General features: G+C 67.7%; 57 protein-coding genes (1 of these 57 running past the window's edge). 39 read left to right on the top strand and 18 right to left on the bottom strand.

Translation table 11 applies throughout. The features are described from left to right. The 23 genes from ABS88_RS11005 to ABS88_RS10895 all read left to right on the top strand — a co-directional run. Positions 1–124, top strand: the 3' portion of a protein-coding gene (locus ABS88_RS11005) for a hypothetical protein (RefSeq protein WP_286749753.1). Its footprint begins 122 nt before the window's first position; only the last 124 of its 246 coding nucleotides appear in the window; the start codon falls outside the window, past its left edge; its stop codon occupies positions 122–124. A 28-nt stretch (positions 125–152) separates the two neighbouring features. Continuing rightward, positions 153–1,031: a hypothetical protein gene (locus ABS88_RS11000; protein ID WP_286749752.1), complete on the top strand. Its 879-nt coding sequence runs from the start codon at positions 153–155 to the stop codon at positions 1,029–1,031. 25 nt (positions 1,032–1,056) lie between these two features. After that, positions 1,057–2,706 (top strand): portal protein, encoded by a 1,650-nt coding sequence (locus ABS88_RS10995; protein WP_286749751.1) that lies wholly within the window; start codon positions 1,057–1,059, stop codon positions 2,704–2,706. Next, the gene (locus ABS88_RS10990) at positions 2,693–3,052 is read left to right on the top strand and encodes a hypothetical protein (RefSeq protein WP_286749750.1); all 360 of its coding nucleotides are present in this window, start codon (positions 2,693–2,695) and stop codon (positions 3,050–3,052) included. The genes ABS88_RS10995 and ABS88_RS10990 overlap by 14 nt, the downstream gene beginning before the upstream one ends. Continuing rightward, on the top strand, positions 3,049–3,909 hold the full coding sequence (locus ABS88_RS10985; protein WP_286749749.1) for a hypothetical protein: 861 nt from the start codon (positions 3,049–3,051) through the stop codon (positions 3,907–3,909). The genes ABS88_RS10990 and ABS88_RS10985 overlap by 4 nt, the downstream gene beginning before the upstream one ends. Positions 3,910–4,168: 259 nt before the next feature. Beyond that, positions 4,169–5,101: a phage capsid protein gene (locus ABS88_RS10980; RefSeq protein ID WP_286749748.1), complete on the top strand. Its 933-nt coding sequence runs from the start codon at positions 4,169–4,171 to the stop codon at positions 5,099–5,101. A gap of 80 nt (positions 5,102–5,181) precedes the next feature. Next, complete coding sequence (locus tag ABS88_RS10975) at positions 5,182–5,631, top strand: hypothetical protein (protein ID WP_286749747.1); 450 nt, start codon at positions 5,182–5,184, stop codon at positions 5,629–5,631. Between the two features lie 142 nt (positions 5,632–5,773). Then, the gene (locus tag ABS88_RS10970; RefSeq protein WP_286749746.1) at positions 5,774–6,394 is read left to right on the top strand and encodes a phage connector family protein; all 621 of its coding nucleotides are present in this window, start codon (positions 5,774–5,776) and stop codon (positions 6,392–6,394) included. After that, entirely contained in the window at positions 6,391–8,721 is a 2,331-nt protein-coding gene (locus ABS88_RS10965) for a phage tail protein (RefSeq protein ID WP_286749745.1), read from the top strand. Before ABS88_RS10970 ends, ABS88_RS10965 begins: the two co-directional genes overlap by 4 nt. Next, the gene (locus ABS88_RS10960) at positions 8,718–9,170 is read left to right on the top strand and encodes a hypothetical protein (protein WP_286749744.1); all 453 of its coding nucleotides are present in this window, start codon (positions 8,718–8,720) and stop codon (positions 9,168–9,170) included. Before ABS88_RS10965 ends, ABS88_RS10960 begins: the two co-directional genes overlap by 4 nt. Further along, positions 9,167–9,667 carry a hypothetical protein gene (locus ABS88_RS10955; RefSeq protein WP_286749743.1) on the top strand — a complete coding sequence of 167 codons (501 nt, stop codon included), beginning with the start codon at positions 9,167–9,169 and terminating at the stop codon, positions 9,665–9,667. Before ABS88_RS10960 ends, ABS88_RS10955 begins: the two co-directional genes overlap by 4 nt. 1 nt (position 9,668) lies before the next feature. Continuing rightward, positions 9,669–11,810 (top strand): hypothetical protein, encoded by a 2,142-nt coding sequence (locus ABS88_RS10950; RefSeq protein WP_286749742.1) that lies wholly within the window; start codon positions 9,669–9,671, stop codon positions 11,808–11,810. Positions 11,811–11,953: 143 nt separating this feature from the next. Then, entirely contained in the window at positions 11,954–14,824 is a 2,871-nt protein-coding gene (locus tag ABS88_RS10945) for a hypothetical protein (RefSeq protein ID WP_286749741.1), read from the top strand. Further along, complete coding sequence (locus tag ABS88_RS10940; RefSeq protein WP_286749740.1) at positions 14,815–17,295, top strand: hypothetical protein; 2,481 nt, start codon at positions 14,815–14,817, stop codon at positions 17,293–17,295. The genes ABS88_RS10945 and ABS88_RS10940 overlap by 10 nt, the downstream gene beginning before the upstream one ends. 127 nt (positions 17,296–17,422) lie before the next feature. Next, positions 17,423–19,645 carry a hypothetical protein gene (locus ABS88_RS10935; protein ID WP_286749739.1) on the top strand — a complete coding sequence of 741 codons (2,223 nt, stop codon included), beginning with the start codon at positions 17,423–17,425 and terminating at the stop codon, positions 19,643–19,645. Then, positions 19,642–19,911 (top strand): hypothetical protein, encoded by a 270-nt coding sequence (locus tag ABS88_RS10930; protein WP_286749738.1) that lies wholly within the window; start codon positions 19,642–19,644, stop codon positions 19,909–19,911. Before ABS88_RS10935 ends, ABS88_RS10930 begins: the two co-directional genes overlap by 4 nt. An 11-nt stretch (positions 19,912–19,922) precedes the next feature. Next, positions 19,923–20,498 (top strand): hypothetical protein, encoded by a 576-nt coding sequence (locus ABS88_RS10925; protein WP_286749737.1) that lies wholly within the window; start codon positions 19,923–19,925, stop codon positions 20,496–20,498. After that, positions 20,495–20,707, top strand: a complete 213-nt coding sequence (locus ABS88_RS10920) for a hypothetical protein (RefSeq protein WP_286749736.1) — start codon at positions 20,495–20,497, stop codon at positions 20,705–20,707. The genes ABS88_RS10925 and ABS88_RS10920 overlap by 4 nt, the downstream gene beginning before the upstream one ends. After that, positions 20,704–20,904: a hypothetical protein gene (locus ABS88_RS10915; RefSeq protein ID WP_286749735.1), complete on the top strand. Its 201-nt coding sequence runs from the start codon at positions 20,704–20,706 to the stop codon at positions 20,902–20,904. Before ABS88_RS10920 ends, ABS88_RS10915 begins: the two co-directional genes overlap by 4 nt. Before the next feature lie 37 nt (positions 20,905–20,941). After that, positions 20,942–21,160 carry a hypothetical protein gene (locus ABS88_RS10910; protein WP_286749734.1) on the top strand — a complete coding sequence of 73 codons (219 nt, stop codon included), beginning with the start codon at positions 20,942–20,944 and terminating at the stop codon, positions 21,158–21,160. A 98-nt stretch (positions 21,161–21,258) separates the two neighbouring features. Continuing rightward, complete coding sequence (locus tag ABS88_RS10905; protein ID WP_286749733.1) at positions 21,259–21,567, top strand: hypothetical protein; 309 nt, start codon at positions 21,259–21,261, stop codon at positions 21,565–21,567. A 635-nt stretch (positions 21,568–22,202) separates the two neighbouring features. Beyond that, on the top strand, positions 22,203–23,507 hold the full coding sequence (locus ABS88_RS10900) for an FAD-dependent oxidoreductase (protein WP_067186439.1): 1,305 nt from the start codon (positions 22,203–22,205) through the stop codon (positions 23,505–23,507). Then, entirely contained in the window at positions 23,507–23,929 is a 423-nt protein-coding gene (locus ABS88_RS10895; protein WP_067111756.1) for a DoxX family protein, read from the top strand. The genes ABS88_RS10900 and ABS88_RS10895 overlap by 1 nt, the downstream gene beginning before the upstream one ends. Positions 23,930–23,938: 9 nt before the next feature. Here the strand turns inward: ABS88_RS10895 and ABS88_RS10890 are convergent, their stop codons facing one another. Continuing rightward, a complete protein-coding gene (locus ABS88_RS10890; RefSeq protein ID WP_067186443.1) occupies positions 23,939–25,210 on the bottom strand; it encodes a dipeptidase in 1,272 nt (423 codons plus the stop codon). Positions 25,211–25,369: 159 nt separating this feature from the next. Here ABS88_RS10890 and ABS88_RS10885 point away from each other — a divergent pair, with 159 nt between their 5' ends. Together ABS88_RS10885 and ABS88_RS10880 are read left to right on the top strand one after the other, a co-directional pair. After that, positions 25,370–26,572, top strand: coding sequence for a M20 metallopeptidase family protein (locus tag ABS88_RS10885; RefSeq protein ID WP_082737383.1), 1,203 nt, complete (start codon positions 25,370–25,372; stop codon positions 26,570–26,572). Between the two features lie 45 nt (positions 26,573–26,617). Beyond that, the gene (locus ABS88_RS10880) at positions 26,618–27,001 is read left to right on the top strand and encodes a GxxExxY protein (RefSeq protein WP_067186446.1); all 384 of its coding nucleotides are present in this window, start codon (positions 26,618–26,620) and stop codon (positions 26,999–27,001) included. Between the two features lie 55 nt (positions 27,002–27,056). Here the strand turns inward: ABS88_RS10880 and nadB are convergent, their stop codons facing one another. The 3 genes from nadB to ABS88_RS10865 are packed head-to-tail and all read right to left on the bottom strand — an operon-like array spanning position 27,057 to position 30,005. Further along, on the bottom strand, positions 27,057–28,643 hold the full coding sequence (gene nadB / locus ABS88_RS10875) for an L-aspartate oxidase (protein ID WP_067186448.1): 1,587 nt from the start codon (positions 28,641–28,643) through the stop codon (positions 27,057–27,059). Next, positions 28,640–29,089 (bottom strand): endonuclease domain-containing protein, encoded by a 450-nt coding sequence (locus ABS88_RS10870; RefSeq protein WP_076077351.1) that lies wholly within the window; start codon positions 29,087–29,089, stop codon positions 28,640–28,642. The genes nadB and ABS88_RS10870 overlap by 4 nt, the downstream gene beginning before the upstream one ends. After that, positions 29,082–30,005 carry an ABC transporter ATP-binding protein gene (locus tag ABS88_RS10865; protein ID WP_067187208.1) on the bottom strand — a complete coding sequence of 308 codons (924 nt, stop codon included), beginning with the start codon at positions 30,003–30,005 and terminating at the stop codon, positions 29,082–29,084. The genes ABS88_RS10870 and ABS88_RS10865 overlap by 8 nt, the downstream gene beginning before the upstream one ends. A gap of 109 nt (positions 30,006–30,114) precedes the next feature. Between ABS88_RS10865 and ABS88_RS10860 the strand changes: the two genes are divergently transcribed. The 11 genes from ABS88_RS10860 to ABS88_RS10810 all read left to right on the top strand — a co-directional run bounded on the left by ABS88_RS10860 (position 30,115) and on the right by ABS88_RS10810 (position 38,775). Continuing rightward, positions 30,115–30,675: a DUF4402 domain-containing protein gene (locus ABS88_RS10860; RefSeq protein ID WP_234002517.1), complete on the top strand. Its 561-nt coding sequence runs from the start codon at positions 30,115–30,117 to the stop codon at positions 30,673–30,675. A gap of 51 nt (positions 30,676–30,726) precedes the next feature. Next, positions 30,727–30,930 carry a zinc-finger domain-containing protein gene (locus ABS88_RS10855; RefSeq protein WP_067111751.1) on the top strand — a complete coding sequence of 68 codons (204 nt, stop codon included), beginning with the start codon at positions 30,727–30,729 and terminating at the stop codon, positions 30,928–30,930. Positions 30,931–30,993: 63 nt separating this feature from the next. Next, positions 30,994–32,436 (top strand): metalloprotease TldD, encoded by a 1,443-nt coding sequence (gene tldD, locus ABS88_RS10850; RefSeq protein ID WP_286749732.1) that lies wholly within the window; start codon positions 30,994–30,996, stop codon positions 32,434–32,436. A 154-nt stretch (positions 32,437–32,590) separates the two neighbouring features. Next, complete coding sequence (locus tag ABS88_RS10845) at positions 32,591–33,829, top strand: hypothetical protein (RefSeq protein ID WP_067186452.1); 1,239 nt, start codon at positions 32,591–32,593, stop codon at positions 33,827–33,829. Positions 33,830–33,907: 78 nt separating this feature from the next. After that, complete coding sequence (locus ABS88_RS10840) at positions 33,908–34,306, top strand: hypothetical protein (RefSeq protein WP_067111742.1); 399 nt, start codon at positions 33,908–33,910, stop codon at positions 34,304–34,306. Positions 34,307–34,517: 211 nt separating this feature from the next. Continuing rightward, a complete protein-coding gene (locus ABS88_RS10835) occupies positions 34,518–35,096 on the top strand; it encodes a DUF924 family protein (protein WP_067186455.1) in 579 nt (192 codons plus the stop codon). 34 nt (positions 35,097–35,130) lie between these two features. Beyond that, a complete protein-coding gene (locus ABS88_RS10830; protein WP_067186457.1) occupies positions 35,131–35,694 on the top strand; it encodes a pyridoxamine 5'-phosphate oxidase family protein in 564 nt (187 codons plus the stop codon). Beyond that, complete coding sequence (locus ABS88_RS10825) at positions 35,694–35,906, top strand: putative signal transducing protein (RefSeq protein WP_067111731.1); 213 nt, start codon at positions 35,694–35,696, stop codon at positions 35,904–35,906. The genes ABS88_RS10830 and ABS88_RS10825 overlap by 1 nt, the downstream gene beginning before the upstream one ends. 65 nt (positions 35,907–35,971) lie before the next feature. Then, positions 35,972–36,667 carry an endonuclease/exonuclease/phosphatase family protein gene (locus ABS88_RS10820; protein WP_067186459.1) on the top strand — a complete coding sequence of 232 codons (696 nt, stop codon included), beginning with the start codon at positions 35,972–35,974 and terminating at the stop codon, positions 36,665–36,667. 400 nt (positions 36,668–37,067) lie between these two features. Next, entirely contained in the window at positions 37,068–37,406 is a 339-nt protein-coding gene (locus ABS88_RS10815) for a P-II family nitrogen regulator (RefSeq protein ID WP_067112661.1), read from the top strand. 19 nt (positions 37,407–37,425) lie between these two features. Next, on the top strand, positions 37,426–38,775 hold the full coding sequence (locus tag ABS88_RS10810; protein ID WP_067186460.1) for an ammonium transporter: 1,350 nt from the start codon (positions 37,426–37,428) through the stop codon (positions 38,773–38,775). 361 nt (positions 38,776–39,136) lie between these two features. On the opposite strand, the gene ABS88_RS10805 is transcribed toward ABS88_RS10810, so the two are convergent. The 11 genes from ABS88_RS10805 to gluQRS form a co-directional block, all read right to left on the bottom strand. Beyond that, entirely contained in the window at positions 39,137–40,723 is a 1,587-nt protein-coding gene (locus ABS88_RS10805) for a GMC family oxidoreductase (protein ID WP_067186465.1), read from the bottom strand. Positions 40,724–40,827: 104 nt separating this feature from the next. Beyond that, a complete protein-coding gene (locus tag ABS88_RS10800) occupies positions 40,828–41,742 on the bottom strand; it encodes a sterol desaturase family protein (protein WP_286749731.1) in 915 nt (304 codons plus the stop codon). Continuing rightward, the gene (locus ABS88_RS10795) at positions 41,735–42,217 is read right to left on the bottom strand and encodes a hypothetical protein (protein WP_234002518.1); all 483 of its coding nucleotides are present in this window, start codon (positions 42,215–42,217) and stop codon (positions 41,735–41,737) included. Before ABS88_RS10795 ends, ABS88_RS10800 begins: the two co-directional genes overlap by 8 nt. Then, positions 42,214–42,648 (bottom strand): protein tyrosine phosphatase family protein, encoded by a 435-nt coding sequence (locus ABS88_RS10790; RefSeq protein ID WP_067112652.1) that lies wholly within the window; start codon positions 42,646–42,648, stop codon positions 42,214–42,216. The genes ABS88_RS10795 and ABS88_RS10790 overlap by 4 nt, the downstream gene beginning before the upstream one ends. Positions 42,649–42,871: 223 nt before the next feature. Further along, positions 42,872–44,644 (bottom strand): DNA helicase RecQ, encoded by a 1,773-nt coding sequence (gene recQ, locus ABS88_RS10785; RefSeq protein WP_067187212.1) that lies wholly within the window; start codon positions 44,642–44,644, stop codon positions 42,872–42,874. Between the two features lie 8 nt (positions 44,645–44,652). Continuing rightward, on the bottom strand, positions 44,653–45,519 hold the full coding sequence (locus tag ABS88_RS10780; RefSeq protein ID WP_067186469.1) for a 3-hydroxyacyl-CoA dehydrogenase NAD-binding domain-containing protein: 867 nt from the start codon (positions 45,517–45,519) through the stop codon (positions 44,653–44,655). Between the two features lie 135 nt (positions 45,520–45,654). Then, positions 45,655–46,641: an L-histidine N(alpha)-methyltransferase gene (gene egtD / locus ABS88_RS10775; protein WP_067112645.1), complete on the bottom strand. Its 987-nt coding sequence runs from the start codon at positions 46,639–46,641 to the stop codon at positions 45,655–45,657. A 1-nt stretch (position 46,642) separates the two neighbouring features. Then, positions 46,643–47,950, bottom strand: coding sequence for an ergothioneine biosynthesis protein EgtB (gene egtB / locus ABS88_RS10770; RefSeq protein ID WP_212597955.1), 1,308 nt, complete (start codon positions 47,948–47,950; stop codon positions 46,643–46,645). A 254-nt stretch (positions 47,951–48,204) separates the two neighbouring features. Then, positions 48,205–48,786, bottom strand: a complete 582-nt coding sequence (locus ABS88_RS10765; protein WP_286749730.1) for a cob(I)yrinic acid a,c-diamide adenosyltransferase — start codon at positions 48,784–48,786, stop codon at positions 48,205–48,207. Between the two features lie 31 nt (positions 48,787–48,817). After that, the gene (locus tag ABS88_RS10760) at positions 48,818–49,042 is read right to left on the bottom strand and encodes an HIG1 domain-containing protein (protein ID WP_067113372.1); all 225 of its coding nucleotides are present in this window, start codon (positions 49,040–49,042) and stop codon (positions 48,818–48,820) included. Between the two features lie 9 nt (positions 49,043–49,051). Further along, positions 49,052–49,903, bottom strand: a complete 852-nt coding sequence (gene gluQRS / locus ABS88_RS10755) for a tRNA glutamyl-Q(34) synthetase GluQRS (protein WP_286749729.1) — start codon at positions 49,901–49,903, stop codon at positions 49,052–49,054. 168 nt (positions 49,904–50,071) lie between these two features. Here gluQRS and ABS88_RS10750 point away from each other — a divergent pair, with 168 nt between their 5' ends. The 3 genes from ABS88_RS10750 (at position 50,072) to ppc (ending at position 53,864) form a co-directional block, all read left to right on the top strand. Then, positions 50,072–50,638: an HNH endonuclease gene (locus ABS88_RS10750; protein WP_067113387.1), complete on the top strand. Its 567-nt coding sequence runs from the start codon at positions 50,072–50,074 to the stop codon at positions 50,636–50,638. Between the two features lie 81 nt (positions 50,639–50,719). Next, a complete protein-coding gene (locus tag ABS88_RS10745) occupies positions 50,720–51,142 on the top strand; it encodes a YbaY family lipoprotein (protein WP_286749728.1) in 423 nt (140 codons plus the stop codon). A 52-nt stretch (positions 51,143–51,194) separates the two neighbouring features. Beyond that, positions 51,195–53,864 (top strand): phosphoenolpyruvate carboxylase, encoded by a 2,670-nt coding sequence (gene ppc / locus ABS88_RS10740; protein WP_286749727.1) that lies wholly within the window; start codon positions 51,195–51,197, stop codon positions 53,862–53,864. Between the two features lie 126 nt (positions 53,865–53,990). Here the strand turns inward: ppc and ABS88_RS10735 are convergent, their stop codons facing one another. From ABS88_RS10735 to ABS88_RS10725, 3 genes are all read right to left on the bottom strand, one after another. Beyond that, complete coding sequence (locus tag ABS88_RS10735; RefSeq protein ID WP_067113381.1) at positions 53,991–54,794, bottom strand: SDR family oxidoreductase; 804 nt, start codon at positions 54,792–54,794, stop codon at positions 53,991–53,993. Between the two features lie 125 nt (positions 54,795–54,919). Continuing rightward, a complete protein-coding gene (locus ABS88_RS10730; protein ID WP_286749726.1) occupies positions 54,920–56,038 on the bottom strand; it encodes an acyl-CoA dehydrogenase family protein in 1,119 nt (372 codons plus the stop codon). A 133-nt stretch (positions 56,039–56,171) separates the two neighbouring features. Beyond that, positions 56,172–56,858, bottom strand: a 687-nt coding sequence (locus ABS88_RS10725) for an acyl-CoA dehydrogenase family protein (RefSeq protein WP_286749725.1), incomplete at its 5' end; no start/stop codon positions are given.

Genomic DNA, 56,858 nt, shown 5'->3' with positions numbered 1-56,858 from the left:
GGCGGCCGAAGCGGCGGCGAAATCGGACCTGCTGGCGAAACGGCGCGGTGTCGTCGCCAACATGGTGCTGGGCGCGGGCGGCGCCGAAGCCAGCGTAGGCGGCGGAACGAAATTGGGCAGTTGAGCCCCGGACAGGAAGAAAGGCAACGACGATGGCGAACAAGAAGGATGATGCGGGCAATCCCGCGAGCGATGCGGATGCGGCGGGCGTTCCGGTGCTGACGCGCGAGGATGTGCAGGCGATGATCGACGCCGCGCTGGCGAAACAGGGCGCGGCCAACGCCAATGCCTATGACGAGTTCGTGGCAAAGATGCCCGAGACGATCCTGGGCGTCGTGAAGGATACCGACCTGTTCGGCGACGCGATCGACGAGGCCTTGGCCAAGATCGACTTTCGCGCGCTCGCTGACGAAGCGGTCCTTGCGGCTCTCGCGCCGGTGGATTGGAACGAAAAGATCGAAGATGCGCTGGCCTCGCGCGATGCCCGCCTAGCCGAGCAGGCGGCGGCCGACGCGAAGGCGGCGAGCGATGCGGCGGCAGCCGATCAGCGCAAGGCCGCGAGCGACCAGAAGAAGGCGGCCAAGGCGGTCGAGGATGCGACGCTGGCCGCCGAGAAGAAGCGGATGGCGCAGGCCGACCGGGCGCGGCGCGAATATGCGTCCATCGTCGCGGCGCCGATCGCGACGGCGCTGGACATAGGCAGCGCGTCGAGCATCGAATTGCGGCTGGCCGACGGCGCGACCTTCATGCCCGGTTTCGAGATCGGCGGGATCGAGGCGAAGCAATTGCCCGACGAGAGCGGCCGCGCGGTGCTGGACGTCGCGCTGTCGGTCGCGCGCGATGCGGTCGGCTTTACCGCGAGCGAGGCGATCCTGATCATCGAAGGCGGCAGCGCGGGCGACCCGCTGACGGTCTATCGCGCCGAGCTGATGCCGCCGGTGCGCGTTGGCGGCGGGACGCTGGCGGAGTTCCCGGCGGGATCGTTCGCCTTCCGCCGGCTGTCGCCGCTGCCCGAAGCCGTGGCGGCCTGATCGTTCGGATCGCGGGGGAGGAACGATGTTCGACGTCCAGCAGATGCTGAAAGAGCGTTCGACCGAAGAGAGCGAGCGCGCGCCGTTCGATCGGCTGTGGCAACAGGTCGCCGAATTGTTCCTTCCCCGCGATGCCCATTTCATCGGGGAGCGCACGCCGGGATCGCGCGACCGGGTGCTGTATGACGATTATGGCGTTCACGCGCTCGATACCGGGACCACGGTGTTCACCGGTTATGTCATGCCCAAGGGCGTCCGCTGGCAGGTGCTGGAAGCGCCCGACGACGAATTGATGAAGCTGGCGCATGTCGCGGCATGGTATGAACGCAAGACGCAGCGGCTGTTCGAGCGGCGCAACGAGGCGGCGTCGGGGTTCGTCCAGCAATCGGACATGAGCGCGCAGCGGCTGCTGGGGTTCGGCAACCAATCGATGTTCGTCGACGTGCGCCGCGATTATTGGGGCAATGCCGTCGGCCTGTCGTATCGCAGCGAGCCGTTGCACGAAATCACGATCGAAGAGGATTGGCAGGGCGTCGTCGGCGGCAGCAAGCGCAAATTCTGCCTGCCCGCGATCGAGGCGAAACGGCGCTGGGGGCCGTTGCTCGAGCGCGCGCCGAAAGTGCTGGAGATGGCGAGCGACCCGAGGCGCGAACGCGAGCCGTGCGAGTTCCTGCACGTCATCAAGCCGAACATGCAGGTCGAGCGCGGGCGCGGCGACTGGCGCGGGATGCCGCTGACGTCGCATTTCATCAGCATCGCGGACAAGGAAATCTTCGAGACGCGCGGCTATCACGCCAGCCCGCGAACCTATTCGCGGCTGAAACAGTCGCCGGGCGAGAAATATGGGCGCGGGCGCGGCGTCGATGCGCTGCCGACTGCGAGCGCGTTGCAGGCGATCGCGGTCGACATCATGGTCGCGTCCGAATTGTCGGCGCAGCCGCCGCTGGGCGCCGCCGACGACAACCTGGCGGGGCAGGTCCGCTATGGCCCGCGCGAAGTGACGTTCGGCGCGGTGTCGATGCGCGGCGAAAAGTTGATCCAGTCGCTGATCGAAGCGATCGATACGATGCCGATGGAGCGGGTGCGCGATGCGCTGCACCAGCGGCTCGACCAATATTTCTATACCAACATGCTGATGGTGCGCGAGGACATCAAGACGCACGTCACGGCGTTCGAGATCAACGAACGCAATGTCGAGAAGGGCATGTTGCTGGCGCCGCTGGCGCAACAGGAAACCGAATGGTTTTCGCCGATGCTGCCGCGCGAAATCTGGTGCATGGACCAGCTCGGCGATTTCGACGACATGCCGGGCGAGGTCGCGGAAGCGGGCGGGCTGTTCGCGGTGCGCTATGCGAACCCGCTGAACGGCATGATGGAAGCGGCGGGCGCCGCCGGATTCTTCCGCACCGTCGAGCAGATGACGCCGTTGTGGCAGATCAAGCCCGACGCGCTGGAGACGTTCCTGGCCGAATATCCAATCGACCGGGTGCAGGTCGAGGTCGCGCGGATCAACGGGATGCCGGCGACGTGGCGGGCGACCGACGAGGAAAAGCGCGCGGCCGACGAGGCGGCGGTGCAGCAACAGCAGCTCCAGCAACTTACGCAGGTGCTGCCGGTCATCGGCAAGGCCGCGAACGATTTGAGCCAGGCGGAGGCCGCCGGTGCCGCAGCCTGACGCACCGTTCGGGGGCGATCCGATCGCGCGCGCGGTGGCGCGGTCGCGCGAGCAGCTTTCGGCGATCCGCGACCGCATGGAGGTCGAGTATTTCCGGCGCCGGTTGATGCGGCGCCTGTTCGGCGATCCCGACAATCCGACGCGCGACGGGCGGCTGTTCTTCCTGCTGCTGGCCGACATGGCAGCGATGGGTGCGACCCGGATCGCCGAGTCTGACCGCGAGGAAACCGCGCGTGCGGCGAACCGCGCGATGGTGAACAGGCTGATCGCCGCATGGGACGGCGACGACGAGACGCTGATGCGTTTGCGCGCTCGCGAGCGCGAATTGACCGAGGAGACGGAATGATGAGTGACGAAGCGGGGGGCGGCGCGGCCGCCGAGATCGCAGGCGGCGGCGCCGAGCAGCCGGGCGGCGGCGGAGCGACGCCCGAATGGCTGGGTAGGCTGCCCGATGATTTGAAGGGCGATGTGAACCTGACGCGCTATGCGGACGTCGAAGCGTTGGCGCGCGGGCATCTGGAGGCTCGATCGAAGCTGGGAGCGCCGAAGCTGCCCACGGCCGACACGGCGATCGACAATTTCGAGATGTTTCACGCGGCGCGCCCCGCCGATGCCGCCGCCTATGAGATCAGCGTGCCCGACGGATATGACGCGCAGTTCGGCGATGGATTTCGTGCGCTGGCGCACGAGATCGGGCTGCATCCGTCGCAGGCGAAGAAGATCGTCGATTTCAACAACAGCGCCGTGGCAGGGCAGTTGCAGGCGGCACAGGACGCGGCGAAGGCCGAAGTCGACAGCTTCAAAACCGAACTGACGTCGAAGGGCGGCGATTACCAGGCGCAGCTCAACAGCGTGACGGCGATGCTGGAAAAGCATGGGCTGGGCGATCCCGACGAGACGATGAAGGCGGTCGAGGGGATCGAGGCGCAACTCGGCGCATCGCGCACGCTGAAATTGCTGTTCGGGCTGGCGCAGGGATTCGGCGAGCCCGCGACCCCGCCCGCCGATGGCGGAAGCGGGGCGCCCTCGCCCGCCAACCTTGACAGCATGACGATCGACCAGGTGCGCGCGGTGCGGCAGGAAAAGATGGCCAACCCCGAATGGGTCAAGAAGGCCAACACCGCCGGCACGCAAGAGAACCGCGAATATAACAATTTCATCGCCGCCGAAGCACGGGCCGTCGAGCGCGCGCGGAGGGGTTGACAAATTATTCTGACAGGAACATTTGTTCGACAGTGAGTAGCGGGGCGGATTTCTTCATGGTCCGCCCCGTGAAAGCCATCCCGGCAACCCCGCGCAGCGTCGCGGCCCCGGTGCAGGTCCGCCAAAGCGGCGGCGGCGAGCGAGCCGATACCAATCGCCAGACGGCCCGGCGCAAGCCGCAACCCCGTCGAAAACCATCGACCGATCGTTTTTGACGCCGCTGCCGGGATTGTTCCCCAGCGGATAATGGGGAAAACCAATGCCGGAACATTATCAGGACGTCGTTCGCACCGTCGCCTTTCGCGGTGCCGTCGAAATGGCGCTGGCCGAAGATCGCGGGCTGTTTCGTCCGCTTGCGACGCAGGGCAGCGACACGGGCAAGCGGGTCGAAATCACCGACCGTTTCTCGCGCCTCCAGATGCAGCAAATCCAGGAGCGGCACGGCAAGACGCAATTGTCGTTCCCGACCGTCGAACGCCGCTGGATCGCCAAGCAAAAGCGCAGCGGCGTCGCGGTGCCGATCGACGCCGACGACAAGACCTCGACCACGGTCGAGGTCAAATCGCCGATCGTCATGGGGACGGCCGACGCGGCGCGCGCCTATCATGACGATCAGTGGCTGCTCGGCTTCTACGGCCCGGCGATCGTTGGCGAGGAAGGCACCAGCACGGTCAATTTCAAGGGCGCGAACGTCATCGCCGCCGACTATGGCGAGACGGCGACCAATTATGTCGGGCTGACCTTTGCGAAGATCAACCAACTCCAGTTCCTGCGCAAGCGCCGCTTTGCCCGCCAGACCAAGAGTGATCGCCTGCATGTCGGCATCACCGCCTATGAGGCGAAAGACCTGCTGGCGATGGATAAGTTCACCAACGGCGATTATCGCAACACGAAGCCGCTGGAGAATGGCGAGATCACCGAATGGATGGGCATCAAGTGGGTGCCCGCCGAGATCGACGACCCGACCCAGTATCCGAACGCGGCAGCGCTGGCGGTAAACGGCAGCGGTCACCGCCGCCTGCCCTGCTGGCTGCCGAGCGGCATGTTCTACAACACCTGGACCGAGTTCGAGGGTCACACCGACACGGTCCCGATGATGAACCATGACGAGTTGATCGCTGGTTATTCGAACGGCCGCGCTGCGCGCGTGCACGAGGACAAGTGCTTCATCATCGAATGCGCGGGCACCTGACGCTTTCGGCGGGCGGGGCACGCGTCCCGCCCGCTCCATTTTCCGCGCCGCGGTTCGCGGCGACATAGAGGAGCAAGATCATGGCAAAGGGTTATGGTTCGATCGCGCGGGGGCTGTTGAACGGCACCGATGCGCTGGCGCGCGCGCCGGGCTGGCTGTGGAATGCCGACCTGCGCGTTTTCCGGCAGGTGCTCGACCTGTCCGATACGGCGGTTGCGAAGGTCGACGCCGATTTCAACGTGCTGTTCGTCAAGCCGCGCGGGACGATCATCAGCAAGATCGAGGTGATTTCGAGCGTCAGCCTGACGACGTCGCAGCTTTCGTTCGGCCCCGAAGCTTCGCCCGCCAAATATGGCGCGCTGAAAGCCTATGGCACCACGGCCAATGCGATCGTTTCGTGGGCGGTGGCGACGACGTTCGACGACGATCTGGCGACGGCGGCCGAGACGATCGGGATGACGATCGACGTCGCCGACCTGCCCGGCGCGGGCATCGTCATCGTCGATTTCCATGTTCTTTCGCCCGGCTGACGCCGGTCGATAGAGCGGCGCGGCGTTTTCGGTCGCGCCGGGCGCCGCCGGTCGTTTCCAGGGGTGGGCACGATCGGCGGCCTGACCCGTCCCACCCCGAAGGGCGACAGTCGCGATGGGACAGTCTGCGGGACAAACGGAAATGGCCAATCTGGCGCTGTCGTGGCTGGGAAGCTCGACGCGCCTTTTGAACATCGGGCAGGGCGGCTCGGTGGCGGCCGCGGCGCGCGACAGCCTGGCGATCCAGGTGCCGGTGATCCAGGAACTGCATCCGTGGAATTGCTGCGTCACGCGCGAATCGACGACGGCGACGAGCAGCACGCCGATCGAGGGCGCCGAATATGCGTATCGATTCCAGCTGCGTCCCGATTGCCTGCGCTGGCTGCCATGGTCGCGCGGCCATATTCACTATTTCAAGGCCGAGCAGGAAGGCGAATTCCTGCTGTCCAACTGCGAGGGGCCGGTGATCGTCCGGTTCATCCGGCACGAGCCCGACCCGACGAAATGGTCGCCGCTGCTGGCGAAGGCGGTGACGGCGCAACTCGCGTTCGACCTGTGCGAGGCCATCGCCGCGTCGCAGTCGATCCGCGACCGCATGTCGGCGCTGTTCGACGATACGCTGGCGACGGCGAAGCGGAGCGACGCGCTGGCGACGGGCGACATCGACCGACCCGCACCGCGATATCTGTCGCGCGCGGTGGCGGCCATGGGAGGATTTGGCGGGGGCGGGTGTGACGGCGACCCGATGCGCTGGCACCGATGAGTCATGTCGCACCCGCGCAGGTGAGCTTTACCGCCGGTGAGTTGTCGCCGCTGGTGTCGTGCCGCGTCGACCTGCGCACGCGCGAGATCGGGGTGAAGCGGATGGACGGGTGGCTGCCGCGCCTGCAAGGCCCCGCCGAGGCATGCCCCGGCACGATCGACCAGGGCGCGACGCGGGCGCCGCACGCGATCCCCATCCCCTATGTCTTCAACCGCACGCAGGCCTATGTCGTCGAGGCGAGCGAGGGCAAGCTGCGCTTTTTCACGAACAATGTTCGCATCGAGACGGCGCCGGGCGTCCCCTATGAGATTGACGCGCCGTGGACGGCCGATCAGCTCGGCGAGATCTACTGGCACCAGGCGCTCGATGCGCTCTATCTCTATCACCCGGCGGTGCAGACGCGGAAGCTGTATCGCACCAGCGCGACGACGTTCGCGCTCGATCCGCTGGTGTTCAACGGCGGCCCGTTCCTTCCCCGCAACCAGGACAAGGCGCTGACGGTCACGTCGTCGAGCACCGAAGGCAATGTGACCTTGACCGCCAGCGCGCCACTGTTCGCGGCGACCGACGTCGGCCGCCTGTTCCGCATGGAGGCGATCGACCTGGGCAGCATCCCGGCGTGGGACGTCGGGATGGCGGTGACCGCGGGCGACCTGCGCCAGTCGAACGGCGCGATCTATCAGGCGGTATCGTCAGGGAAGACGGGCGGCGTAGCGCCGATCCATACCGAAGGGGTCGAGTGGGACGGCATGGGAACCGCCGACGCCAACGACATCGTCTATGGCGTGCAATGGGCGTATCTGCACGATCGGTTCGGCCTGCTGCGCATCACCGCCTTCACCGACACGACGCATGTCAGCGCGACGGTGATCCGCCGCCTGCCCTATTCGGTGTCGTCGGCGGTCAATTATTCGAGCGTCTATAACCCGGTGCTGGGCGGTATCTATTTCACGCCGACCGCGTTCGACCCCGACACCTATGAATGGGCGCCCCCCGACATCGGCGGTTCGGTCGCCGGGACGCCGGCGACGTGGCGCTGGCAGTTCGGGGCCTTTTCGGACACAAGCGGGTGGCCGCAATGCGGATGCATCTGGAACGAGCGGCACATGCTGGGTTTCCAGGCGACGGTCTATGGCAGCGTGATCGGCGACCTCGACGATTTTTCACCGCTCAACGAGCTGGGCGACGCGTCGAAGGACCAGGCACTGTCGGCGCAGATACCGGCGGCCGACTATATCCGCTGGATGGTGCCCGACGAGGATTTGCTGGTCGGAACCGGAACCGGCGAACACCGTATCGGCGCGGGATCGGCGGCCGAAGTGATTGGCCCCGGCGCGATCCGCCGCGCACGGCAAAGCGACGAGGGCGCGGCGCCGGGCGTGCCGGTCGAGGCGAGCGGGCGCGTACTGTTCGTGCAGGCGGCGCGGCAGAAGGTCATCGAATATGGCTATGCGGTCACGCGCGACCGATACGACGGACCCGACCTGACCGCGAACAGCGAGCATATGGGCGACCCCGGCCTTGGTCGCCTAGCCTGGCAGAAGGAAAAGGTGCGGCTGGTGTGGAGCGCGCGCGGCGACGGCACGCTGTCGGCCATGCTCTACAAGCCCGACCAGGAGGCGCTGGGCTGGGCGACGCGCGCGCTGGGCGGCGGGATGGCGGCGACGGGCGTATGCTGCATTCCCGACCCCGACGGGCGATTCGACCAGCTATGGATCACGGCGGCCGACGCGAGCGGCGAGACGGGGCGGATGCTGCGGATGGCGCGGATGCGCGATAGCGGCGACGCCTCGCGCAGCCAGGTCATGGCCGACGCCTGCTGGATTTACGAGGGCGCGCCGACGACGGCGATCGCAGCGCCGCACCTGGCGGGGCAGGCGGTCGACGTGCTGGCCGACGGGCTGACGATCCCCGGCGTGGTGCTCAATGGCGCGGGCGCCGCGACGCTGGAGACGCCGGCGAGCACGATCATCGTCGGCCATCCCTTCCCCGCCGAACTGCACCTGTTGCCGCTGGAGTCCGGCGGCGACAATGGTCCCGCCCTGTCGAAGGTCGGCCGCATCCCGAAGGCGGGCGTCTATCTGCTCAACAGCGACGGGCTGGAAATCGAGGTCGATGGCAATATCGAGGCACTGGAAACGGCGCCGTTCGACCAGCCTTTCGGCACGCTGCCGCCGCTGTTCACCGGCGCCAGATGGTGCGACGCCTTCGGCGACTGGAGCCGCGACCGCGCGCTGATCGTGCGGCGCGTGCGGCCGACGCCCGCGACCCTGCTGGCGGTGCAGCCCGACCAGGTGGTGGAACAGCACGGGGGGCGCAACCGGTGAGCGCGCGCGCGATCATCCGCCCGTTCATGCCGAGCGACCTGCTGGGCTTTGCGGTGCAGCCGGCGCAGCGCAGCGAGACCGCCGCCGATCCGGGGGCGGTTGCGGTCGACCTGATCTGTGCATGCGCCGCGCCGGTGTCGGCGGAGTGCGCCGACGGGCGCGTGCGACTGGTCGGCGGGATCGTCGGCGATGCGTGGGCGACGGTGCTGGTGGCGCTGTTCGCCGAAGACGCCGGGCCGTGGATGCTGCCGATCGTGCGCGCGGTGCGCGGCTGGCTGGCCGAGCAGCCGGCGCACCGGATCGCGATGGACGTGCGCGAGGATTTCGATGCGGGCCACCGCTTTGCCAAGCTGCTGGGTTTCGAGGCCGAGGGGCTGATGCGCGCCTATGGCCCCAATCGGGAGAATCATATGCTCTATGCGCGGATCGCCGCAGGGGGTGCGGCATGAGCTTCCTTCCCGCGCTGGCGATTGGATTGCAGGCGGCGGCGCCGGTCATCGGGGGCGTCGTCGAAGCGAAGGGGCTGCGCCGCGAGGCGCGCGCGCTGGACGAAGGCGCGCGCCGCGACGAGAGCCAGGGGGCGGCCGACGGCGTCGCCGCCTATCGCGAAAGCCGGATGGCGATCGGCGAGGACATGGCGGCACTGGCGGGCAGCGGGTTCGCGATCGGCAGCGGCAGCGCGCAGGACGTGCTGTCGCAGGCGCTGATCGAGCGCGAGATGGAGGGGATGAACATCCGTCACCAGGCCTATCTGCAAGCCGAAGAGAAGCGCGCGGCGGCGACCGACCGGCGCAAGGCCGCCAAGACGGCGATCTATATGGGCATATTGAACGGGGCGACCGCCGCAATCGGCGGCGCGGCGCAACAGCGCAGCGACGCGCAGGCGGCGCAGCGGGGCGCGTCGACGCGCGCAACGCAGCGCGCGGGTTACGGGCTGGGAAGCTGACATGGTCGAAATTCGCATCGCCCGTCCTGCGCGCCAGGCCGACGCCTATGTGCCCAACAGCAGCGCGCGGACGCGACCCGTCGTCGCGGCGCTCGACCGGATCGCCGGGACGGTGTCGGGCATCCAGCGGCAGGAAGCGGAAGACGACGAGGCCGACCTGCAAGCCGCGCACCGGATCGAGATGGAGCGGCTGGAGCGCGAGCGGGCGGCGACGATTGCCGATCGCGCGGGCGCTTTTGCCGAGTTTCGCGCCGGGCTGGATCAATATGCGAATGAAACCCGCGTCGGACCCGATGCGAAACCCGGCGCGGCGGGGCACGGCGACCAGGTAGCAAGCGAAGTCGAGCGCCGCACTGCCGAGTTTCGCGCGACGCTGGGCAACGATCCCGAAGTCATCGCGCGGTTCGAGCCGCTGCTGCGCGGCGAGGCGGCCGCGACGGTCGGCCGCGAGCGCGCATGGGAATTGCAGGAGTTCGCCAAATACCAGACGGGAAACTGGCAGAAATATCGCGACAGCACGGCCATCCAGTTGCAAGAAGTTCCGAGCGCCGCGGCCTTCAAGTCGGCGCTGTCGCAATCGGAATTGCTGATCGATGGCATGAAGCTGTCGGGGACGGCCCGCCAGACGTTGAAGGACGATGCCGGCAACCTGTTCGCCAACACCGTGCTGAAGGCCCAGCTCGATGCGGGTAACACGGCGCAGGTCCGCGAGTTGCTTACGCTGCCGAAGATCAAGACCGACGTGAAGCCGAAGGTCGCGGGCAATATCAATATTTACGATCGCCCGTCCGTGCGGAACGCCGACGGCATCGTGTCCACCGTTCGCACGATTTCGTTCGGAACCGACGAAGGCGAGGTTCTGGTTCCGACCGTCGCCGACGACGGCACGATCATGACCGACGACGAAGCGATCCAGCACTATTACGATACCGGTAATCACCTGGGCATTTTCGCTTCTCCAGACGAAGCAACCCGCTATGCCGAGGCGCTCCACGATCAGCAGGCCGCCATGGGCGATTCGCCCGCCGCCTTCATGACGAAATTCCTGACACCGCAGGAACGCGCGGGGCTCTTGAAAGCCGCCGACCTGGCCGACCAGCGCGCGGCGGCGGAGGTCGAACAGGCGCAGCGCGAGCAGGTGTCGGCGGCGCGCGAGGCGGTGCGGACGGTCAAGGAATTGATCGCGCAGGGCGTGCAGCCGACGGCCGAGCAGATGAAGGCGGTGGAAAACGCCGGGGCGGCGCTGCCCCCGAGCGAGAAGGTGGAGCTTGCCGGGCTGGCGATCGGTGTCGATGTCGCGAAACGGACGCAGGGGTGGTCGGCGGCACAGCTCCAGAGCTGGTCGACCGCGTTGCAGGCAAAGGTCGATGCGGGCGCCGCGAGCCGGTGGGAACAGATGGCGTTGCAGCACGTCCGCGCCCGCTATGATCATGTTGCCGATAGCGACGCTGACACGAACAAGGAAGTGGTGAAGACGCCGCAGGGGCGGTTGGCGCTGGTGAACAGCCTCGCCGCCTCGCCCGACCGGGCCGCGGCGTTCGATGCTGCGCAACGCGCGCAGCCAGGCCTGGGTCAAGTGATGCTGCTGCCGACGAAGGCGGCGCGCCAGATGGCGATCGAGGGGCGCGAAATCCGCAAGGCCCAGCCCGACCTTGTCCCGATGGACAAGGCGACAATGGCGTTTCGCGCGACGCTGGGCCGCGTGGCGGGGCTGCTCGGCGACGAGTTCGACGATAAGCTTGGGCTGGCGGCGGACCTGTATGCGCAGTCGGCGTCGCGCCACGGGTTGACGAAGGATCGATTCGACGCGGAGGGCTTCGGTCAGATGGTTCAGCTTGCCATGGGCGCGACGTGGCAGGATGGTGTTCGCCGCGGCGGAATCGGCCGTGTCAATGGCGGCGCGGTGTTGCTGCCCGACCAATCGACCGAGCGGGGGTTTGCCCGGACGGTCGCACGCGCGACCTACGACGGGGCTGTCGACGGCAGTGGCCGCGCGGTGCCGAAGGCATGGATCGTCGGCCACATGGTGCCTGTTTTCCAGCGTGACGATGCCGACGGTCGCGCGGTCTATTATCTCGTTGATGCCAGCGGCCGCTATCTCCAGCATCGGGACGGCGGCCCCTACGCGCTGTTCGTGAAATGACGGGCGCGCTTTCCCCGACCGCGACGCGGCCGACCTCGCAGACACTCCCGGCGACCGAAGGACCGGCGCCAAGTTTTATTCAGACGGTGCAGGCAGGGTTCCGCTCCGCCGAGGACGACCAACTGCTGACGCAAAATCAGCGAATGGCCGACCGCTATGACGACCTGTTGGGGACGCTTCGCGACCTGGGCGTCGACACAAGCGAAAAGGGAACGCTTTTCCGGGACGCCGCATCGTCGATCGGCGTCTCGCGAACCTTTCGCGTGCCGGATCGTGACGCGATCATCGCAGAGGTCAATCGCCAGCGAGAGCGCTTTCCCGACCGCTTCGGCACTGTCGGCAAGACGCGCGAAGAATTCGAACGGCAGGTCGCGACCCGGTTCGGTGGTCGCGCTCGCGACATGCGGACACTGGAGCGGGGTAGCGGCTTTGCCGGAGTATTAGGCGGCCTAGGCTCTGGAATGACCGACCCCTATAATCTGGCAACCCTGCCGATCGGCGGAGGCGAGGCGGGGCTATTGAAGACGATCCTGGTCGAAGGCATCGTCGGCGCCGGAACCGAAGTGCTGAACCTGCCAGCCACGAAGCGTGCGCGAGACCTGATGGGAGAAAATCTTACCGTCGGCGATGCCACCAAGCAGGTTCTGGTTTCCGGCGGCGCGAGCGCCGTGCTGGGGGGCGCCTTGAAAGGCGTCGAGCTGGCGGCGCCCAAGATCGGCGCGGGGGGCGAGGTGTTGCGCGAGCGGCTTAACAGCGCCATTCTGGACAATTGGGACCGGCTGCCCGAAGCGGTGCGGTCGCGGCTTGCCGGGGGCAAGTGGGACAAGCTGACCCCGGCGCAACGCGATGCGTTGCGGGGCAGTATGACGATTGCTGACGGCGCCCTGCCCGACATCGCCGAAAGCCTGATCGGGCGCGGCAACATGACGGCGGAGGAGCGCGCGGCGGTCGACGGGCTGCGGCGCGAGGCGGAGGTGGCGGCGGGATCGCCGTTCAAGCCGGGGATCGTGGGCGATAGTGTCCACGCCGGTGAAATCGACAGACGATTGGCCGAATTGTTGCAGCCGGTCGAACGACGACCCTATCGCGCGATCGTCCCGCAAGACCCCGTCCCGACAGCGCGCGGCGAGCTGATGGGTGGCACCAGCCTGTCGTCGGGCGGAACGGGCGCGCGGACGGCGGTCAAGGCGCGCATCCGGCAGGCCGAATCGGGGGGCGCGGCCAATCCCGACATTGCGCGCAATCCGCTATCGTCGGCGACGGGGCGGTATCAGTTCACCAGCGGGACGTGGCTGGCTTACTACAAGCGGCGGTTCGGATCGCAAGGGCTGAACGACGCGCAAATCCTTGCCAAGCGCTCCGACGGCGTCTTGCAGGAAACGCTGATGGATGACCTGACCGCCGACAATGCGCGCTTCCTGCGCTCGGTCGGCGAGGCCGAGACGGCGGGCAATTTGTATCTGACCCATTTCGCCGGGCAGGGCGGCGCGCGCAAGCTGTTCGCTGCCGATGCCGACGCGCTGGCGGCCGACGTGCTGGGGGCGAGCGTGGTCAAGGCCAATCCGTGGATGCGCGGGATGACGGCTGGCGATGTCATTCGCTGGGCGCACCGCAAGATGAGCGAGCCGCCGCCGCGCCGCGCTGGCGCCCGCGCCGAGTTGGCCGAAGATGGCGGCATCGACGCCGTCGCGGCGGTGCAGGCGGACATCGACCGGCTTAACGCCGAACAGGATGCAGCGCGCGCGGTGCGCGACGCGGAATCGGAACAGCGCATCGCGGCCGCGATCGACCAGGACATCGTGCCTGTCGACGCGGGAGTGCCCGACATCGCCCTACTGCCCCCGCGCGGTGCCGACGCCGTGGACGGTCTGACCGACCGCGAGATGGCGCTGGTGCCGCAGTTGCGGAGCGAGATCGCCGGGACGGCGCGGCTGTCGGACCTGAAAGGCATCGCCGATCGCCTCGATGCCAGCGAAGCCGAAGTGCGCCGCGCGCTGGAGCGGATCGCCGCGACTGAAAAGAGCCTGCTCGTCCAGCGCGCCGACGGCAGCTTTCGCCGCGCGCCGGTCGACCGCGCCCCTGTCGATGCCTTTCGGTTCATCGCGCGGGCGGGTGGGATCGCCGACGACGAAGGGCATGAACTGATCGAGCGGTTCGGCATCGATGCTGTGCAGGCGCGCACCGATCCGCTCACCGGCAAGCGCGTTCCCGCGCCGCGCCGCCAGTCGGTGATGGTCCCTGCGGCGGGACCGCTGGTGCGCCAGGGCGGGATGGCGATCGACCGCGCGGGCGAAATGCTGTTCGAGGCGGGCTATCTGCGCGGCGCCGGCGGCGGGCGGCCGACGGTCGCGGAGACTTTGTCTTACCTGGAACGGGGCATGGCGGGCGCCGATGCGCGGCGGGACATGGTTCCGCTGGCGGACCTTTCGACGATCGACCAATGGGTCGCGCCGGAAACGCTGGCCGACATGCGCGCGCATATGCTGGAGTGGGCGAATTATCAGGATGTCGACCTGACGCCCGACGATGTGGACGCGCTGGCGCGGCTGATGCTGCGTGAGGACATAGCAAACGAGGACGAGGCGCTGGCGGCGCTGACGCATGACGCGATCGTGGACGCGCTCGACGACATGCGCTATGAAAGCGGGGACTATGATGATGCCTTTGCCCGATACCTCGACAGCGTCGAGCCTGACAGCGGCGGCGAGCGATTCGCGGTTGACGCCCGAGACGCGCGCGAAGGCGGCGCGCGCGGCGCGCCTGCTGGCGCTGTCGACGTCGAGGACATCGCCTCCGCCGCAGACGGGAACGGCATCGACGACGGTCTGACGGCCGCACTTTCCGCTAGCGTGACGCACGACATGGACGCGCTGCACGGCGCGGGGGATGGTGCCGCGCCGGATCCAGTCGCCTTTTATCTCGACGAGAATGGCGACCCGCGAAGCTGGGCCGATATCGCGGCCGAGCTGGACGCCGAAGCGGCGGAAATCGAGGCGATCAAGCAATGTCTCTAAGTATCTGCATCCCCGACCTGATCGACAACGGCACGCTGACCGGGCAGCGCGCGGTGCGGGCGCGGGCGATCTATGAGACGCTGCTCAATCGCTATGATCACGAACTTGGCGACGCGGCCGCGAAGGCGCGCGCGACGACGGAGACGGTCGCGGCGATCGAACGCGAGTTCGCCTATAAGAAGCGGGTCGCGGCGCAGGCCGCCAAGGCGCAGTCGGACTGGCTGGCCGACATGCAGGGGCGCGTGGGCGGCGCCGATGCGCCGATGGACCCGTTTGCGGCGCGCGCCTGGCTGGAAAATCTCGACAAGCGGGTCGACGCGGTGCGCAACTCCTATCTTGCCGGTTTTTCCAAGATGCTCGAACGGCATCGCCGTAACCTGCTGGGCGAGGTTCGGCATCGCGATGACTTGATGCTGGCGCTGCGCGAGCGGTTCGGCGAATCGACCGGCGACCTGAATGCGAAGGAACTGGCCGACGCGATGGGCGCGACGATGGACGCGCTGCGCGAGCGGCGCAACGCGGCGGGCGGGCATACCGCGAAGCTGGACGATTATGTCTTTCCCCAGCGGCACGACAGCCGGCTTGTCCGTGCGCTCTCGCCCGACAAGGAAGAGGCGTGGGTGTTGTGGCGTGCGCGGCCCGAGATCGAGAACGCGCGCGTGCGCGACATCGAGCTTGGCAATTTCGCATCGGGTGAGCGCCGCGAGCGATTGCTGCGCGGGGTGTTCGACGGCATCTGGAGCGACGGCGCCGACAGCGCAAAGCCCGGCGCCAATTTCGGCGGATCGATGGCGAATCAGCGCGCGGATGCACGCGTGATCCATTTCGCCAATGCCGACGACTGGTTGAACTATCAGCAGCGGTTCGGCGGCAACGACAATATCTATGACATCTTCGTCGGCCATGTGTCGTCGATGGCGCGCGAGATTGCGCTGATGGAGTCGATGGGGCCGAACCCCGCGGCGATGATCCGCTTCCAGAAAGAATGGATCGCGAAGAGCATCGGCGAGCATGGATCGCAGGCGCAAATCGACAAGGTGTCGGGCTATGCCAACCGCCTCCAGGACATTTTCGACGAGCTGACGGCCGCGAACAAGGTGCCCGACAGTCGGCGCCTGGCTCTGACCTTTTCCGGCGTGCGCGCGTCGCAGACGGCGGCAAAGCTGGGCAGCGCGGTCCTGTCCGTCGTTCCCGATTTCGCGACGATGATGGTGACGGCGCATTATAACCGCGTGCCGGTGATGCGCGCGCTCGGCCGCTACATGAGCCTGTGGAATCCGGCGAACGCGGCCGACCGCGAACTGGCGGTGCGGCTGGGCCTCGTCACCGACGATTGGCTGGCGCTGTCGAGCGCGAGCTATCGCTATACCGGCGAGGAACTGACGGGCGAGATATCGCGCCGCGTCGCCGATTTCGTGCTGCGGTCGCAGGGGCTCGCGCGCCATACGCGCAACGGCCAGTGGGCGTTCGGGATGGAGTTTTTCGGGCATTTGTCGGCGATGCGCGAGCGGGCCTTTACCGACCTCGACCCCGCGTTGCAGCGGCAGATGCAGGGCCATGGCCTGTCTCCGCGCGATTGGGACATCTGGCGCGCGACGAAGCCGCGCGAGGAACGCGGCAGCCGCTGGATTTTGCCCGACGACGTCAAGGATCGCGGCGTTGCCGAGCGCATGTTGCAGATGGTGCTGGCCGAAACCGACTATGCGGTGATGATGCCCGACATCCGCACGCGGACGCAGATGAACAGCATGTTTCGACCGGGGACGTGGAAGGGCGAAATCGCCAAATCGGCGCTGTTGTTCAAGAGCTTTCCGATGGCGATGATCAACCTGCACGGCCGCCGGATGCTCGACCAGCCCGGAGCGTGGGGCAAGACGAGCTATGGTATTGGCCTGTTCACCCTGCTCGTCGCCGGCGGCGCGTTGTCGGCGCAGCTCAAGAGCATCGCGAGCGGGAAAGACCCGATGCCGATGGACGACCCGAAATTCCTGGGCAAGGCGATCGTCCAATCGGGCGGGCTCGGGCTGTTCGGCGACCTGCTCTACAACAGCACGAACAGCTTTGGCGGCGGGCTGGCGCAGACGCTGCTGGGGCCGCTGGCGCAGACGGGCGCGAGCGTCGGGCAATTGACGATCGGCAACGCGGCGCGCGCGCTCGACGGCGATCCGGCGACGAACACGCGTATCGGCCGCGACCTTTCGAACATCGTTCGCTACGAGACGCCTGGCGGCAACCTCTGGTATCTGCGGCAGGTGTGGCAGCGCGGCGTGATGGATGCGATCCAGCGCCTGATCGATCCCGAAGCCGACGAATTTTACGCCAAGCAGGTGAAACGCGCCGACAAGGAAGGCACGGCCTTCTGGCTGCCGCCCGGCGAGGGGCTGGGCGCGGCGCGCTTGCCCGATCTTGGGAATGCGTGGGCCGGCGGAACGGCCGACGCAGGGAGCGAAGGCCTGCCCGCGGGCTGGTAACACGCTTGCAAAATGATCCTGACAGGATTATTCGAACGACATCCCTAGCGGGATCGTGCGACGCCCACCCCCGCACGCTTCATGGTTTTCTGGGCCTGTGGCCCGGCTGTGCAGCGTCGGGGTATAGATGGGCATTTCTGGTCAGGATAATAGCAGGACGTTCGTCGCGACGGGCACGGCGGCGCCGGTGTCGATCGCGTTCAAATGGGCGGTCCCATCCGACCTGATCGTGACGCGGCTGGTCGCGGGCGCCGACAGCGCCGACGACGGCGCGCCGCTGACCATGGGCAGCGATTATGCGATCGGCGGCAACGGCCGCGCGAATCCGCCGACCGGCTTTCTGACCGAGATCGCGTTGGAAGCCGGGCGAACCTATCGCATCGAGCGGGCGACGGCGCTGAAACAGCAATATGAGCCGCGCATGGCGGTCGCCGGCAACGCCGGGGCGATGGAAAACCAGCTCGATGACATGGTCATGTCGCATCAGGACTTGTCGAAGCTGGCCGACCTGATCGCTTCGCGGGCGCTGATGTTTCCGCGCGGGTCAGCCGCCCATCCGCTGCCTATGCCCGACGTAATGGCAGGACATCTGCTCGGCTTCGGCGTCGACGGATTGCCTTATCCTGCCGCGGACGGAGGCACCGACGGCGGGCTGCGCACCGACCTTGCGCAGCCTTTCGGCGGATCGTTGGTCGCGGCCATCTTTTCCGGCGTGGGCGGGGTTGCCCGATCGATCACCGACAAGCTGTTCGACGAATTGCACGCCAAGGATTTCGGCGCTGTGGGCGATGGCGTCGCCAACGACACGGAGCCACTGCAGAAATTGCTCGCCGCCATGCAGGCGACGGGCCGCCCGGGACGGCTTGGCGGCGCCGGGGAAGAGACGCGCTATCTGGTCACGCCGGGTGCGCTGGAATGGACCTTTGACAACAGCGTCACGGTCGATAGTCCCGGCCCTGCCGGTCCCAACCTGCCCACGTCGGGCAAGGTCACGCTGGTCAGCGACGGCACTGCCGATGGGCCGCTATTGTCGATCCACAACGATCCTAACCATGGCTTCCGTTTCATTCACGGCGGCTATGTCGGCCCGCTGTCGTTCGAGGATACGAGCGTCGGCGGTTCCGCGACCCGTCGGCACGGCCTGCTGCTCTATGGCGTAAACTCGATGCAATTCGGGGTCATGACCGCGACGAACGGCATTCGCGGCGACGTAATCTTTATCGAGCGGCACGGCGATGCGCTGACCGCCGATGGCTGGCACGTGTTCGACTGCACCTTTGAAGGCGCGGTCATCTGGGGCAGCCCTTATTATGCCTTTAACGCTGACAGCGTGACGCAGGTATTCAACTTCTCGAAAATCCGCACACTGTGGGCGCTCAGCGCGGCAGGTGCTTTCAAGGGGGCGGGCGCCGGGCTGCATTTCGAGCAAGTGTCCGCGCAATATTGCAGCGGCGTCGCGTTCGACTGGAAGCCGACCGAGGGCACTGTGCAGCGGCTGCGTGTCGATGCGATGGAACTCGACGCCTGCTTCAAGAGCATCCGGCTTGAAGGCATCCAGCACGCGTCCTTCGGTGTCGTTCGCCACATCTATCGCAAAGATGCCAGCACCGGCAATGTGACATGGCCGACCAAGTCGGTCGAGCTGGTCACGGGCGGTGCCACCATTGTGACCAATCTGTCGATGACGAACCATCACCGTTTCGACATCCCGACCGATGGCGACTTGCCCGCGACAATGATCGATTGGGGCAACTCGTCGAACATGGCGTCGATCAGCATCGACCATTTCTACAGCTTGCCCGGCGGCTTCGGCGCGCTGACCCTGTCGCGCCTGCTAGGCAATTTGTCGGGCAACAGTGCCGAGGTCGCGTCGAAGGCGAACGGCTCATCGATCCTCGCACATCGTCAGCTCACTCTCGGTGCCGTCATCGCGCGCGTCAGCACGGCGGCGGGGCAGGTGCAGGCATCAAGTTACGACGGCTCCAACCCCATCACCTTCGCGAGCGAACTGGTCGATCCGGGCGGACTGTTCAGCGGCACGACGTTCACGGCCCCGGCGAAGGGACTTTATTCGCTCCATGCCCACCTTCTGTATCAGCCCGGCGCAGACAGCCTGTGCCGTCTCGGCTTTTTCAAGAACGCGGAAACCGTCCCTTTTCGCGAGTTGCACCAGAGGACGCCGGACGGCCCTGCAATCTCCGACCCCTATCCGCTCGATCTGCATTGCATCTTCCCGCTCGAACGCGGCGACACGGTGAAGGTCTGCGCGCAGGAGGCCTTTGCTCGCGATCTTCTGGCCGGGACGGCTGGGCTTACGGCGAACAATTATTTCGAGGCGTATCTGCTGTGACCACCCAAGCCGAACGCCTCGCCCGTATCGAAACCCTCGTCGAAGGAATCGCCGCCGCCATGAACAAGGCCGAAGCGGAGCGCCTGCGCGTCCACACCGAGACACGCGAGGAAATCGCCAAGCTGCGCGAGGACTTTCAGGCCGACAAGGCCGAGCTGGCCGCGCTCAAGAATAAGGGCGTCGGGCTGCTGATCGGCGTCGGGCTGGCTGGCGGGACCATCGGCGCCGCGCTTTCGAAAGCGTGGTCGGCGCTGTTCGGATCGTAGGAGAAGGGTAAATGACAATCAGCCTCGCAGACATTCAGCGCCGCGTCGGAGTTCCGGCGGATGGCAAGTGGGGTCCGCAGACGGCTTCGGCGGTAGCGAAGGCGCTCGGGATGGAGGCTGCGCCGGCGGATGGCATTCCTGACGACTATTGGCCGATGCTGGCCGAGATCGAGAGCCGCAACCGTCCCTATGTAAAGGCGCCGACGTCCACCGCGTCGGGCCTCTATCAGTTCATCCGCGCCACGTGGATCGGCGAAGGCGGCAAGTGGGGCTCGGATATGTCGCAGGCCTTCGGTGGCCTGAAACCCTCGCCTGAGGAGCAACTAGGGCGCGCCAAGACGTTCACAGCCAAGAATGCTGCCTTCCTGCGCACCAAGGGCATCCCGATCAACAAGGCCTCGCTCTATGCGGCTCACTTCTTCGGACCTGCCACCGCGGCAAAGGTGATTGACGCCGACGTGCACGATCGCGCCGACCTGATCGCAGGTCCGGCGGCGACGGCTGCAAACCCGACGATCCTCAAGGGCAAGACCGTGGGCCAGTTCCTCTCATGGTTGCACGGCAAGACGGGAGAATGGGCACGATGACCTGGCTTACCCGGAACCTCCAGCGCTTCCTGATCGCGCTGCTCGTCCTCGCGCTGTTCGGCGGAGCGGTGATCGTGATGACCTTTGTCGCGATCCCCGCGGACAATCGGGACAGCATCATCCAGCTCGTCGGCGGCGTGAACACTCTCGCTGGACTGGTGGTCGGATATTACTTCGGCAAGGCTTCGGCAGAGGGAGGTGAAGGATGACGTTCACGATAGATTTCGGTTGGTGGTTGCTGCCTCTGGCGCTGACAATCGCAGCATGGGTTCCGCTGCTACGATATGAACCCACGCGAGGCGGGTATCTACCGGATATGGGCGGCGCCTTCATCGCGCTCATGTCGCTCGTCGGGACGCTCTTCGTCTGGATGGTCTATTTCGGCATTGGATGGGCGCTCGCATGACCCGCCTCACCGAACGCTTTGCGAAGGTGGAGAAGGCGTGATGCAGCGCGCTGCGCTCAATCGGTCGAATCCATCGCCGCGCCTCGTCACGATCGCGGCGGCGGCCGCACGGCGGCAGGCGGCGGCGGTGCCGGCGATCGTCGAGGCGGAAGTGGGGAACGTCGCTGGCGACCTGTCGGCGCTGGCATCGGAAGTGACGACGGAAATCAACAGCTTGAAAAATCGCGTGTATAATCTGGAGAACCCGGAGCCATAGCGACCCGCACAAGCGCGAGCGCGGCGACGGGACCGAGGGGCCCGAATGCCCCAAATCGCGCTCCACGGCCCGCAGGCGGACAAACAGGAGGAAGTTTGATGCGATTGTTCGATGCAGTTCCGCTGTGGGTGAAAGCCCTCATCGCCGGGGCGCTGCTGGTCGCGATCGTCGCGGGCTTCCGGGCCTGCACCGCGATCACGAACCACCAGACCGACGTGGCAGCCTCGGCCGCACGCGGCGAAGGGGTCGCCACCGCGGTGGCCGAGGGGATGAAAGGAGTGCTCAAAGATGCTGAAACCGCGAACAAGGCCGGGGCCGCTGTCGCTGCCGGCGGCCAGTCTGCTTATGATGTGTGCGTGCGCACCAGCGACACGCCCCGCAACTGCCCCACCCCCACCGCGAGATAGCGCGGACGCTCCGGCTTCGATCGTCTGCACCTCGTTCAACGTCATCCGCTTCGCGCAGCTCGCGCCCGATATCGCCGCCGCCGCCAGGGCGGCAGGGCGCGAGGCCGACGATCCGGGCAACCAGGCCGACCGGCAAAAGACGGTCGATCAGATACTGGCGCACAATGCCAAGTGGCTGGCGCTGTGCAGCAACCCGCTTGTGCCGCCCGGCTAGAGGCGATGGGCGCCGCCCGTCACGCGCTTTCGACGGCGCCGATACAGGGGGGTAGCCTTCTCGCGAATCCAGGCGCTGCTGCTTTCGGCCTGGGATCTCCCTCGTAGAAGCCCCGGCGCAGCGATGCGTCGGGGCTTTTAACTGTGACGACGACGAACGGCGCGGTGTGACGAAATCCGCATTTCGTCGCAAAATCGCGCGGAGTTAACCAGCTATGTTATTGAAAACATTGGCCACGCGTCACCCTTACCATTAGACGACGGGGCAATGAGGCGGGCGCAATATGATTGCGCGACCGTCCTGTCAAGGCCGGTACGCCCATGCACAAGCACGCTTGCCCTCGCGCGAATCGCCGCTAGCATCGCGTCGATAACAATGGGGCCGCTCCCCGGGTGCAGGCCCCGCCGATGGAGGTGGACTGATGCGTCATGTCGCGATCGTCGGGTCGGGCCCGGCGGGCTATTATACCGCCGAAACCTTGCAGAAAGCCGACGATATCGCGATCGACGTCATCGACCGCCTGCCCGTCCCCTATGGCCTGATCCGCACCGGAGTCGCCCCCGACCATCAGTCGATCAAGGCGGTGTCGCGGCGCTATGAAGGCGTCGCGCTGACCGACAATGTCCGCTTCGTCGGCCATGTCGCGGTCGGCAGCGATGTCGGCATCGACGAACTGACCGATCTTTACGACGCCGTCGTGCTCGCCACCGGCGCGCCGCACGACCGGCCGCTCGCGATTCCGGGGGCCGACCGCCCGGGCGTGATCGGCAGCGCGGCCTTCGTCGGCTGGTACAACGGCCACCCCGATTTCGCCGACCTGAATCCGCCGCTCGACGCCCCCGGCGTCGCGGTGATCGGCAACGGCAATGTCGCGCTCGACGTCGCGCGCATCCTCGCCAAGACGCCCGCCGAGTTCGCCGGCAGCGACATCGTCGCGCACGCGCGCGAAGCGCTGGCGGCGAGCGGCGTGCGGCATATCCACATCCTCGGCCGCCGCGGCCCGCACCAGATCGCGATGACGCCGAAGGAGCTTGGCGAGCTGGGCCATCTCGAGCGCGCCAGCCCGCGCGTCGACCCCGCCGACCTGCCGCAGGAGGGCGACGATGCGATGCTCGAACCCGGCATGCGCAAGTCGGTGACGCATCTGCGCAGTTTCGCCGCCAATCCGGTCGCCAAGCCGGTGACGATCGATTTCGACTTCTTCGCCATGCCAGTCGCGATCGAGGGCACCGAGAGCGGGAACGGCCGCGTCCAGCGCGTCATCGTCGAGAAGACCGAACTCGACGCCGAACTGCGCAGCCACGGCACCGGCGAGCGCTACGCGATCGAGGCGGGGCTGGTGATCAGCTGCATCGGTTACCAGACGCCGCCGATCCCCGGCGTCCCCTATGAGCATGGCCGCGGCCGCTTCGCCAACGACGAGGGGCGCATCCTGCCCGGCCTCTATTGCGTCGGCTGGGCGCGGCGCGGACCGAGCGGGACGATCGGCACCAACAAGCCCGACGGCATGCACATCGCCGAGATGGTGCTCGCGGACATCGGCCGCGGCGCCGGCAAGGCGGGGCGACCCGGCCTCGACGCGCTGCTCGCGAGCCGCGGCGTGACGCCCGTCACCTTCCGCGACTGGCGGCGGATCGAGGACGCCGAGGTCAAGGCCGCGCTCGACGGCAATCCGCGCGAGAAGTTCACCAGCGTCGAGGCGATGCTCGCCGCTATCGGCCGCTGATGGAGCACGCCCGCGCGGCGCTGCGCTGGCTGCTCGCGCTCGCTTATGCCTATGCGGGCTACCGACATCTGGCGACGCCCGCGCCCTTCCTCGCCATCACCCCGCCGTGGGTGCCGCAGCCCGCTTTCGTCGTCGCGGCGACCGGCATTGCGGAGATTGCAGGGGCAGCGGGGCTGCTTTTTCCCGCCATGCGCCGGACGGCCGGCTGGGCGCTCGCCCTCTATGCGCTGTGCGTCTGGCCCGCCAATGTGCATCATGCGGTTCATCATATCGCGATCGACGGCACGACGCTGGGCTGGGGATATCACGCGCCGCGCCTCGCCGCACAACCTCTGATCATCTGGTGGGCGCTATGGACGAGCGGCGCAATCGAATGGCCGTTCGGGCGACGGCACGCCCGCGAGCGCGCACGCCGACCATAGCGCGCAGCGCTATTTCACGACCGGGGTTTCGATCGGCGGTTGCCCCTTGCGGCTCGCGGCATAGGTCTCGACCGCCTTCAGCACGCGCAGCATGTTGCCGCTGGCGATCTTCTGAAGCTCGGCCTGCGTGTAGCCGCGCTTCGCCAACTCGACGAATAGCGCCGGATAGCCCGACACGTCCTCCATCCCGACCGGCGCCGAATCCATACCGTCATAATCGCCGCCGAGCCCGATGTGGTCGACCCCGATCGCTTTCTTCAGATAGTCGACATGGTCGGCCACCTTCGCGACATCGGTCGTCGGCGCGGGGTTCGCCCTGTCCCAGTCGGCCAGCGCCCTTTTCGCCGCGGCGGGATCGCCCGGATACTGCGCCTTCAGCCGCGCCTGCTCGGCGGTGCGCGACAGGCCGTGCGCGCGGACGTCGGCATCGAGGAAGCCGGGCAGCAGCACGACCATGACGATGCCGCCGTTCGCCTTGACGAGCGGGAGCACCGAATCGGGGACGTTGCGCGGATGATCGTTGATCCCGCGCACTCCCGAATGGCTGAACATCACCGGCGCGCGCGACGCTTCGAGCGCGTCCTTCATCGTCGCCTCGCTGGTGTGGCTGAGGTCGACGATCATGCCGAGGCGGTTCATCTCCTGCACCACCTGGCGCCCGAAATCGGTCAGCCCGTCGTGCACCGGCGCATCGGTGGCGCTGTCGCCCCACGGGGTCGCCCGGCCGTGCGTCAGCGTCATGTAGCGCGCGCCGAGCGCATACATGTCGCGCAGCACCGCCAGCGAGGAGGCGATCGACTGGCCGCCTTCCATCCCCAGCATGCCGGCGATCCGGCCCGCCTTCATCGCCTTTTCGAGCTCGGCCGAATTCGTCGCCAGAGCGAGGTCGTCGGGATAGCGCGCGATGAGCCGCTTCATCACGTCGATCTGTTCGAGCGTCTGCACGACCGCTTCGGATTCATCGTCGTTCGACGGGACGTAGACCGACCAGAATTGCGCGCCGACGCGCCCCTTGCGCAGCCGCGCAAGATCGGTGTGCATCGGCTGAACCGGCGGCGTCGCGCCGGGCTTCGCGGTGTGCTGCGTGTCGCGGAAATCGAAATCGTTGATCATGTTGCCCACGCGCCCGCGCAGCGCCCAGGGCACGTCGTTGTGGCCGTCGAACACCGGCGCGGCCTTGAGCGCGGCCTCGGCGACCGCCTCGGGCGACGACTGCGCCGCGGCGGGAACGGAAACAAGGGCGAGGGCGGCAAGGCCGCCGAGGAGCATGGTTCTGGTCATGGGGCGCGACCTTAAGCGCCGCGACGCGGAAATCGAGCCCCAATTTCGATCGTCGATGCCAGCCGCACCCCGCGGCGCGGCGGTCCGGCTTGACGCGCGAGTCCGCGCGGCGCAGCATTGCCGTTTCGCCGCGCATCTTTCGTCTGGAGAAATATCAACATGACCGACATGGCCCGAGGCTGGCCCACCGAAGCCGAGACGCTTCTCGACGACCTCGTCACCCTGCGCCGCGCGATCCACCGCGAACCCGAGCTGGGCCTGCAGAATCCGAAGACGCTCGCGAAGATCAAGGATGCACTCGCCGGACTGCCGCTCGAACTGCGCGAGGGGCCGTCGACCACCGGCCTGGTCGCCATCCTCCGCGGCCCCGCCAACGGCCGCACCGTGCTGCTGCGCGGCGACATGGACGCGCTGCCGCTGGTCGAGGACACCGGACTCGATTTCACGTCCGAAACCAGCGGCGCGATGCACGCCTGCGGGCACGACACCCATGTCGCGATGCTCGTCGGCGCGGCAAAGCTGCTGTGCGCGGCGCGCGAGCGGTTGGCCGGCACGGTGATGTTCATGTTCCAGCCGGGCGAGGAGGGGCACCACGGCGCGCGCTTCATGCTGGAGGACGGCCTGCTCGATCCGCTGCCCGATGCTGCCTTCGCGCTCCACATCATGCCCAACGCACCGCACGGCGTCTTCGCCGGGCGCGCCGGGCCGCTGCTCGCCTCGTCCGACGTGCTCCAGATCACCGTCAAGGGCGCGGGCGGCCATGCCTCGATGCCGCAGGACGCGGTCGACCCGATTCCCGTGGCCTGCGAGATCGTCACCGCGATCCAGACGATGGTGACGCGCCGCGTCTCGGTCTTCGACCCCGCGGTCGTCACCGTCGCGAAGATCGCGGCGGGTACGACGTACAACATCATCCCAGAAACGGCCGAGATGCTCGGCACGATCCGCACCCTGTCGCCGCACTGCCGCGCGATGGTCGCGAAGGAACTGAAGCGCCTCGCCCCCGCGATCGCCGAAGCGCACGGCTGCACCGCCGAGGTGGATATCGAGGAAGGCTTCCCCGTCACCATCTGCGACAGCCGCGCCGTCGCCTTCGGCCAGTCGGTGGTCGAATCGACGTTCGGCGAGGCGGCGTGGCTGACGATGGACAATCCGGTGATGGGCGCGGAGGATTTCTCCTACGTCCTCGAAAAGGTGCCCGGCGCGATGTTCTGGCTGGGCGCGAGCGAGGCAGGCAGCGACTGGCGGTCGTGCTGCGGCCTGCATTCGAACCGCATGGTGCTCGACGAAAAGGTCATGGCACGCGGCGCGGCGCTCCACGCGGCGCTGGCGGAACAGTTTCTGAGCGAGGGGTTCGGATAGAGAAAATCTCACGCAAAGGCGCGAAGGCGCAAAGGAGGGGCGATATTGGATATCGAGGAATTGGCGAGAATCACCGTCGATTGCGGATTTCATTTGCACAAGAATCTGGGTCCGGGACTGCTCGAATCGGTCTATGAGGCGATCATGTTCGACCAACTCGCACGTCGTGGCCTCGGCGTTCAGAGACAGGCGCCGATTCCGATCCGCTATGATGGCGTCGAATTGCCCGAAGGCTTTCGGGCCGACCTTCTGATCGACGGAAAATTGCTCGTCGAACTCAAATCGGTGGAGCGGCTATCGCCGCTGCACGGCAAACAGGTGCTGACCTATCTTCGCCTGCTCGACCTTCCGCTCGGCCTGCTCATTAACTTTGGCGGTGAAACCTTCAAAGAGGGCATCCGGCGCGTCGCGAACAATTATCGCGGCTGACATATTTTCTTCTTTGCGCCTTCGCGCCTTTGCGTGAGATTTTCCTACGCCAACCTCAAGGCACCAAGACCGTGTCGACCGCCTCGGGCAGCATGTCGGGATAGTCGAGCGTATAGTGCAGCCCGCGGCTTTCCTTGCGGTGGAGGGCGCTGCGGACGATCAGTTCGGCGCATTGTAGCAGGTTGCGCAGTTCGATCAGGTCGGTCGTCACGCGGAAATGGCCGTAATAATCCTCGATCTCGTGCGTCAGCATGTTGATGCGGTGCTGCGCGCGTTCGAGCCGCTTGGTCGTGCGGACGATGCCGACGTAATTCCACATGAAGCGGCGAATCTCGGTCCAGTTCTGCTTGATGACCACCTCTTCATCCGAATCGGTGACGCGGCTTTCGTCCCACGGGCGGATCGCCGGGGGCGCGTCGAGTGCGTCCCAGCGCGCGACGATGTCGCGTGCCGCCGCCTCGCCGAACACGAAGCATTCGAGCAGGCTGTTCGACGCGAGGCGATTCGCGCCGTGCAGCCCGCTTTCGGTGCATTCGCCCGCGGCGTAGAGGCCGGGCAGGTCGGTGCGCCCGGCGAGGTCGATCAATACTCCGCCGCATGTATAATGCTGCGCCGGTACCACCGGGATCGGCCCCGTCGTCATGTCGATGCCGAGCGTCAGCAGCTTTTCGTGGATGTTCGGGAAATGCCCCGCGACGAAAGCGGGATCGCGGTCGCTGATGTCGAGGTGGACATAGTCGAGGCCGTAGCGCTTGATCTGGTCGTCGTTCGCGCGCGCGACGACGTCGCGCGGCGCCAGTTCGGCGCGCGGGTCGTAATCGGGCATGTAGCGGTGGCCAGTCACCGGATGCTTCAATATCCCGCCTTCGCCGCGCACCGCCTCGGTGATCAGAAAATTCTTGACCTCCAGATTGTAGAGGCAGGTCGGGTGGAACTGCATCATCTCCATGTTGGAGACGCGCGCGCCCGCGCGCCACGCCATCGCGATGCCGTCGCCGGTCGCGCCGCGCGGCGCGGTCGAGAATTGATAGACGCGCCCCGCCCCGCCGCTGGCGAGGATCGTCGCGCGGCCGACATGCGCGTGGACCTGCCCGGTCGCCTCGTCGAGCGCATAGACGCCCCAGACGCGGCCCGACCCCGAATAGCGTTCCTCGTGCCGGCCGGTGATCAGGTCGATGCACGCCTGTCCCGGCAGCAGCGTGATGTTCGGGTGCTCCTCCGCCGTCTTGAGCAGCGCCGCCTGCACCGCCCAGCCGGTCGCGTCGTCGACATGGACGATGCGGCGGTGCGAATGCCCGCCCTCGCGCGTCAGATGCAGCGCGCCTTTTTCCATGTTGAAGGGGACGCCCATCTGGATCAGCCGTTCGATGGCATGCGGCGCATTCTCGACGACGCACTCGACCGTTTCGCGCCGGTTGAGCCCCGCGCCCGCGACCATCGTGTCCTCGATATGATTTTCGAACGTGTCGCCGGCGTCGAGCACCGCCGCGATCCCGCCCTGCGCCCAGGCGGTCGACCCGCCGGTCAGATTGCCCTTGGCGAGGACGAGCACCCGGCAATGGTCGGCAAGGCTGATCGCCGCGGTCAGCCCCGCGGCACCGGAGCCGATGATGATGACGTCGTGGGATGCTGCTCCGGTCATGCGCCTCCCCTCCCGCAGGCGGGAGGGGTCGGGGGTGGGCCCGAATTCAACGCGGCAAGAATCGCCATCAACACACCTTCCAGATTCGACACAACATCGGCGTTTGCAAAACGTAGCGTCTGATACCCTTGCGAGCGCAGATAGCCATCCCTGCGCCGATCTTCATCCTGTCGCGATTCATGAGAGATACCATCGAGTTCGACGACCAGCTTTGCTTCGCGACAAAGAAAATCGGCCACATAGGGGCCTATCGGCATTTGCCTGCTGAATTTCCAGCCTTCGAGCTGGCGCCTGGACAATGCGCGCCATAATATTCGTTCGGACGGCGTGGCTTCCCGGCGAAGCCTTTGCGCTTTCAGCGTCTCGCGCGGGCGAAACTTGCGGACAGGCCCACCCCCGGCCCCTCCCGCCTGCGGGAGGGGAGGAAAAGCGCTGCTTTCATCCATTCGCCGCCCGCGTCAGGTTCAGGAACACGTCCTCCAGATCGGCTTCGCGCGTCGAGACGTCGACGATGCCATGGCCCATCGCATTCACCGCCGCGAGCACCTCGCCCGCATTCATCCGGTCCTTGTTGTAGGCGATGGCGAGCCCGCGCTCGCCCTCGCGCTCGACCCGGTCGAAGGCGGGGTGCGACGGCAGCACCGTGACGTCGCGGTCGAGCGTGACCACCACCACCTTCTCGCGCGCCATGTCGACCATCTCGCGCGTCGGCTTGTTGGCGATCAGCCGGCCGTGGTTGATGATCGCGATGCGATCGCACAGCTCCTCGGCCTCTTCCAGATAATGGGTGGTCAGCACCACGGTGACGCCGCGGTCGTTGAGGCGCTGGACATAGTCCCAGAGCTGCTGGCGAAGCTCGATGTCGACCCCGGCGGTCGGTTCGTCGAGGACGATGATCGGCGGCGAGTGGACCATCGCCTTGGCGACGAGCAGGCGGCGCTTCATCCCGCCCGACAGGGTGCGGGCGTAGGCGTCGCGCTTGTCGGCGAGGTGCACCGCGGCGAGCAGTTCGTCCGAAATGCGCTGCGCCTTCGGCACGCCATAGAGCCCGGCCTGGATCTCGAGCGTCTCATAGGGGGTGAAAAAGGGGTCGAAGACGATTTCCTGCGGCACGATGCCGATCGAATATTTGGCGTTGCGCGGATCGGCGTCGATGTCGAAGCCCCAGATGCTGGCGCGGCCGCTCGTCTTGTTGATCAATCCGGCGAGGATGTTGATCAGCGTCGACTTGCCCGCGCCATTGGGGCCGAGCAGGCCGAATATCTGCCCGCGCGGCACCTCGAAGCTGACATGGTCGAGCGCCTGCTTGCCGCCGGCATAGATTTTGGAGACGGCGTCGATGCGGATCGCGGCTTCACTCATCGCGCCTCCATAGCCTTCGCCCCGCGCGGACGAAAGGGGCTGGACGGCAAGCATTTCTTTACCACGATGGGCAACGCTATTTTCCGACATCGCCGCTAGAGGAAAGCGGGTGAGGACCAGACACACCCTATCCCCGCAGCCCCTGCTGCGCGGCATCGCCGCCTGCGCGCTCACCATGGCCCCGGCCATCGGCGCGCCGGCCTTCGCCCAGGCCAGCGCCCAGGGCGAAGCGGACGCCATCGTGCTGCGGCCGCTGTCCTTCTTCAAGGTGAGCGACCTCGATTTTGGCGACATCGTCGCGGCGATCGGCGCCGGAACGGTGCGCGTCGCCCCCGACGGCGCGCGCACGCGCACCGGCGGCGTCACGCTGGCCGGCGGCGGCGGCGAACCGGCGCGCTTCGCCGGCCTCGGCAGCTATAACCGGCAGGTCAACATCTCGCTCGGCGCCAACAGCATCTGGATCACCGGGCCCGGCCAGCGGATGCGCGTGCGCGATTTCGAGATCGGCAGCACGCCGACCGCGATGCTGTCGACCGCGCCGACGCGCTTTCGCATCACCTCCACGCTCGGCAATTTCAACTTTCCGGTCGGCGCGACGCTCGAGGTCAACGCGAATCAGGCACCGGGCGATTACAGCGGCAGCTTCACCATCACGCTCGACTATCTCTGACCGTCCGCAGCCGATTGCCGAGGCCCGCCGCGCTTGCTATGGGCGCCGGCGATGACCAACGCTGCCCCCGCCCCCGAAACGCTTCGCGTCTCGAAAACCCGCATCGCCTGCGACGGCACAGGCGACGGCCTCACTCATGCCGCGCTCGGCCACCCGCGCGTGTGGCTGGAGATCGATCCCGACGACGGCTTCATCGACTGCGGCTATTGCGATCGCCGCTTCGTGCTGATCGGCGGCGTCGCCGATCACGACTGAGGTCGGCAGCCAAATTCGGATCGCGCCCTTTCGCGGGCGCGCCGACCCGCCTATATCGGGGCGATGACAAGCCCGACCGACCCCCGCCGCTTCCTCTATCGTGCCGACGCGCTCGATCCCGATCTCGCACAGCGCCTTGCGCGCGAAGCGCTCGCCCAGGCCGACGATGGCGAACTCTACCTGCAATATCGCGCGACCGAGAGCTTCGGCTTCGACGACGGGCGGCTCAAGACCGCCGACTATTCGACCGACGCCGGTTTCGGCCTGCACGCCGTGTCGGGCGAGATGACGGGCTTCGCGCATGCGAGCGACATCAGCGCCGGCGCGATCCGCCGCGCCGCCGAGACGCTGGCGCTGCTCGACCCCGCAAGGCAGGCGCACGCCGCGCCGCCGCCGCGCACCAACCGCCACCTCTATGACGAGGCGAATCCGCTCGACCTCATTCCCTTCGCGAAGAAGGTCGATCTCTGCCAGAAGGTCGACGCCGCCGCGCGCGCGCGCGACCCGCGCGTCGTGCAGGTGTCGGTCGCGCTTGCGGGAAGCTGGTCGGTGGTCGAGATCGTCCGCGCCGACGGCTTCCTCGCCACCGACATCCGGCCGCTCGTCCGCCTGAACGTCAGCATCGTCGTCGAGGAGAACGGCCGGCGCGAAAGCGGCTATTTCGGGCTCGGCGGCCGCTACATGTACGACCATCTGTTCGAGGAGGCGCAGTGGAACCGCGCGATCGACGCGGCGCTCGACCAGGCGCTCGTCAACCTGCGCGCGGTCGATGCCCCGGCGGGCGAGTTCACCGTGCTGCTCGGCCCCGGCTGGCCCGGCGTGCTGCTGCACGAGGCGGTCGGCCACGGGCTGGAGGGCGATTTCAACCGCAAGGGCACCAGCGCCTTTTCGGGCCGCATCGGCGAGCGCGTCGCCGCCCCCGGCGTCACCGTAGTCGACGACGGCAGCCTCGAAAGCCCGGTTGGCGGCGGCCGCCGCGGCTCGCTGTCGATCGACGACGAGGGGACGCCGACCGGCGAGACGGTGCTGATCGAGGACGGCATCCTCAAGGGCTATATGCAGGACCGCCTCAACGCGCGGCTGATGGGCGCCGAGCCGACGGGCAACGGCCGCCGCGAAAGCTTTGCCCACGCGCCGATGCCGCGGATGACCAACACCTTCATGCGCGGCGGCAGCGACGATCCCGCCGAACTGCTGAGCCGCGTCAAGACCGGCATCTTCGCCAAGAGCTTCGGCGGCGGGCAGGTCGACATCGTGTCGGGCAAATTCGTCTTTTCCTGCACCGAGGCCTACAGGATCGAGAACGGCCGGATCGGCGATTCGATCAAGGGCGCGACGCTGATCGGCGACGGCCCGAGCGTGCTGACCAAGGTCGTCGGCATTGGCAACGACATGGCGATCGACGAGGGCATCGGCATCTGCGGCAAGGGCGGCCAGAGCGTCCCCGCCGGCGTCGGCCAGCCGACGCTGCTGGTCAGCGGCCTGACGGTGGGCGGGACGGCCTGACGGCCCACCCCGCCCCATCCCCTGAACGACGCGCCTGTGATGTGCGTCATTGGCTTGGCGCTTTGGGCCGGGCAGCCTATAAGCCCATAAAGCACAAGAATATTCGGGCCGCGCCATCCGCCGGGATTGATCCCGATGACAGGGGAGGATTGACATGCGTTCGAGTCTGCATTTCGTTTCCGTGGCGGCGATCGCCGCGATGCTCGCCGCCGTTCCGGGATCGGCGCAAAAGACGAGCGGCCCCAAGGAACGCTATGAGATGGACGTCGCGACCGCGTCGGGCTTCGCCGCGATGGCGGCCGGCGGCGGCGGCATGGGCAGCGCGCTCGGCATGATGTTGGGCGGCGGTCCCGACAGCAAGGTGGCGCATACGCTCGACCTCCGGCTCGGATCGAATCAGGCGCCGACCAGCCCGCCGGTGCGCGCCGACCATTATTTCGAGCCGCAGACGAAACTCGGCAAGTCGGTGCCCCTGCTCGGCCCCGAGCCCGGCAAATGGGCGCCGCGCGAGGAAACCAGCGACACGATGCCCGACGGGTTCGAGCGCCCGAAGGGCCGGATGCTGCTGTTCTGGGGCTGCGGCGCCAAGGCCGGGCCCGGACAGCCGGTGATCATCGACTTCGCGAAACTGGCGGCGGGACAGATGCCGCCGAACCTGTTCACCTCCACCGTCCCGCGCATTCGTGAGGTGACGACGGGCAACAGCAAATCCTACGCCGGATGGCCGAACAGCAAATCGTCGAAGCAGCCGCCGAAGGATTCGTCGCTGCTCGGCGCGCACCGCATCGCGGGCAATGTCGGCCCCGACATCAGCTTCACCCTCGCGCAGGATTATATGCCCGCGCTGAATGCCTCGACCGCGCAGCAGGCGGACGGGTCGATCCTGATCCGCTGGAACCAGCTTGCGCCCGCGACCGGCTATGTCGCCTGGGCCTTCGGGGGCATGGACCGCGGCGGCGCCGGCGGCGACATGGTGTGGTGGACGAGCAGCAGCGCGCGCGAATTCGGCGGCGGGCTGTGGGACTGGCTGCCGCCCTCGGTCGTCGCCAATCTGGTCACTAAGAAGATCGTGATGCCGCCGACGCAGACGAGCTGCCAGATCCCCGCCGAGGTCAAGAAGGCGTCGGGCGAGATGCTGATGGGCAACCTCAACGCCTTTGGGCCAGAGGCCAACTTCGCCTATCCGCCGAAGCCCGCGGGCAATGCGGTGTGGAACATCGACTGGACGGCGAAGGTGCGCTTCCGTTCGCACACCATGCTGATGATCGGCGCTGATTTCGGGGGCATGGGCGCGGCAGGCGGTGCCGGCGACGCGAGCGCGCCGGCCGAAAAGCCCAGGAAGAAGAAGTGCAAGGGGCCGCTCGGCATACCATTGCCCGACGGAGCGTGCTGACCGACGAGTCAGGCCCGGTTCACGCGGATGCGGCTAGAGCGAACCGAGGGTGAGGATAACAACCTAAGGAGTCGAGCCATGCGTTCGCTTGTTCCCGTCCTCATCGCCGCCACGGCGCTCGCCGCGACGCCAGCCGTCGCGAAAGAGAAGCTCGCGCCCGAGGCGCAGCTCGCCAAACTGCTCGAAGGCCGCACCGCCGGCGAGCCGCAGGATTGCATCACCCTGTCCTCGGTCAGCGATTCGCAGGTGATCGACAAGACCGCGATCGTCTATCGCATCGGCGGCACCTTGTGGGTCAACCGGCCCACTACCGGCGCCGAATCGCTGAACGACGACGTCGTGCTGGTGACGAAGCTGCCGACCGGGCGGCTGTGCAGCATCGACACGGTCGAACTGCACGACCGCACCAGCCATTTCTATCGCGGTTTCGTCGGCCTCGGCAAATTCGTTCCCTATCGCCGGGCCGCATCCGACTGACGCCGCCCGCGACGGCGTTCCTTCGAGCATGGTGTCGGTCCCCGGCACAAGCCGGGGTCCAATACGCAGCGCTACCTGACCTGGACCCCGGCTTTCGTCGGGGAACAGGGCGGTCGATATCCGGAAGGGATATGCGCCGGCTTGATCCCAAGGGCGCGGCAATCCAGAGTGCGCCCGCCATCATGAGACCGTCACCCGAAAGGACCCCGCCATGACCGACGACGACGACAGGCCGCCGCCCGCGCCGCCTGCCGATTGGGCGCAGCAATTGCTGGGCTTCTGGTTCGACGCCCACGGCATGGCCGACTGGTATGGCGGCGGTCCCGAATTCGATGCGGCGGTGCGCGAACGCGCGGCCGACTGGCACGCCGCGCTGCGGTCGCAGCCGGCCGCGGCCTTTCTGTCGGACCCCGATACCGCGCTCGCCGCGGCCATCCTGTTCGATCAGGTGCCGCGCAACATCTTTCGCGGCCATGCCGACGCCTTCGCCACCGACAGCCTCGCCCGCGCGATCGCGCGCGGCATCGTCGAGCGCGGCTGGGACAAGGCGTGGCCCGATACGCGGCGCCAGTTCGCCTATCTGCCGTTCGAACATAGCGAGGACATCGCCGACCAGCGCGAATCGTTGCGCCTGATGGGCGAACTCGCCGATCCGATCTTCCTCGACTATGCGCAGAAGCATTTCGCGATCATCGACCGTTTCGGCCGCTTTCCGCACCGCAACGCCGCGCTCGGCCGCGCGACGCGCCCCGAAGAGCAGGCCGCGATAGAAGAAGGCAGCAATTGGTGACGGAATCCGCCTCCGTCCCGCCGGAGCATCCGATATGGCCGAATTTTTCGACGCGCTGACCGACCGGCACATCGCCTTCATCGCGAAGCAGCCGGTCTTTTTCACCGCGACGGCGGCGCGCGACGGGCGGATCAACCTGTCGCCCAAAGGCTATGCCGACAGCTTCCGGGTGCTGTCGCCGACGCGGGTCGCATGGCTCGACCTCGGCGGGTCGGGCAACGAGACGCACGCCCACCTCGCCGCCGACGGGCGCATCACCCTGATGTTCTGCGCCTTCGACCGCAGCGCGCTGATCCTGCGCATCTATGGCCGGGGCCGCGCCGTACTGCCGCAGGATGCCGGATGGGACGATCTGGCACGCCATTTCACCCTGCTCCCCGGAACGCGGCAGATTTTCGACATCGCCGTCGACAGCGTGCAGACGAGTTGTGGCTGGGGCGTGCCGCGGATGGCATTGGAGCAGGAGCGCGACACGCTGCAGAAATATCACCGCCAGGCCGATGCCGGCGAATGGGTCGAGAAACATCAGGGCCGCACGCGCAGCATCGACGGCCTGCCGACCCGGCCGACCGACCGCTATATCGAGGGAGCCGCCTGATGCCGCTGGTCGAACTGATCCGCCTGCCGAACGGAGCCGAGGCCGAGCTGCTGCGCGGGCGGCTCGAAAGCGCGGGGGTGCACGCGGTGTGCTTCGACGCCGGAATGAACATCGCCGAAAGCGTCGGGCTGATGATCCCGGTGCGGGTGATGGTCCTCGACGAGGAACTCGCCGAGGCACGTGCGCTGCTCAGGGAATTTGACGTCGGCTAGATGCAACCCCATCTCACTCCCGTTCGTGTTGATGACAGCCCCATGAAAGACAGACGCTTCCGCCGATGATCAAGGTCGCCAGTTACAATATGCGCAAGGGCATCGGGCTCGACCGCCGCCGCGATCCCGGCCGCGTGCTGTCGGTGCTCGGCGAACTCGACGCCGACATCGTCGCGCTGCAGGAGGCCGACCGCCGCTTCGGCGCCCGCGCCAGCGCGATTCCGCCGCACATGTTCGAGGATCATAGCGATTATGTTCCGGTCGCGCTCGACGGCCGGCCGCTCAGCCTCGGCTGGCACGGCAATGCGCTGCTCGTGCGGCGCGGCGTGGAGATCGAAGAAAGCCATTCGCTGCACCTGCCGACGCTCGAACCGCGCGGCGCGGTCGCGGCGACGGTGCGCATCGGCGACACGCGGCTGCGCGTCGTCGGCATGCACCTCGACATATCGGGCCTGCGCCGCCGCCAGCAGGCGCGCGCGATCCTGAGCCATGTCGCCGAGGGCGAGCCTTTGCCGACGATCCTGATGGGCGATTGTAACGAATGGCGCGCGACGGGCGGCTGCCTTGCCGACTTCGGCGCGCAGCACCGGCCGGTCGACACCGGCCACAGCTTCCACAGCCGCCGCCCGGTCGCCCGGCTCGACCGCATCTTCGCCTCGCCTGAACTGGAAGCCGTCGACGCCGGCGTCCACCAGAGCCCGCTCGCCGCGCGCGCCTCCGACCATCTGCCGATCTGGGCGCGATTCAAGGCCGGCGACTGAGCGCGCTCCCGTCGAAACCGGCGGATCGCGCGGGACACCCGCTATGTCATTGCAAGGCTCCCTCAGGAGCCGCGGCAATCCCAGCCACCGTCGTTCCGCCTCGAACGAGATGACAGCGAATGGACTCGTCATTGCGAGCGGCGAAGCCGCGCGGCAATCCAGAGCGTGCGGTAACCGCCCTCGATTGCTTCGCTCCGCTCGCAATGACGAGGCTCCGGGATCGCATCTCGCGGCGATAGCCTAAATTTTAGGCACATCTACGACATGCTGCTTATTTCTCGAACGAATAATATTATCGTAATCCAAAGTTTGACATAAAATGTCGCGCAAATCCTGTGCCGTGTCCGATCTGGCACGGCTGTTGCACCGCAGCATGATGCCACAAGCGAAAGGGGGCATCATGAAGCTGATCCTGGCGATCATCAAACCATATAAGCTCGACGAGGTGCGCGAGGCGCTGACCGCGCTCGGCATCGCCGGCATGACCGTGACCGAGGCGAAGGGCTTCGGACGGCAGAAGGGGCAGACCGAAATCTACCGCGGCGCCGAATATGCGGCGAACATGGTGCCCAAGGTGCGGATCGAGCTTGTCTGCGACGACGGAATCGCACCGCGCGTCGTCGAAACGCTGCAGCAAAGCGCCGCCACCGGCGCGATCGGCGACGGCAAGATCTTCGTGCTCGACGTCGGCCAGGCGGTGCGCATCCGCACCGGCGAGACCGGCGAGGCGGCGCTGTAAAATGACCAAGGGGACTGATATGACGTTCGCACAGAAAATGGCGGCAGCCACCGGCGCCGCCGGTCTCGCGCTGATCGCCGCGACACCCGCCTGGGCGCAGCAGGCCGCGCCCGAAGCCGCCGAAGCCGTTGTCGAAGCCGTTGTCGACAAAGGCGACGTCGCCTGGATGATGACTGCGACCGTGCTGGTGCTCACGATGATCCTGCCCGGCCTCGCGCTCTTCTACGGCGGCCTCACGCGCACCAAGAACATGCTGTCGACGATGACGCAGGTCGGCGCCGCCGCCTGCCTCGCGATGCTCGTCTGGGTCTGTTACGGCTACGGCCTCGCCTTCGGCCCCGAAGGCAATGCCTTCATCGCCTGGGGCAAGTTCTTCCTGTCGGGCGTCACCGCCGACAGCCTCGCCGATACGTTCAGCGACGGTTTCAAGCTGCCCGAATATGTCTTCATCAGCTTTCAGATGACCTTTGCCGCGATCACCCTCGCGCTGGTGCTGGGCGCGACGGTCGAGCGGATGAAATTCGCGGCGGTCATGGTGTTCGGCATCGTCTGGCTGACGATCGTCTATTTCCCGATCGCGCACATGGTGTGGGCGGCGGGCGGCCTGTTCTTCGAAATGGGCGCGCTCGATTTCGCCGGCGGCACCGTCGTGCACATCAACGCCGGTGTCTCGGCGCTGGTGGCGGCGCTGATCCTCGGCAAGCGCATCGGCTATCAGAAAGAGATCATGGCGCCGCACGCGCTGACGCTGACGATGGTCGGCACCGGCCTGCTGTGGGTGGGCTGGTTCGGCTTCAACGCCGGGTCGGCGCTCGAAGCAAACGGTTCGGCGGCGCTGGCGATGATCAACACCTTCGTCGCCACCGCGTCGGCCGGGCTGTTCTGGATGATCGCGGAGAAGGTCGCGGGGCACAAGCCGTCGGCGCTCGGCTTCTGCTCGGGCATCATCGCCGGGCTGGTCGCGGTGACGCCCGCCGCCGGCAACGCGGGGCCGTTCGGCGCCATCGTCCTGGGCGCGGCGGCGTCGGTGATCTGCTTCTACATGGTGACCGTCCTCAAGCCGCGGCTCGGCTACGACGACTCGCTCGACGCCTTCGGCATCCACGGCGTCGGCGGCATCGTCGGGGCGCTCGGCACCGCCATCGTCTATGCCCCCGGTCTCGGCGGGCCCGGCGGGGCCGATTATGCGATCGGCGGCCAGTTCGTCACGCAGGTGCTGGCGGTCGGCACGACGATCGTCTGGGCCGGCGTCGGCACCGCCATCGCCATCACCGTCGCCAAGGCGCTCACCGGGCTGCGCGTCAGCGAGGAGGTCGAGCGCGAAGGGCTCGACCTCGGCGAACATGGCGAGCGCGCCTACACCTATTGATCGACCGGACAGGACACCCGCCGCCGCACGCTCTCCTCTTCGAAAAAGGCGGCGGGGTCCGACGAGGTTCCTCCTGCGAACCACTCAGGCCGGGACGGATGTCCCGGCCGTTTTTTGTGCACCGGGCCGCTGCACAAGACGGGTGCAGCATTGCCTGCAAATTAGGCCTTTTCATCCCCTCATTAATATGGCATTCAGCCTGTCATGAGTTTCAGGAGGGGAGAGCCTGAAAGGCTGGGCCGGGACGCAAGTTCCGGCCCTCTTTTTTTTACCTTGCCCATCCGCGGGGCCGGAAACGCCCTTTTTGCAGGCGCTTGCCGTGCCGCCATATAGCGATTCGCCGAATCGACGGTAGCGCCGGTCAGCCTAGCGCCGCCGCGACGAAATCGGCCGCGCGCTCGCCGATCATGATGCTCGGGGCGTTGGTGTTGCCGCTGACCAGCCGCGGCATGACGCTCGCGTCGGCGACCCACAGCCGCTCGATCCCGTTCGCCTTCAGCGTCGGATCGACCACGGCGTCCGCGTCGCTGCCCATGCGGCAGGTGCCGACCGGGTGATAGACGGTGTCGGCGCGGCTGCGGATCAGCGCGTCGAGCGCCGCATCGTCGTCGAGGTCGATCGGATGGCGGTCGGCCCCGGCATAACCGGACAGCGGCGGCGCGGCGACGATCCGGTGCATCATCCGCACCCCGGCGCGCAGGACGGCCATGTCGCGGTCGTCGGTCAGGAAACCGGGGTCGATCAGCGGCGCGGCGGCGGCATCGGCGGACGCCAGCGTCACGCTGCCGCGACTTTCGGGGCGCAGCACGCAGGCGTGGCAGGAAAAGCCGTGCCCCTTCACCTTGGCGCGGCCGTGATCCTCGAGCATCGCGGGGACGAAATGATATTGGATATCGGGCGCGGGCAGGTCAGGGCGCGATTTCCAGAAGCCGCCCGCCTCGGCGAAACAGGTGGTCATGATGCCGGTGCGCCTGCGGCGATGCTCGACGATCGCCTTCACCATCCGCCATGTGCCGCCGAGGCTGTCGCCGAACGGCTCGGTCGAGCGCGTCTCCCAACTCGACACATAGTCGATATGATCCTGCAGATTCGCGCCCACCCCGGCGCGGTCGAGGGCGACGTCGATGCCATGTTCGCGCAGATGCGCAGCAGGACCGATACCCGACAGCATCAAGATCTGCGGGCTGCCGAAGGCCCCCGCCGACAGGATCACGCCGCCCGCGGCGCGCAGCGTCTCTCGCCCCCGGCCGCGGCGGATCACCACCCCGGTCGCGCGCCCGTCCTCGATCAATATCCGCTCGACCAGCGCCCCGGTCCGGATATCAAAATTGGCGCGCCCGCGCAGCGGCTCGACATAGGCGCGCGCCGCCGACCAGCGCTCGCCCGCCTTCTGCGTCACCTGATAGAGGCCGAAGCCTTCCTGCTGCGCCCCGTTGAAATCGGGGGTGCGCGGCAGTTGCAACGCCGCCGCGCTTTCGACGAAACGCCGGCTCGTCACATTGGGCCAGCGCTGGTCCATGACGTTCAGCGGCCCGTCGCCGCCGTGAAAATCGTCGGCGCCGCGCTCGTTGCCCTCGCTGCGCTTGAAGTAGGGCAGCACGTCGGCATAGCCCCACCCCGTCGCGCCCAGTTCGGCCCACTGGTCGTAGTCGAAGGCGTTGCCGCGGATATAGACCATCGCGTTGATCGCGCTCGACCCGCCGAGCCCGCGCCCGCGCGGCTGGTATCCGACGCGCCCGTTCAGCCCGGCCTGCGGCACCGTGTCATATTGCCAGTTCGACGCCTTGGGGATGAAGGGCATGAAGCCCGGCGTCTTGACCCGCACCGTATCGTTGCGCCCGCCCGCCTCGACCAGGCAGACGCGCCGCCTTCCATCCGCGGCAAGCCGTCCCGCCGCCGCGCTTCCCGCGCTGCCGCCGCCGATGACGATGATGTCGAACTGATCCATATGCCGCTCCCCTCGCCACCCGCTCGGTGGTCCATCGCGACTTACATGAATGTCATTAGATGGCGAGGCAAGCCCATTACGCCTCGCTCGCGAAGCGATGGCGCTTACTCCGCCGCCTCTTCCACCGCGTGCCGCGCGCGCCAGCGGTCCTTGATCATGTCGCTGGTCAGCCGGCTGCCGTCGTGGCTCCAGCCGGGTTCGCGCCAGACATAGTCGAGCTTGTGCCGCCACGGCGCAGCCCGTACGTCCTTGGCGATGCCGACCCATTCGTGGACCGCGGCCCACAGGATGTTGAAGCTGCCGAGCTGCTTGACGATGCCGTAGCGCACCGGATCTTCGTCGCGTTCGGGGACGAAGCTGCCGAACAGCTTGTCCCAGACGATGAAGACGCCGGCATAATTGGCGTCGAGATAGCGCGGGTTGACCCCGTGATGGACGCGGTGGTGCGAGGGCGTGTTCATCACCGCCTCGAACCATTTCGGCATCCGCCCGATTGCTTCGGTATGGATCCAGAACTGATAGATCAGGTTGAGCCCGCCGCAGAAGAAGACCATCGCCGGCGGAAAGCCGATCAGGAACAGCGGCAGGCGGAAGAGGAAGGTCAGGCTGAAGAAGCCAGTCCACGTCTGCCGCAGCGCGGTCGAGAGATTATAATGCTGCGAACTGTGGTGAATGACATGGCTCGCCCAGAACCAGCGCACGCGGTGCGCGCTGCGGTGAAAGGCGTAATAGGCAAGGTCATCGAGCAGGAAGCAGAGCAGCCACGCCCACCACCAGTGCCGCAGGTCGAGGCCGATGTCGAACAGGCGATATTGATAGACCCACACCGCCATGCCGACCACCGCCGCGCCGACGAAGGCGCCGGCGACCTGGCTGCCGGTGCCGAGCATCAGCGAGGTCAGCGTGTCGCGCGCTTCATAGCGGCTGCGGTCGCGGCGCAGCGACACGATCATCTCGACGATCAGCAGGAGGATGAACGCCGGAACCGCATAGACGACGGGATCGGGCAGCTTATCCATGGCTCGCCGCCCCTTCCGGCGCGCGCGCCGCGGCGGCGGCGATCCGCTCCGCCGCGGGCGGCGCCGCCGCGCGATCCGACAGCGCCCGCATCCGCGCCGCCCACACCCCGGCATCCTTGCCGAGCTGGAGCGTCACCGCGCCGAAGGTCCGCTCGGGCGTGGCGAGGGTCAGGAAATTCTTGTCGAGCCGCCCGATCACGCTGGCGTCGACGGCGCGCGCCGCGAAATGGTTGCCGTGCGCGCGGACCAGCATCATCCGCCCCTCCGCGTTGCGGACGATCGCCGCATAGCCCGCACGGTCGCGCGCGACGTCGACCCCGCCGAACCCCGTCTCGGCTTCCTCGGCGAGGCGGATCGCGTGGGCGGCGTCGGCGATGCGCGGGTCCGCGCCGAGCCCCATCGCCTTCACCAGCCAGGCGACGAACAGCACCGCGACCAGCGACGCGGCAAGCTGGATCAGCGCGCCCGCCGTCACGCGTCGCCCGCCAGCGCGTCCATCATCGGACGCAGCGCCGCCAGATCGTAGCCCGCCCGCGCGGCAGCGGCGCAGATCGCGTCGACATCGTCGCCGGCGCGCGCGCGCGTCAGCGCCCACAGATGCGTCGAGCGCGTGCCCGAGCGGCAATAGGCGAGCACCGGCCCCGTCGCGTCGCGAAGCAACGTGTCGAGCGCGTCGAGCTGCGCGTGGCTGAACCCCGCATGGCCGATCGGAATCGCGGCATAGGCCAGCCCTTCGGCCGCGCAGGCGTGCGCGATGGCATCGCCCTGCGGCGCCGCGCTGTCCTCGCCATCGGGACGGTTGTTGACGACAAGCGCGAAGCCCGCCGCCTTCGCCGCGGCGACATCCTCGAGGTCGATCTGCGGCGCGACGCTGTAATGGTCGGTCAGGGGACGAAAATCGCTCATGACGCGATGTATAGGCCAGCCGCATTTGCTGACAAGCGTGAAGGTGCGCGGTCTGCGATCCTGTCGGGCAAGGGTGAGGGCAGCGCGGCGGCTGGGAGGTGGTGAGCGGACATTGCCCGGCCCCGCTCGTCATCCCGGACTTGATCCGGGATCCATTCACGCAGCGTCGGATGAATGGATCCCGGATCAAGTCCGGGATGACATACAGTTCGCTTTCTCACGCTCAATACTGCCGGATCACCTCCAGAAAGGCATCGCCCCATGCCTCCAGCTTCTTTGCGCCGACCCCCGGGATCGTCGCCAGTTCGGCCCGCGTCGAAGGTCGCTCACTCGCCATCGCGCGCAGCACCGCGTCGTGGAAGACGACATAGGGCGGCACTCCCGCCTCCGCCGCCAGCTCGCGCCGGATCGCGCGCAGCGCTTCGAACAACGGATCGCCGACCGGATTCGCCGCCGCCCGGTCGGCGCGCCCGCCGCGACGCGCCGGCCGCGCCGGGGGTTCGGCGATCAGCACCGGCGCCTCACCCTTCAGCACCGGCCGCGCCGCCGGGCCGAGCATCAGCCCGCCATGCTCGGTGGTCGCCAGCGCCTCGCGCGCCATCAGGCTGCGCACCAGCGGCTTGATCAGCCGTGCCTCCTCCCCCGCGACGATGCCGAAAACCGACAGCTTGTCGTGGCCGCGCTGGACGATGCGCTCGTCGCTCCGCCCGGTCAGTACCGCCTCGACATGCCCCGCGCCGAAGCTCTGTCCGGTGCGATAGACGGCGGAGAGCAGTTTCTGCGCGAGCACCGTCGCGTCGACCTGGCGCGGCGGGTCGAGGCAATTGTCGCAATTGCCGCAGCGTTCGGGCGGATGCTCGCCGAAATGGCGCAGCAGCAGCGCGCGGCGGCATTCGACCGTCTCGACCAGCGCCGCGAGCGCGTCGAGCCGCGTCCGCTCGCTCGCGACGCGCGCCTCGGGCAGTTCGGACAGGCGCATTCGCGCCCGCGCGAAATCGTCGGCGCCCCACAGCATCAGCGCCTCGGCCGGGTCGCCGTCGCGGCCCGCGCGCCCGGTTTCCTGATAATAGCTCTCGATCGACTTAGGCAGGCCCGCGTGCGCGACGAAGCGCACGTCGGGCTTGTCGATCCCCATGCCGAAGGCGACCGTCGCGGTGACGATGCCCTCCTCCGACGTGACGAAATCATGCTGCACCTGCGCGCGCCGTTCGGGATCGAGCCCGGCGTGATAGGCGGCGACCGGCCGTCCCGTCGCCGCCGCGAGGCTGGCCGCCATGCGCTCGGTCCCGTCGCGCGTCGGGCAATAGACGATCCCCGGCCCCGGGTTGGCGGTGATGAAGGCGGCAAGCTGCTTCGCCGCGCCGACGCGCGGCATCACGCGGTAGCGGATGTTCGGCCGGTCGAAACCCGCGAGCACCAGCCCGTCCTGCGGGATACCCAGTTGGACGAGGATGTCGGCGCGAGTGTGGCGATCGGCGGTCGCGGTGAGCGCGAGCCGCGGCACGTCGGAAAAGGCGTCGAGCAGCGGCCTGAGCAGGCGGTAGTCGGGCCGGAAATCATGTCCCCATTCCGAAACGCAATGCGCCTCGTCGATCGCGAACAATGCGGGCCTGCGCGAGTCGAGCAGCGCGCGGAATCCTTCGCCGGTCGCGCGTTCGGGCGCGACGTAGAGGAGGTCGAGCAGCCCCTCGCGATAGGCCTGCCGCGTGTCGGCATGGTCGGCGTCGGCGCTGGTCAGCGACGCCGCCCGGATTCCCGCCGCCCGCGCGCCGCGCAGCTGGTCGTGCATCAGCGCGATCAGCGGCGAAACGACGATCACGCAGCCGTCGAGCGCAACCGACGGAAGCTGGTAGGTCAGCGACTTGCCCGCCCCGGTCGGCATCACCGCGAGCGTGTGGCGCCCCGCCATCACCCGCTCCACCACCTCGGCCTGGCGGCCGCGGAAGGCGTCGAAGCCGAAGGTCGATTTGAGGAGCGGGAGAAGCGTATCGGTCATGGCGGCGGTCACCGCGTCGGCACGGGCTCCGCCCCCGTCCAGTCATAGAAGCCGCGCCCGGCCTTGCGGCCGACCCATCCCGCCTCGACATATTGGACGAGCAGCGGCGCCGGGCGGAACTTGGGGTCGCCGGTGCCGCTGTGCAGCACGCGGATGATTTCGAGACAGGTGTCGAGGCCGATGAAGTCGGCGAGGGTGATCGGTCCCATCGGATGGTTGAGCCCGAGCCGGCAGCCGGCGTCGATGTCGCGCATCGTCGCGACGCCCTCGCCCAGCGCGAACACCGCCTCGTTGATCAGCGGCATCAGCACGCGGTTGACGATGAAGCCCGGTGCGTCGTTGGCGTGGACGATCTCCTTGCCGAGGCCGCGGCCATAGGCCTCGACCGCCGCGAGCGTCGCGTCGCTGGTGGCAAGGCCGCGGATCAGTTCGATCAGCCCCATCACCGGCACCGGGTTGAAGAAATGGACGCCGATGAAGCGCGCCGGATCGGGCGCCGCCTGCGCGAGGCGGGTGATCGGGATCGAACTGGTGTTGGTCGCGAGGATCGCGGTGTCCGACAGATGCGGGCCGACGCTGGCAAAGATCGCGCGCTTGATCTCCTCGCGCTCGGTCGCCGCCTCGATGACGAGGCCGGCGGGGGCGAAGGCGGCATGATCGGCGACCGGGGCGATGCGGGCGAGCAGCGCGTCGGCGGCGTCCTGCGCCATCTTCTCCTTCGCGACGAGGCGGCCGAGCGCCGTGGCGATGCCCGCCTTGCCCGCCTCGGCGCGCGCGAGGTCGACGTCGGACAGCAGGACGTCGTGCCCCGCGCCCGCCGATACCTGGGCGATCCCTGCGCCCATTTGCCCTGCCCCGATAACGCCGACGATCATATGTTGCCCTTTCCAATTGGCGGCACCGGCCCGCTGCCCCGCCCGGCCTCCCATCAGGACGCTGTCGTCGGAAGGCGGGTCGGGGAGTGGGCTGGTGCCGGTTCCCGGCGTCAGTCGGGAAAAGCGATCGCGCCGTCAAGGGGCGGAGCGGGGCTCGGTCGCTTCGGCGAGGATCAGCGCGAAGGCGGGATCGGCGTCGTCCCACGTCGCGAGCGGGGTCCAGCCGCCGGCGCGCAGCAGCAGGCTGGCATCACGCGGGCCGTATTTGTGGCTGTTCTCGCTGTGGATCGTCTCCCCCTTCGCCATGCGATAGCGTTGCCCGTCGACGGTGAACGCCATGTCGCACGCGGCGACGAGATGCATCTCGATCCGCGCCTGCGCATCGTTCCAGACCGCGCGGTGAAGGAAATTCTCGATCGCGATATCGCCCTCCAGCTCGCGGTTGATGCGTTCGAGCAGGTTGCGGTTGAAAGCGGCGGTGACCCCCGCCGGATCGTCATAGGCGGCGGTCAGCGTCGCGCGGTCCTTGATCCGGTCGATCCCGATCAGGAGGCGCGAGCCGTCGCCCAGCGCCGCGCGCCAGTTGCGCAGCAGGTCGACCGCGCTGGCCGCGACCATGTTGCCGATCGTCGATCCGGGAAAGAAGCCGAGCTTGGGCAGCGCCGCGATCTCGCGCGGCAGCAGGACGCGCTGGGTGAAGTCGGCTTCGACCGGATAGACGGGAAGGCCGGGAAAGCGCGCCGCGAGGTCGGCGGCGCTGTCGCGCAGCATCGTCCCCGAAAGGTCGACGGGCACATAGGCGGCGGGGGCGATGGCATCGAGCAGCAGCGGCGTCTTCGTCGCGCTGCCCGATCCCAGTTCGACCACCGCGCGGCCCGGGCCGATCGCCGCGGCCATCGCGGCGGCATGGCGCTTCAGCAGGTCGGTCTCGCTGCGCGTCGGATAATATTCGGGGAGCGCGGTGATATCCTCGAACAGCGCCGATCCGGTCGCATCGTAGAGCCAGCGCGCCGGAATCGCCTTCTGCGCCTGCGACAGCCCGGCGCGGACGTCGGCGCGAAAGGCGGTGTCGACCCCGGCGGCATCGGCATCGACCTGCCGCAGATGACGGACGACGCCCATGTCAAAGGTCCCGCGCGAGGCGCAGACCGGTGAACTGCCAGCGCTGATGCGGATAGAAGAAATTGCGGTAGGAGGCGCGCGCATGCCCGCGCGGGGTCGCGCAGCTGCCGCCCTTGAGCACGAACTGGCCGCTCATGAACTTGCCGTTATATTCGCCGACCGCGCCGGGCGCGGGGCGGAAACCGGGATAGGGTCGATAGGCGCTGCCGGTCCATTCCCACACGCTGCCGAACATTTGTTGCAGTCCGGTGGCGGCGGCCTGTGCCGCGGGCTGCACCGGCCCCGCCGCGTCGAGTTGCTGCCCCGCGGCCGGGTCGAGCGGCGCGGCGGCGGCTTCCCATTCATGCTCGGTCGGCAGCCGCGCGCCGGCCCAGGCCGCGAAGGCGTCGGCCTCGAAGAGGCTGATGTGCGTCACCGGCGCGTCCGGGTCGATCTCGCGCCAGCCCGACAGGGTGAAGCAGCGCCCGTCGCGCCAATAGGCGGGCGCGTCGACGTCCTGCGCCTGCACCCAGGCCCAGCCGTCGCTGAGCCACAGCGACGCGGTGCGGTAGCCGCCATCGGCGATGAACTGCTGCCATTCGCCGTTGGTCACCGGACGGCTGGCGAGCGCGTGCGGCGTCAGAAGCACGGAAAAGCGCGGAACTTCACAGTCGAATGCGAAGCCGTCGCCGTCGTGGCCGACCGCCACGATACCTTCCGCGCCGGTGACCCAGGTCAGCGCGCCCGCCGGGTCGGGTGCGGATGCGGAAGGCGCGGAAGAGCGCGCGGCTTCAAACGCGAATCGCGGTTCGGGCTCCCATAGCGCGGGGCCGAGCGGGTTCTGCGCGAACAGATGCTTGATGTCGGTGAGCAGCAATTCCTGATGCTGCTGCTCGTGCTGGATGCCGAGTTCGATCAGCGCGTGCGCGGCGGGCGGCAGGCCGGGCAGCGCCGCCTGCACCGCCGCATCGACATGGTCCCGCCACGCGCGCACCTGATCGAGCGACGGACGCGTCAGCAGCCCGCGGCGCGCGCGCGCGTGGCGCGGCCCCTCCGCCTCGTAATAGCTGTTGAAGAGATAGGGGTAGCGGTCGTCGAACAGCCGATAGCTGGGTTGGTGATCGCGCAGCACGAAGCTTTCGAAAAACCATGTCGTATGCGCGAGATGCCATTTGGCGGGCGAAGCGTCGGGCATCGACTGCGCGCTCGCATCGGCGTCCGACAGCGGCGCCGCGAGGTCGAGCGTCAGTTGCCGCGTCGCGGCGAAGCGCCGCGCCAGATCGGAGACACCGGAAAGCGAAGCGGACGAAACATCTATTCGGCTGGCCATGTCGAGACAATCCGCGAGAGGGCGATTCGGTTTCGCGAGCGGGGAACTATGCACGGATACGCGGCGATTGTAAAGAACATATAGGGAACGCTATCGGATGCCCTCTTGCCTTCCAAGGCGGCCGGGAGATGCTCCCCGGCGGAAGCCGGGGCCCGGATCGCGCGCCGGTGACAAACCATCGGGACCCCGGCTTTCGCCGGGGAACGGGCTTATCGGAAAGATAATCGCGTCCTCCCGAAGAGGGGGCCCACGCGTCAGCGCGTCGCGCCGGGTTTCCAGAGGATGTCGCCGCCCGCCGCGGCGTTCAGGTGGCGCGTCAGCACGAACAGATGGTCCGACAGGCGATTGAGATAGGCGAGCGCGAGCGGGTTGAGGGCGCGGTCCGCCCCCGCCGCGACCGCCGACCGCTCGGCGCGGCGCGTCACCGCGCGCGCGAGGTGGAGCCGCGCCGCCGCTTCGGCGCCGCCGGGCAGGATGAAGCTGCGCAGCGGATCGAGCGCCGCGTTCATCGCGTCGATCTCCGCCTCCAGCCGTTCGATCTGGCCGGGGACGATGCGCAGCGCCATATCGTGCGGGCCGAAGCCGTGCTCGGCATCGGCGGGGGTCGCGAGGTCGGCGCCGAGGTCGAACAATTCGTTCTGGATGCGGGCCAGCATCGCCGCTTCGTCGCCGTCCGCGGGCAGCGCCGCGACCGCGATGCCGATCGCGCTGTTCGCTTCGTCGACGTCGCCGACCGCCTGCATCAGCGGCGCCGACTTGGCGATGCGCGAGCCGTCGACGAGCCCCGTCGTGCCGCGATCACCGGTACGGGTGTAGATCTTGTTGAGCTTGACCATGGGATTCCTATGGAGAGCTCGGGCGAAGCGCTCAGGAACCGGCCGCCGTCACACCGATGATGATGAGCAGGATGATGGTGATCGCCTGCCATTTTATGCGGGCCATCATCATCCGGTTCTGCATCACCTGATTGTCGTGGATCGCCCCTTCGGTCGTGGCGCGATGCCCCTGCGCGAAATAGATGAGACCCCGCGCGAGCGAGAAAAGGACGAGACCGGCCGCAACGACGACCGCGAGGACGAGCAGAATCTGCATTCCCCCTATTTAGGCCATCTGCAGCGAATATCCAGCGGGAAGGCGCCCGGCGCGCAAATCACTCGCCAGCGCGCGCCCGTCGACGCCCGTTTCGCGCAGCATCGCGAGCGTCGCGGCGCCGTCGCGCTTGGCGAGCCGCCGGCCGTCGGCGCCGCAGACGAGCGCATGGTGGCGATAGCGCGGCGTCGGCAGGGCGAGCAGCGCCTGAAGCAGCCGGTGAACGTCGGTCGATGCGATGAGGTCGGCGCCGCGCACGACGTGCGTCACCCCCATCGCGGCATCGTCGATCGTGCTCGCGAGATGATAGCTGGCCGGCGCGTCCTTGCGCGCGAGCACGACGTCGCCGTGCGCGGCCGGATCGGCGAGCCGCGCGCCCTGCCCCTCTTCCTCCCAGCGAAGCGAGCCCGCGAGCGCCGCGGCGCGCCGCATGTCGAGCCGCCAGCAATGCGGCTCGGCCGCCCGGCGCCGCTCGCGCTCGGCGGCGGTCAGGCGGCGGCAGGTGCCCGGATAAAGGGGGCCGGCGGGACCGTGCGGCGCCGCGAGGCTGGCGGCGATGTCGGCGCGGGTGCAGAAACAGGGATAGACGAGCCCGCGCGCCGCCAGATCGGCGAGCGCCGCGGCATAGGCGTCGAGATGCGCCGACTGGCGCACCGGCGCACCGTCCCACGCCAGCCCGAGCCAGGCGAGGTCGTCGAGCGCCGCCGCGACATGGCTTTCGCGCGAGCGGCCGCCGTCGATGTCGTCGATGCGGATCCGGAAGCGGCCGCTCGCCGCGCGCGCCGCATCGTGCGCGAGCAGCGCGCTGTAGGCGTGGCCGAGGTGCAGCTCGCCGGTCGGGCTGGGCGCGAAGCGGGTCAGCATCGAACGGCGCCCTTATCCATATGCTGTGGCGAAACGACAGGGGACTTGCCACATATTGCGGCACATGCCCCCTTGACGTCGGATTCCGTTGCGTGATGTAATGCTGCTGTCACTCGGGAAAGGCAGTGGCGCGCCATCCCGCACCACAGGGGGTTGCGCAGCGAAGCCATGTTCCATCCCGATCTTGCCCGCCATCCCGATCATTGTCCCGCGCTGGTCCTCAACGCCGACTATACGCCGCTGAGCTATTATCCGCTGAGCCTGTGGTCGTGGCAGACCGCGGTCAAGGCGGTTTTCCTCGACCGCGTCACCATCGTCGAGAATTACGAGCGCGAAATCCGGTCGCCGACGCGCACCATGCCGATCCCCAGCGTGATCGCGCTGCGCCAATATGTGAAACCGTCGCAATATCCCGCCTTCACGCGCTTCAACCTGTTCCTGCGCGACCGGTTCGCCTGCCAATATTGCGGATCGGGCAAGGATCTGACCTTCGATCATGTCGTGCCGCGCCGGCTGGGCGGGCGGACGAGCTGGGAAAATGTCGCGACCGCCTGCGCGCCGTGCAACCTGAAGAAGGGCGGCCGCACCCCCGCGCAGGCGCACATGCCGCTGCACCGCCAGCCGTGGCGCCCGACGAGCTGGCAGCTTCAGGACCACGGCCGCGGCTTTCCACCCAATTATCTGCACGAAAGCTGGATCGACTGGCTTTACTGGGACGTGGAACTGGAAGGCTGAACGGCGCGTATCGGGACGGGTCAGCCGGGGTTCATTCGCGCGGCCCTAGCCGGCCGGCAGCCTTTTCGCAGGAGAACAGCCGTGGTTCCCATCGCTCGCGCCGTCGCGCTCAGCCTCACCGCCCTGTCGCTCGCCGCCTGCGCGACGATCATGCCGTCCGAAGAGCCTGTCACGGTGACCGGCAGCATCGCCTATCGCGAGCGCATCGCGCTGCCGCCGACCGCGCAGATCGAAATCCAGCTCGACGACGTCAGCCTCGCCGACGCCCCCGCGCGCACGCTGGCACGGCAGGCCTTCACCGCCGACGGCCGGCAGGTGCCGTTCGCTTTCTCGCTGACCGTCGACCGGAACCGCCTCGACCCGCGCCACACTTATGCCGTCGCCGCGCGGATCAGCGATGCCGACGGCCGGCTGATGTTCATCACCGACACGCACAACGGCGTCGATTTCGCCGGCAAGGCACGGATCGACATGGGGGCGCTGAATCTGGTCCGCACGCGCTGACCGCGCGACGCGCCGCTTGACCGCACCCCTTCGCAGGTGCAGCAAAGGCGCCATGAACCAGCCGATCCAGATCAGCCAGAATCCCGACATCCGCTATCTCGGGCGGATATTGGGCGAGGTCATTCGCGCGCAGGGCGGCGAGACGCTGTTCCGCCGGACCGAATATATCCGCTCGGCGAGCGTCGACCGGCATCGCGGCATCGCGGGGGCCGAGGCGATCGACCCGGGGCTCGACGCGCTGAGTCTCGACGACACGATCGCCTTCGTGCGCGGCTTCATGCTCTTTTCGATGCTCGCCAACCTGGCCGAGGACCGGCAGGGCGTCGCCGCCGAGCCCGGGGCGACGGTGGCGGCGGCGCTCGAGCGGCTGGCGGCGGAGGGAATCGACGGCGATGCGGTGGCGGCACTGCTGGAGCGGGCGCTGGTCGCCCCGGTGCTGACCGCCCACCCGACCGAGGTGCGCCGCAAGTCGGTGCTCGACCATAAGAACCGCATCGCCGAACTGATGCGGCTGCGCGACGCGGGGCGCGACGAAACGCCCGAGGGCGACAGCGTCGAAGCGGCGATTCGCCGCCAGATCGCGCTGCTGTGGCAGACGCGGCCGCTGCGCACCGAACGCTTGTTCGTCGCCGACGAGATCGACAATGCGCTCACCTATCTGCGCGACGTCTTTCTGCCCGTCGTGCCGCGGCTCTATGCGCGCTGGGAAAAGGAGTTGGGGCGGCGCCCCGCGAGCTTCCTGCGCGTCGGAAGCTGGATCGGCGGCGACCGCGACGGCAATCCCTTCGTCACCGCCGAAACGCTGGAGACGGCGACCGGACGCAACGCGGCGGCGGTGCTCAGCCATTATTGCGACGCGGTGCATGCACTCGGCACCGAGCTGTCGGTATCGCAGACGCTGGCCCCGGTGCCCGAAACGGTCACGGCGCTCGCCGATGCGAGCGGCGACGAAGCGCCGAGCCGCAGCGACGAACCCTATCGCCGCGCGCTGTCGGGCATCTATGCGCGGCTGTGCGCCACCCATGTCGCGATCATCGGCCACCCGCCGCCGCGCCCGTCGATGCTGGCGGGCGAGCCCTATGCCGCGCCCGCCGATTTCCGCCGCGACCTCGTCACCCTCGCCGACGGGCTGTCGGCGGGGGGCGAGGGGCAGCTCGGCGGGCTCGGCGCGCTGGGGCGGCTGATCCGCGCGGTCGAGGTCTTCGGCTTCCACCTCGCGACGCTCGACATGCGCCAGAACAGCGCGGTGCACGAGCGCGTGCTCGCCGAACTGCTGCGCGTCTCGGGCGTCGAGGGCGATTATCTGGCGCTGGACGAGGAGGCGCGCGTCGCGCTGCTGCGCCGCGAACTGGCGGTCGACCGGCCGCTCGCCGCGCCATGGCATCGGTGGAGCGAGGAAACGGCGGGCGAACTGGCGATCGTCCACGCCGCCGCCGCGATCCGCGCGCGGCTGGGGCGCGAGGCGATCTGCCAGTGGATCATCAGCAAGGCCGAAAGCCTGTCCGACCTGCTGGAGGTCCATGTCCTCGCGCGCGAGGCGGGGCTGTGGTCGGGCGACGCCGACGATGCGCTGATGGTCGTGCCGCTGTTCGAGACGATCGCCGACCTCGATCAGGCGCCCGCGATCATGGCCGCCTATTTCGCGCTGCCCGAGATCGCGCAGCGCGTCGGCGCGCGCGGGTCGCAGGAAGTGATGATCGGCTATTCCGATTCGAACAAGGACGGCGGCTATCTGACCTCGACCTGGGGGCTGCATCAGGCATCGGCGGCGCTGACCCCGGTGTTCGCGGCGGCGGGCACCGCGATGCAGCTGTTCCACGGCCGCGGCGGCGCGGTCGGGCGCGGCGGTGGCAGCGCCTTTGCGGCGATCCGCGCACAGCCCGCGGGCACGGTGCAGGGCCGCATCCGCATCACCGAGCAGGGCGAGGTGATCGCGGCCAAATATGGCACCGCCGATAGCGCCGCGACCAATCTGGAGGCGATGGTGTCGGCCAGCCTGCTCGCCAGCCTGGAGCCCGAGGCGAAGAGCGCGGCCGATGCGGCGCGCTTCGCGGGCGCGATGGATGCGCTGTCCGATCATGCCTTCGCCGCCTATCGCGGGCTCGTCTACGACACGCCGGGCTTTCGGGATGTCTTCCGCGCGATGACGCCGATCGCGGAGATCGCGACGCTGAAGATCGGGTCGCGCCCGTCGAGTCGGACGAAGAGCAGCGCGATCGAGGACCTGCGCGCCATTCCCTGGGTGTTCAGCTGGGCGCAGGCGCGCACGATGCTGCCCGGATGGTACGGGACGGGCGAGGCGTTCGCCGCCTTCCCCGACCAGACGCTGCTCGCCGAGATGGCGGCGGGCTGGCCCTTCTTCGCGGCGCTGCTCGACAATATGGAGATGGTGCTCGCCAAGTCCGACATGGGGATCGCGGCGCGCTATGCCGGGCTCGCGAGCCATATCGACGGGCATGACGCGATCTTCATGGCGATACGTGACGGCTGGCAGCGCGCGCACGACGGCCTGCTGCGGATCACCGGCCAGTCGCGGCTGCTGGAGAAGAATCCGGCGCTCGAAGCGTCGATCCGGCTGCGCCTGCCCTATATCGAGCCGCTCAACCTGCTCCAGATCGAGCTGATGAAGCGCCACCGCGCGGGCGAGACCGACCCGCGCATCGCCGAGGGCATCCAACTGACGATCAACGCGATCGCGACGGCGCTGCGGAATAGCGGGTAGCGCAAAGCTCAACCATCACCGTTCGCATTGAGCGAAGTCGAGATGCCCATCGGGAAAGCGAAGCGCAAGACCGACGGGTGTCTCGACTTCGCTCGACACTAACGGAGCGAGGGTCTGGGGATTCGATCAGGCGTCGATGCTGGTCTTCAGGTCGCCGTGGACCAGCCCGCCGTCGACAGCGATCGTGTCTCCGACGACATAGTCGCCCGCCTTCGACGCGAGGAAGATCGCGGCGCCGGCCATGTCCTCCGGCGCGCCGATGCGCTTCACCGGAATGCTCTTCGCGACCGCGTCGCCATGGTCGCGCGCCGCCTTGTTCATGTCCGACTGGAAGGCGCCCGGTGCGATCGCGGTGACGATGATATGATCCTGCACCAGCCGCGCCGCGAGGCGCTTGGTGAGGTAGAGGATCGCCGCCTTCGACGCGTGATAGCTGTATGTCTCCCACGGGTTGAGCCGCATGCCGTCGATCGAGCCGATGTTGATGACCTTCGCCGGCCGGTCCGCCGTGCCCGCGGCCTTGAGCAGGCCGTGCAGCGCCTGCGTCAGGAAGAAGGGCGACTTGACGTTGATGTCCATCACCTTGTCCCAGCCCGCCTCGGGGAAGCCCTCGAACGGTTCGCCCCACGCGGCGCCGGCGTTGTTGACGAGGATGTCGAGCCGCTCCTCGCGCGCCTCGAGTTCCTTCGCGAGGCCGCGGCATCCCTCGACCGTCGACAGGTCGACCGGCAGGCCGACGACCTTGCCGGGGTAGCGGCTGTTGAAATCCTCGACCGCCGCCTCGACCTGCGCCGTCTTGCGCGCCGAGATATAGACGCGCGCGCAGCCCGCAGCGAGGAAGCCCTCGACGATCATCGCGCCGATCCCGCGCGAGCCGCCGGTGACGAGCGCGATGCGGCCGTCGAGGCCGAACATGTCAGTGAGGTTCATAGGATTATCTCTCTTCCGTTCGTGCTGAGCTTGTCGAAGCACCGTTCTTCCCCGCGACGCCCGAAAGAAGGGACGGCCCTTCGACAAGCTCAGGGCGAACGGGGTTTGAAAACTCCTAGGCGGACTTAGTATCCGTTCATCCGAGCAACCTGGTCGATGTGGTAATGCACGTCGCCCATATATTCGGCGAGCGCGCGGTCGCGCTTCATGTAGAGGCCGATGTCATATTCGTCGGTCATGCCGATGCCGCCGTGCATCTGGACGCCCTCGCGCACCGCGAGATTGGCGGCGCGGCCGGCCTTCGCCTTGGCGACCGAGACCATCAGCTTCGCGCCCTCGCTGCCCTCATCGAGAAGCTGCTGCGCCTTCATCACGGTGGCGCGCGCGACTTCCATCTCGCCATAGAGATGCGCGGCGCGGTGCTGGAGCGCCTGGAACTCGCCGATCAGCTTGCCGAACTGCTTGCGTTCCTTGAGGTAGGTGACCGTCATGTCCATCGCGCCCTGCCCGACGCCGACCATCTCGGCCGCGGCGCCGGTGCGGGCGGCGGCAAGCAAGGCATTCAGCACCGCCTCGCCCGCGTCGACCTCTCCGATCACCGCGTCGGCGTCGACCTCGACGCCGTCGAGCGTGACGTGGCTCGCAAGGCTGCTGTCCACCAGGCGGCGCGGGTCGGCGGTCAGCCCCTTCGCATCCCTGGGCACCGCGAACAGGGTGAGGCCGCCGTCGGTCTTCGCCGCGACGATGCTCATGTCGGCGACATGGCCGTGGAGGACGAAACTCTTCTTGCCGTCGAGGCGGAAACCGTTGCCGGCGCGCGTCGCGGTCGTGGCGATGCGGTCGGGGCGGTGCTTGGCGCCCTCGTCGATCGCCAGCGCGACGATTGCCTCGCCCGCCGCGATCGCGGGAAGCCAGCGGTCGGCCTGCGTCCCGCCTGCCTTCGCCAGCGCGGCGACCGCGCCGACGCTGGTCGACAGGAAGGGCGACGGCGTCAGGTTGCGGCCGATCTCCTCGAGCACGATGCCCGCCTCCATGTGGCCCATGCCGAGGCCGCCGTGCGCTTCCGACACCAACATGCCGGGCAGGCCCATTTCGACGAACTGTCCCCACAGATCGCGCGAGAAGCCGGTGGCATCGGCGCTGTCGCGAAGCTGGCGGAGGTGCGCGACCGGCGCCTGTTCGGCCACGAAGGGCGCGACGCTGTCCTTGAGCATCGCCTGGTCGTCATTGTGATAGAGCGGCATAGAAACTCCCTCTCCCCTTCAGGGGAGAGGGCCGGGGAGAGGGGAAGTCGCCCCGGCCCTCTGAAAAACACCAACGGAAGTGGGGTGCGTCCCCCTCTCCCAACCCTCTCCCCTGAAGGGGAGAGAGCTATTTTCACGCCCCCGGCAGATCCAGGATGCGCTTGGCGATGACGTTGAGCATGACCTCGCTCGTCCCGCCCTCGATCGAATTGGCCTTGGTGCGCAGCCAGGTGCGCGCGCGCGCGCCGCCCTTGCTGTCCTCGCTGTCCCATTCGAGCGCCTCGCTGCCGCCGCCCGCCATCACCAGTTCGTGGCGGCGCTTGTTGAGCTCGGTCCCGACATATTTCATCATGTTCGACGACGCGGGATGCGCGCGGCCGGTCTTCCACATGTCCATGAACCGCTCGCCCATCGCGCGATAGGCAAAGACGTCGACGTCGAACGCCGCCATTTCGGCGCGCAGGATCGGGTCGTCGAGCTCGCCCTGCTCGTTCCGGCCGATCGCCTTCGCGAAGGCGCCGCCGATGCTGACCATGTCGCCGCCCGCGCCGCCGCCCGAGATCATCTCGCGTTCGTGCCCGAGCAGATATTTGGCGACGTCCCAGCCGCGGCCCACCTCACCGACGAACTGCGTCTTCGGCACCTTCACATCGTCGAAGAAGGTCTCGCAGAAGGGGCTGTTGCCGCTGATCAGCAGGATCGGCTTGGTCGTGACGCCGGGGCTCTCCATGTCGAAGAGCATGAAGGTGATGCCCTGATATTTGTTCGCCTTGTCGGTGCGGACGAGGCAGAAGATCCAGTCGGCCTTGTCGGCATAGCT

It is taken from the genome of Sphingopyxis sp. SCN 67-31 (assembly GCF_001725095.1).
The sequence above is the reverse complement of the archived record's forward strand: the minus strand, read 5'-3'. Positions and strand labels throughout refer to the sequence as shown.

Bases quoted from the DNA above. Each gene is read 5' to 3' on its own strand.
- ABS88_RS11000 (WP_286749752.1), top strand. From the start codon at position 153: ATGGCGAACAAGAAGGATGATGCGGGCAATCCCGCGAGCGATGCGGAT.
- ABS88_RS10995 (WP_286749751.1), top strand. From the start codon at position 1,057: ATGTTCGACGTCCAGCAGATGCTGAAAGAGCGTTCGACCGAAGAGAGC.
- ABS88_RS10985 (WP_286749749.1), top strand. From the start codon at position 3,049: ATGATGAGTGACGAAGCGGGGGGCGGCGCGGCCGCCGAGATCGCAGGC.
- ABS88_RS10980 (WP_286749748.1), top strand. From the start codon at position 4,169: ATGCCGGAACATTATCAGGACGTCGTTCGCACCGTCGCCTTTCGCGGT.
- ABS88_RS10975 (WP_286749747.1), top strand. From the start codon at position 5,182: ATGGCAAAGGGTTATGGTTCGATCGCGCGGGGGCTGTTGAACGGCACC.
- ABS88_RS10970 (WP_286749746.1), top strand. From the start codon at position 5,774: ATGGCCAATCTGGCGCTGTCGTGGCTGGGAAGCTCGACGCGCCTTTTG.
- ABS88_RS10965 (WP_286749745.1), top strand. From the start codon at position 6,391: ATGAGTCATGTCGCACCCGCGCAGGTGAGCTTTACCGCCGGTGAGTTG.
- ABS88_RS10955 (WP_286749743.1), top strand. From the start codon at position 9,167: ATGAGCTTCCTTCCCGCGCTGGCGATTGGATTGCAGGCGGCGGCGCCG.
- ABS88_RS10950 (WP_286749742.1), top strand. From the start codon at position 9,669: ATGGTCGAAATTCGCATCGCCCGTCCTGCGCGCCAGGCCGACGCCTAT.
- ABS88_RS10945 (WP_286749741.1), top strand. From the start codon at position 11,954: ATGGCCGACCGCTATGACGACCTGTTGGGGACGCTTCGCGACCTGGGC.
- ABS88_RS10940 (WP_286749740.1), top strand. From the start codon at position 14,815: ATGTCTCTAAGTATCTGCATCCCCGACCTGATCGACAACGGCACGCTG.
- ABS88_RS10935 (WP_286749739.1), top strand. From the start codon at position 17,423: ATGGGCATTTCTGGTCAGGATAATAGCAGGACGTTCGTCGCGACGGGC.
- ABS88_RS10925 (WP_286749737.1), top strand. From the start codon at position 19,923: ATGACAATCAGCCTCGCAGACATTCAGCGCCGCGTCGGAGTTCCGGCG.
- ABS88_RS10920 (WP_286749736.1), top strand. From the start codon at position 20,495: ATGACCTGGCTTACCCGGAACCTCCAGCGCTTCCTGATCGCGCTGCTC.
- ABS88_RS10915 (WP_286749735.1), top strand. From the start codon at position 20,704: ATGACGTTCACGATAGATTTCGGTTGGTGGTTGCTGCCTCTGGCGCTG.
- ABS88_RS10905 (WP_286749733.1), top strand. From the start codon at position 21,259: ATGCGATTGTTCGATGCAGTTCCGCTGTGGGTGAAAGCCCTCATCGCC.
- ABS88_RS10900 (WP_067186439.1), top strand. From the start codon at position 22,203: ATGCGTCATGTCGCGATCGTCGGGTCGGGCCCGGCGGGCTATTATACC.
- ABS88_RS10895 (WP_067111756.1), top strand. From the start codon at position 23,507: ATGGAGCACGCCCGCGCGGCGCTGCGCTGGCTGCTCGCGCTCGCTTAT.
- ABS88_RS10890 (WP_067186443.1), bottom strand. From the start codon at position 25,210: ATGACCAGAACCATGCTCCTCGGCGGCCTTGCCGCCCTCGCCCTTGTT.
- ABS88_RS10885 (WP_082737383.1), top strand. From the start codon at position 25,370: ATGACCGACATGGCCCGAGGCTGGCCCACCGAAGCCGAGACGCTTCTC.
- nadB (WP_067186448.1), bottom strand. From the start codon at position 28,643: ATGACCGGAGCAGCATCCCACGACGTCATCATCATCGGCTCCGGTGCC.
- ABS88_RS10870 (WP_076077351.1), bottom strand. From the start codon at position 29,089: ATGGATGAAAGCAGCGCTTTTCCTCCCCTCCCGCAGGCGGGAGGGGCC.
- ABS88_RS10865 (WP_067187208.1), bottom strand. From the start codon at position 30,005: ATGAGTGAAGCCGCGATCCGCATCGACGCCGTCTCCAAAATCTATGCC.
- ABS88_RS10855 (WP_067111751.1), top strand. From the start codon at position 30,727: ATGACCAACGCTGCCCCCGCCCCCGAAACGCTTCGCGTCTCGAAAACC.
- tldD (WP_286749732.1), top strand. From the start codon at position 30,994: ATGACAAGCCCGACCGACCCCCGCCGCTTCCTCTATCGTGCCGACGCG.
- ABS88_RS10845 (WP_067186452.1), top strand. From the start codon at position 32,591: ATGCGTTCGAGTCTGCATTTCGTTTCCGTGGCGGCGATCGCCGCGATG.
- ABS88_RS10840 (WP_067111742.1), top strand. From the start codon at position 33,908: ATGCGTTCGCTTGTTCCCGTCCTCATCGCCGCCACGGCGCTCGCCGCG.
- ABS88_RS10835 (WP_067186455.1), top strand. From the start codon at position 34,518: ATGACCGACGACGACGACAGGCCGCCGCCCGCGCCGCCTGCCGATTGG.
- ABS88_RS10830 (WP_067186457.1), top strand. From the start codon at position 35,131: ATGGCCGAATTTTTCGACGCGCTGACCGACCGGCACATCGCCTTCATC.
- ABS88_RS10825 (WP_067111731.1), top strand. From the start codon at position 35,694: ATGCCGCTGGTCGAACTGATCCGCCTGCCGAACGGAGCCGAGGCCGAG.
- ABS88_RS10820 (WP_067186459.1), top strand. From the start codon at position 35,972: ATGATCAAGGTCGCCAGTTACAATATGCGCAAGGGCATCGGGCTCGAC.
- ABS88_RS10815 (WP_067112661.1), top strand. From the start codon at position 37,068: ATGAAGCTGATCCTGGCGATCATCAAACCATATAAGCTCGACGAGGTG.
- ABS88_RS10810 (WP_067186460.1), top strand. From the start codon at position 37,426: ATGACGTTCGCACAGAAAATGGCGGCAGCCACCGGCGCCGCCGGTCTC.
- ABS88_RS10805 (WP_067186465.1), bottom strand. From the start codon at position 40,723: ATGGATCAGTTCGACATCATCGTCATCGGCGGCGGCAGCGCGGGAAGC.
- ABS88_RS10800 (WP_286749731.1), bottom strand. From the start codon at position 41,742: ATGGATAAGCTGCCCGATCCCGTCGTCTATGCGGTTCCGGCGTTCATC.
- ABS88_RS10790 (WP_067112652.1), bottom strand. From the start codon at position 42,648: ATGAGCGATTTTCGTCCCCTGACCGACCATTACAGCGTCGCGCCGCAG.
- recQ (WP_067187212.1), bottom strand. From the start codon at position 44,644: ATGACCGATACGCTTCTCCCGCTCCTCAAATCGACCTTCGGCTTCGAC.
- ABS88_RS10780 (WP_067186469.1), bottom strand. From the start codon at position 45,519: ATGATCGTCGGCGTTATCGGGGCAGGGCAAATGGGCGCAGGGATCGCC.
- egtD (WP_067112645.1), bottom strand. From the start codon at position 46,641: ATGGGCGTCGTCCGTCATCTGCGGCAGGTCGATGCCGATGCCGCCGGG.
- egtB (WP_212597955.1), bottom strand. From the start codon at position 47,950: ATGGCCAGCCGAATAGATGTTTCGTCCGCTTCGCTTTCCGGTGTCTCC.
- ABS88_RS10765 (WP_286749730.1), bottom strand. From the start codon at position 48,786: ATGGTCAAGCTCAACAAGATCTACACCCGTACCGGTGATCGCGGCACG.
- ABS88_RS10760 (WP_067113372.1), bottom strand. From the start codon at position 49,042: ATGCAGATTCTGCTCGTCCTCGCGGTCGTCGTTGCGGCCGGTCTCGTC.
- gluQRS (WP_286749729.1), bottom strand. From the start codon at position 49,903: ATGCTGACCCGCTTCGCGCCCAGCCCGACCGGCGAGCTGCACCTCGGC.
- ABS88_RS10750 (WP_067113387.1), top strand. From the start codon at position 50,072: ATGTTCCATCCCGATCTTGCCCGCCATCCCGATCATTGTCCCGCGCTG.
- ppc (WP_286749727.1), top strand. From the start codon at position 51,195: ATGAACCAGCCGATCCAGATCAGCCAGAATCCCGACATCCGCTATCTC.
- ABS88_RS10735 (WP_067113381.1), bottom strand. From the start codon at position 54,794: ATGAACCTCACTGACATGTTCGGCCTCGACGGCCGCATCGCGCTCGTC.
- ABS88_RS10730 (WP_286749726.1), bottom strand. From the start codon at position 56,038: ATGCCGCTCTATCACAATGACGACCAGGCGATGCTCAAGGACAGCGTC.